We start from the raw sequence: 55,811 nt of genomic DNA, 5'->3' as shown, positions 1-55,811 counted from the left end.
TTTCTGGGCCATGTCCGACATCAGAAGGTGATACCGGACAAGCCATTCGACCGTTTCCGAATCCTTTTTGTTCAGCCCCAATCGCGGTGCAACCTTACGAGCGATCTGCGCCCCCAGAATCGAGTGATCCTCTGGTCGTCCCTTGGCGATGTCGTGCAACAGCAGTGCGACGTACAGCACCTTGCGGTTCACTCCGCCCTTCAGGATTGACGAGGCCAAAGGCAGGGATTCCACCAATTCACCGCGTTCGATCTGCGCCAGATTGACGATGCACTGAATGGTATGCTCGTCCACCGTATAGCTGTGATACATATTGAACTGCATCATTGCCACGATGTGCTCGAACTCGGGCAGGAAGGCGGACAGGACGCCCAATTCGTTCATGCGTCGCAAGGCCCGTTCCGGGTTCCCATGTTTCAGCATCAGGTCGAGGAAAATGCGCTGTGCTTCCTTGTTCTCGCGCATGTCCTCATCGATCAGATGCAGGTTGGCGCTGACCAGTCGCATCGCGTCAGGGTGGATCAGCATTCCGGTGCGCAACCCTTCTTCAAACAGGCGCAACAGGTTCAGCTTGTCCGACAAAAACGTGTTGGCGTCAGCAACATCCAGCCTGCCGTGAACGACCCTGTAGCCGGGTTTGACGCGAGGACGCCTGCGAAAGATGCGCTCGAGCAGGGCAGCGCCCTTCATGTGCGAGGCTTCCAGCTTGGTCAGAAAAATGCGGGTCAACTCACCCACGCGCGTGGCTTCGCGGAAATAGCGCTGCATGAATACTTCGACCGCACGGCGACCGGCGCGGTCCTCATAGCCCATGCGCTCGGCGACCTCGACCTGCAGGTCGAAAGTCAGCTGTTCGGTTGCCCGGCCTGTCACCAAGTGCAGGTGGGACCGAACGGCCCAAAGGAATTCTTCCGCCTGCGCGAACGTTTTGAATTCTTCGTCAGTGATCAATCCCAACGGCGCAAAGTGGTCGAAATCCTGCACGTCATACACATACTTCGCGATCCAATAGAGCGACTGCAGGTCGCGCAGACCGCCTTTGCCTTCTTTGACGTTGGGCTCGACCATATAGCGCTGGCCTTGCTTTTTGTGCCGCTCGTCGCGTTCCTGCAGCTTGGCTTCGATGAACTGACGCTCGCTGCCCTTGAACAAGTCTTCGCGCAGGCGCTTTTTCAGTTCTTCGCCCAAGGCAGAGTCACCGGCCAGATACCGTTGCTCCAACATGGCTGTGCGAATGGTGAAATCCTCGGCGCCCAGCCGCAGGCAGTCCTTGATCGTGCGCGAAGAATGTCCGACCTTCAGCCGCAAATCCCACAGGATGTAGAGCATGGATTCGATCACGCTCTCGGCCCATGCGGTGATTTTGTAGGGCGTCAGGAACAACAGATCGACATCGGACGCAGGTGCCATTTCTCCACGACCGTACCCGCCGACCGCAAGAACCGAGATCTTTTCGCTCTTGGTTGGCGTGGCAAGTGGATGCAGATCCTGGCTGGCGACCTGCATCGCGGTGTAGACCAGGCCGTCGGTCAGATATGTATATGATCGCGTCAGCGGTCTGGCATCGAAGGGGCGCCGCGCAAAGGCATCGGCTATGGCCTGACGCCCTGATTTCTGGGCATCACGAAGAATTCGCACGGTTTCGCTGCGCCGTGCGGTATTGTCCGAGGTCTTGTCAAAGGCTTCCGACAGTTGCGCCATGACATTGGCGCTGTCGAAAATTTCTTCAGCCGGGCAAATCAGCTCGCCACGCGGGACGAGGGTCAGGGCCGGTCGGTCAGAAACCGGCGCCAGAGAAGCTTTGTGGGGCAGGGTCAATCACTACTACCTGTTTATTCTGGATCGTGGCGACAGCCAGACCGCGTTCGTTCGTACCGTTCGAGCGCAGGCGGAAGATCCCGCCGACGCCTTGGAATCCGGCATTCTGTGTAAGCGCTGACGCCGTCAACGCATCCGATTTGCCTTGGCTGACCAAAGCGGCAATGGCCGCGATACCGTCATAGGCAAGGCCGCTGATCGGGTGGGGGGCTTCACCATAGGTGTTGTTGTAGCGCTGGCGATAGGCTTGCGCCTTGGAAGGGTCGGGCAGGGCGAACCAGCCTCCTTGCACGCCCGGCAATTCCAGCGTTTGGGACGGGATATCCCAGCGTGTCAGGCCAATAAACTGTGTTGTTGCAGGTGAAATGCCTGCCTCGGGCAGCAATTGCGAGTACAACGGCAGCGCCCCCGCAGTGGTCGCGGTCAGAAAGATCGAATCAGCGCCCGCCGCATCCACAGTAGCCTTGATCGTGGGCACCGAGTTGATGACACCCTGCTGCGAGCGGTCATAGGCTACCGTTCCGGCATTGTTCACGCGGCTGCTGCTCAGCGCGTTTGCGATCGCGGATTGCCCAAGCTGCCCGGCAGCATCCGTGCTGTGAACAATCACGGTGCCTGTTTTGCCCTGAGACCCGGCGAAATTGACCAGCCTGTTGGCCGTGTTGTCAAAAGTCGGCCCAAGCACAAATACATTCCCACCCGCGATGCTGGTGTTGTTCGAGAATGACAGCACGTTGACGTTGTTGCTCAACACGGCAAGTCCGGCAGAATTTGCCGCCTGCGCGTAAACGGGGCCAAGGATGATTTTCGCCCCGTCTGAAACGGCGCGCTGGGCGACCTCGGCGGCGGTGTTGGAGCTGCCTTGCGTGTCATAGACCCGCAGATCAATGGTCACGTTTTGCAGGTCGGCCATTGCAAGGCGTGCAGCGTTTTCAAGGCTGCGCGCCAGGGCCGCATCACCAGACTGAGGCGAACCTGCGGGCACCAGAAGGGCGACGGGAACGGGCGCGGATGTATTGATTGATGGACCACCGCCAAGGTTGCCTGGTTCACAGGCAGCCAGAAACGCTGCGGTTGCCAATACGACGGCTGATTTCGCCAGTTTGCGAACGGGCTTGCAAACGATAAACATCTAAATGAAAACTCCCTGTCCCGGCGGCTTGGGGTACCGCAAGTCTGTTGGGTCGCGATAATAAACGTCACGCTGTGAGGGTCCAGCTTTGAATCATCAAAAAGTCAGATTGGGCGCGGGCCTGTATTTTGTTGCCACTCCGATCGGAACGGCGCGCGATATTACGCTCAGGGCGTTGGACCTGCTGGCCTCGGCTGACATGATCGCGGCCGAGGATACCCGCAGTCTGCGGCGGCTGATGGAAATCCACGGAGTTCCCTTGGACGGGCGGCGCATCCTGGCCTATCACGATCACAGCGGCGCAGGTGCCCGTAGCAAGATACTGGATGCGTTGCAGGATGGTCAGTCGGTGGTTTACGCGTCCGAGGCCGGGATGCCGCTGATCGCCGATCCGGGCTATGATCTGGGGAAACAGGCGGCCGAGGCAGGCCACATGGTGACTTGTGCTCCGGGGCCTTCGGCTGCGTTGATGGCCCTGACCCTTGCAGGCTTGCCAACAGATGCGTTCTTTTTTGCGGGATTTCTGCCGAATGCGTCCGGGGCGCGTCGGACTCGGGTCGAAGCGTTGAGGGATGTGCCAGGAACGCTTGTATTTTACGAATCGCCTAAACGTGTCGCCGCGTGTCTGGCGGATCTGGCCGATGTTTTAGGAGGGGACAGGCAGGCCGCAATGTGCCGGGAGCTAACCAAGAAGTTCGAGGAGGTTCGGCGCGGCACGCTGGGTGCGCTTTCGGCCGAGATCGCGGGGCAAACCGTCAAAGGCGAAATCGTTCTGCTGGTGGATCGCAGCCATTCGGAAACTGTTAACGAATCTGACGTAGAAGAGGCATTGAAACGTGCCTTGGAGACACATTCGGTGCGCGATGCTGCCGACCTTGTATCTGAAATGTACAAACTGCCGCGCCGACCGATCTACCAGAAGGCACTGAAGCTGGGAAAGGGATGAAATGTCCAGGCGATCCGTGCAAAGCTCTGTGTCTTTTCATGCGGGGCAGGCTGCGGAGTTACGGGTGGCCTCAGATTATGAGCGCCGCGGATTTACCATCCTGCATCGCCGGTGGAGAGGTGCAGGTGGTGAGATCGACTTGATCGCCAGAGATGCCGAAGGGCTGGTTTTTGTTGAGGTCAAGAAAAGCCAAACCTTCGATATGGCCGCAGCACGGATCAACCGCCGTCAAATGAACCGCATATGCGCGTCGGCCGCGCAATATCTGGAAAATGAACCGGGTGGGCAACTCACCAATGTTCGGTTCGACGCGGCGCTGGTGGACGCTTTGGGCGCGGTTCAAATCATCGAAAACGCATTTGATCTGGCTTGATGCCCATTGCACCCTTGGCCGCGCTGGGCCATGTATCTGGCGTGAAACTTAGGGACATGCCATGAAAATCGCCTTTCAGATGGACCCGATCGGGGCCGTGGATATCAATGCCGACAGTTCCTTCCGCCTTGCGGAAGAGGCGCAGAAGCGCGGCCATTCCCTGTTTTTCTACGGGCCTGATCAACTGGCCTATCAGGAAGGTCGCATAACGGCGCGTGGTCAGGACATGACGGTGCAGCGGATTGCCGGTAACCCGGCTGAACTGGGGTCCGAGCGTGAGGTGGATCTGGCCGAGTTTGACGTTGTCTGGCTGCGACAGGACCCACCGTTCGACATGCACTATATCACGTCGACGCATTTGCTGGATCGCCTCAAAGGGCAGACATTGGTGGTCAATGATCCGTTCTGGGTGCGGAACTATCCCGAAAAGCTGCTGGTGCTGGATTTTCCGGACCTGACCCCGCCCACGACCATCGCGCGCGACTTGCAGACCATCAAGGCGTTCAAGGAAAAGCACGGCGATATCATCCTCAAGCCGCTTTATGGAAACGGCGGCGCGGGTGTGTTTCGGCTGGATGCGAATGACCGCAACCTGACCTCGCTGCATGAGCTGTTCACAGGGTTCTCGCGTGAGCCGCTGATCGTGCAGAAGTTCCTGCCTGACGTCAGCAATGGCGACAAGCGCGTCATTCTGGTGGATGGAGAGCCGGTGGGCGCGATCAACCGAGTTCCAGCGGCAGGGGAGACCCGGTCAAACATGCATGTCGGCGGGCGGCCTGAAAAGATCGGCCTGTCCGAGCGCGATCTTGAGATTTGCGCCGCGATTGGTCCGTTGCTGAAGGAAAGAGGCCAGATTTTTGTCGGGATCGACGTGATCGGCGACTACCTGACCGAGATCAACGTGACCTCACCCACCGGCATTCAGGAGTTGGAGCGGTTTGACGGCGTCAACATCGCTGAAAAAATCTGGCAGGCGATTGAGGCCAAGGTCTAAGACGCGGCCTTGGCGCTGATGCGGAAACTTAGCGCTTCGGCAACGTGAGGGCGGCGGACATCAGGCGCGCCTTCCAGATCGGCTATCGTGCGCGCCACCCGCAAGATACGGTGAAAGGCGCGTGCGGACAGGCCAAACCGCTCGGCCGCCTTTAACAACAAGTCTTTGCCCTCGGCGTCTGGCGCTGCGATCTCTTCCAGCAGTTTACCTTCGGCGTCGGCGTTTTGATGCACCGAAGGGGTGTTGCCATATCTCTCGGCCTGAACTTGCCGAGCCTGCTCGACTCTTGCGGCGACAGTGGTTGAGCTGTCTCCGGACGGCGGTAGGTCAAGATCAGTGAATCCGACCGGAGGCACCTCGATCCGCAAGTCGAACCGGTCCATCAAAGGGCCGGAAATGCGGCCCAGGTAGTCCTCGCCACAGACAGGCGCGCGCGAGCAGGCTCGGGCCGGATCCGTCAAATACCCGCATTTGCAAGGGTTCGCGGCAGCGGCCAGCATGAATCGGCAGGGATATTTCACATGGGCGTTTGCCCGCGCGACCATGACCTCGCCGCTTTCGATAGGCTGCCTCAAGGTTTCAAGAACGGTGCGCGGAAATTCCGGGAACTCGTCCATGAACAGTACGCCGTTGTGAGCAAGAGAAATTTCCCCCGGCTTAGCCCCTTTTCCGCCGCCAACGATTGCAGCCATCGATGCTGTGTGGTGCGGTTCGCGAAAGGGGCGGGTGCGGCTGATCCCGCCTTCGTCAAGCAGCCCGCAAAGAGATTGGACCATCGACGTTTCAAGCGCCTCGGTCGGTGTGAGCGGAGGCAGGATGCTTGGTAAACGAGCAGCCATCATGGATTTGCCTGACCCTGGCGTGCCGATCATGATCAGGTGGTGCCGCCCGGCTGCTGCAATCTCCAGCGCGCGTTTAGCCCGTTCCTGCCCTTTTACGTCGCGCAGGTCGCGCGCGTTGGGCTCTAGGGTCACTTCTCCAGGCTTGGCGGCAGGTAACGGAGCCTGGCCCGAAAAATGACGAACGACGTCTCCCAAGGACTCGGCTCCGATAACCTGTGTCGCGTCCACCCATGCGGCTTCGGCGCTTGAGGACCGGGGGCAGAGCAGAATACGATCTTCCGCTGCGGCGGTCATCGCTGCGGGCAGGGCACCAACAACGGGTACAAGCGAGCCATCCAAGGACAGTTCACCCAGCGAAACCGCACCTTCGGCGGCGTCAGGCGGGATGATCTCTAGGGCGGTCAGGAGTGCGACCGCAATGGGCAGGTCGAAATGGCTGCCTTCTTTGGGCAGGTCGGCGGGCGATAGGTTGATGGTGATGCGTTTAGACGGCAGCGCGATGGCCATGGAGCTCAGGGCGCTGCGCACACGGTCGCGGGCTTCGGACACGGCCTTGTCCGGCAACCCGACGATGGAAAAGGCAGGAAGCCCCGGCGAGACGGCGCATTGCACCTCGACAGGGCGGGCGTCGACCCCTTGGAAAGCGACAGTGTGGGCTCGGGCAACCATAGGCGACCTTTTTGGTTAACAGGTCGTTGTTGCCATGTTGCCGGTTTATGAATCGTTAACGGCTTGCCTCATCGCAACGAATTTTGGCCATGCGTCGGGGTCGGCAACTGTCTTGTCGCGGCAAAACGGGTTGCAAAAGCCCCAACGCTGACCGTCAAGCTCGAGAAAGTCTGAGACCGGTTTGCCGGAATAGGGACAGGTGTCGTTGATTGACGGGCCGTCTTTTGCGTGGCTCGCGTTGGATGCGCCGCCTATTGGCCAAGGTTGGGTCTCTAGACTCTGTGGATAGGGAAACGGGCTGTACCGCACTGTCAGTCCCATTGCACGCCACTGCCGAACAGACGGGTCGGACAGAAGGTCAAGGCAGTATTCCCGACTGGCGTCCGAAACCGGCAATCCATACCCAATGATGCGGGCCGCGACCGGAGTGTAAAAGACATCCGCTAAGGAATAGGCTCCGAACAACGGGCCGGAGGTTGATCCCGATACGTCACGCGCATGGTTCCAGAGTGTCTCGATCCGGTTCAGATCAGACAGCGTTTCCGACGACGGTTCAAATCCTCGCCAGCAATGCTGTAGTTGCATCGAACACTGTCCGCGCAAAGCCGCGAAACCTGCCACCATTTCGGCGCAAAGCCACCGCGCGGTTGCGCGGGCGGCAGAGTCCTGCGGCCACATCCCGGCTGTAGGGTGACGTTCCGCCAGCGCTTCGGCCATCGCAAGGCTTTCACCGACGACGGTGCCATCGGGCAGGCGCAGTGCGGGGACAAGGCGCGCTGGCGAAAGGGGCTTCATGTCTTCGGCCATTGTGCCGGAATAAAGGCCGATCATATGGGTTCGGTAGGGCAGGCTGAACTTTTCCAGCATCAGCCAACCGCGCATGGACCAACTGGAAAACAGGCGGTCTCCGATATACAGATCATAGGTCATGGGTGCAGGATGGCGCGGAAAGACCGCTCGGTAAATCAGTGATTTGTGCGCGGTGTGATCACGGAAGATGATTGATCCGTCCCACCGACCAACGGTCGCCGTGGTGGGTAATTTCCGTCACCGAGAGATTGTCGATGCGATGGCTGAACACCTCTTGGGCATCAACGCCCAAAGCGCGCTGGACCTGAGTCAGGATGACGCCGAAATGTACGACTATCACCAAATCGCGACCGGTGTGGTTTGCGATGAGGCCGTCGATCACGGGGTCCACGCGTCTACGCACTTCGTTCCAGCTTTCGCCGTCAGGCGGCCGCACGTCGCCGGGATTGTCCCAGTAAGCGAAGGCAAGTTCAGGGTCTTCCGCCTCGATATCCTTGAAGCCGCGCAGTTCCCAAGTGCCGAAATTGATTTCTCGCAAATCGGGGTGATGGGCCAGGCGATGACGGTCTCCTTGAATGGCCGATGCCGTATCCGCAGCACGAGCCAAGTCGGACGAGATCACAACGGCGTTTCGCGGGAGATGATCGTGCAGTCGGGAAATAGCGGTGCGGTCGCTTAGGTCCGCTGGCAGATCGGACCAGCCAACCATGGTTTTCGCATGGGTAGGTCCGTGTCGGACAAGGTGTAAGCGGGTCATGGGAGTTGGCCTTTCAGAACCAAGGGTAGGCCGGCGGTGACCTGAACGACAAGATCGGCCTGTGCAGCTAGTGCAATGTTCAACCTGCCTTGTGCTTCGCGAAACTGACGGGACAGGGCGTTGTCTGGAACGATCCCTTGACCGACCTCATTGGACACAACCACTACAGGTGCCGCGCAGCCTTTCAGCGCGTCTAAAAATGCACGCTGGCACTGTTCCAGATCGTTCTCGGCCAGCAGGTGATTGGTCAGCCACATAGTCGCACAGTCGATCAGGCAGGCGTGGTCCGAAGTCAGCGTGGTCAATGCGGGTGCCACGTCCAGAGGGGCTTCGATTGTTAACCAATCTGGGCCGCGCTGGGCTTTGTGGCGGTCAACTTTTAGGCGCATCTCGTCATCAAACACTTGTGAAGTCGCGATGTATGCCTGGGTTTTTCCTAAAGAAACAACAAGTTGCTCGGCAAATGCCGATTTGCCCGAAGCTGCGCCCCCTATCACAAAGGTTAAATCCGGATACACTATTATTACCTTTCATGTGATCCACCCGGTGTTGTTCTGCGTATCGACCACAAGTCGGCAAGGCAAGCCCGGCCTGCGCCTGTGAAAAGGGGAGATTTCCATGGCACTGGACAATTCAAACGATTTTTCAATGTCGCGCCAGGCAATGAAGGCGGAATTGCTGGACGCGGAAACCGAATTGAAACTCGCGTATGCGTGGCGCGACCAACGTGACGAGCAAGCTCTGCATCGGCTGATCACGGCCTATATGCGGCTTGCGATTTCTATGGCGGCCAAGTTCAAGCGGTACGGTGCACCGATGAATGACCTGATTCAGGAGGCAGGGCTTGGCCTGATGAAAGCGGCCGACAAGTTCGACCCTGATCGCGGCGTGCGCTTTTCTACCTATGCCGTGTGGTGGATCAAGGCCAGCATCCAGGACTACGTGATGCGGAACTGGTCGATGGTTCGGACGGGCTCGACCTCGTCTCAAAAATCGCTGTTTTTCAATATGCGCCGTGTTCAGGCACGGCTTGAGCGGGAAGCCGCGACAGAAGGCATGCAGCTGGATCGTCACCAGTTGCACCAGATGATTGCCGCCGAGATTGGTGTGCCGCTGCGCGACGTCGAGATGATGGAAGGACGGTTGTCCGGTTCCGATTTCTCGCTGAACGCTGTGCAGTCTGCCGATGAAGACGGGCGCGAGTGGATTGACGCGTTGGAAGACGACCGCGAACAGGCTGCTGAAACTGTCGAAAACAGCCACGATACGGAACAATTACGAGAGTGGCTGGTTACTGCGATGAAGGCGCTCAACGACCGTGAAAGGTTCATTGTGCGCGAGCGCAAGCTGCGCGAACCTGCAAGGACGCTTGAAAGTCTGGGTCAGGAACTTGGCTTGTCCAAGGAACGTGTGCGCCAGTTGGAAGCGGCGGCATTTGTGAAAATGCGCAAGAACCTTGAAGCGCAATCGCGCGAGGTGCAACACTTCATCGCATGAGACAGATTGCGATTCTGCTGTGTGCATTGATGGTTACGGGCAGTCAGGGCCGGGCCGATCAACATATTCCAGACGACGTTGCGGCCGCGATGCGGTCTGCGGACGTCGTTATTCTTGGTGAAATCCACGATAATCCCCACCACCACATGGTGCAGACCGAGGCGTTGAAGATCGTCTCGCCCTCGGCTGTGGTTTGGGAAATGGTGACCGAGGAAGGGGCGCAGCGACTTGCCCAGAAAGCAGCGTCCAACCCGGAGGAGCTGTCGCGAATCTTGCGTTGGGCCGAGTCCGGCTGGCCACCGCTGAGCATGTATTACCCCGTCTTTCAGGCAACGGACGCGCCGGTCTATGGCGCGATGGTCCCACGTGCAGCGGCCCGCGCCGCGATGGAGCGTGGGGCCGCGACAACTTTGGGCGCGGACGCAGCCCGTTTCGGTCTGACCATCCCACTATCCGATGCCGAACAGGACGCACGCGAAGCGGATCAGCTTGCCGCGCATTGCGATGCCATTCCCGAAAGCGCGCTGCCGCAGATGGTTGCCATTCAGCGCCTGCGCGATGCCGTTCTGACCCGCTCTATCTTGCGCGCGACGGATGAAACCGGTGGTCCGATTGCGGTGATTACGGGCAATGGTCACGCGCGCAAGGACTGGGGTATCCCGACCTTTTTGTCGCGCCTGCGCCCGGGGCTGAAGGTGTTCGTTCTGGGACAGTCCGAGGACGGCAGCATCGAAGGGGAATTCGACGCGGTGATCGACAGCCCTTCGGTGGAACGGGAAGACCCCTGCCTTGCGTTCGAGACGCAGAATTAACCGCTGGAACTGTTTGGCGGCCTTGCCTAATGTCGGGGCCGACCGGAATGGGAAGGGCACAACATGCTGGCATCGAAACGTATTCTGCTGATCATCGGCGGAGGGATCGCGGCCTATAAATCGCTGGATCTGATCCGACGGTTGAAGGAGCGCGGCGCTTCGGTGACGCCCGTTCTGACGCGCGCGGCCGAAGAATTCGTAACGCCTCTGTCCGTTTCTGCACTTGCCGGAGAAAAAGTATATCGCGATCTGTTTGACCTGACGGATGAGGCTGAGATGGGGCATATCCAGTTGTCCCGGTCGGCGGACCTGATCGTTGTTGCGCCTGCGACGGCGGATTTGATGGCAAAAATGGCGAGTGGGCTGGCCAATGATCTGGCCTCGACCTTGTTGATGGCGACCGACACGCCGGTTTTGTGCGCTCCTGCCATGAATGTGCGCATGTGGGACCACCCTGCGACGCAGCGCAATCTGGTGCAGTTGCAGGCGGATGGCATCCGCTTTGTTGGCCCGAACGAAGGCGACATGGCGTGTGGGGAATATGGCCCCGGCCGTATGTCCGAGCCATTGGAAATCGTTGCCGCAATCGAGGCCCAGCTTGGCAATGGCCCGCTTATGGGGAAACGCATACTCGTAACCTCTGGCCCGACGCATGAGCCGATTGATCCGGTTCGCTATATCGCCAACCGGTCTTCGGGGGCGCAGGGCACGGCCCTGGCGCGTGCGCTGGCCGCACTGGGAGCAGAGGTGATCTTTGTGACCGGACCCGCCGATGTACCGGCCCCGGACGGCGTGCAAGTTGTGCCTGTGGAGACCGCCCAGCAGATGTCTGACGCCGTGGACGCCGCGCTGCCCGTGGACGCCGGAGTTTTTGCGGCAGCGGTGGCGGACTGGCGTGTTTCCAGTGCCTCGGACCGGAAACTGAAAAAAACTCGCGACGGTCTTCCTGCGCTGGAGTTTGCCGAGAACCCGGACATCCTGAAAAGGGTTGCTCAGATGAAGGACGGACGCCCGCCATTGGTTGTTGGTTTTGCCGCTGAAACGGACAACGTGGTTGAGCACGCGACGGCCAAACGCAAGCGCAAAGGGTGTGATTGGATTGTTGCCAACGACGTCAGTCCCGCGACGGGGATCATGGGCGGGTCTGAAAACGCGGTCATCCTGATCTCGGATCAGGGCGCGGAAGAATGGCCCCGGATGGGCAAGGACGCCGTGGCCAAGCGACTGGCCGAAAATATCGCAGATGCCCTGAACCGCTAAGCAAAAGGAACTCAGATGGTTGCAATTCGTGTGATCCGCGAGGACGGAGCGGACCCCTCGGTGCCCTTGCCCTCATATGAATCGGCGGGGGCGGCTGGCGCGGATGTGCGGGCCAATATGCCGGATGGTGTTTCGGTCACGTTGCAGCCGGGCGAAAGGGCTCTGGTTCCGACGGGATTGCGGATCGAAATCCCTCGGGGATTTGAAGTGCAGGTGCGCCCTCGGTCCGGGCTTGCGCTGAAACATGGCATTACGCTGCCAAACACGCCGGGCACGATTGACAGTGACTATCGCGGCCCTTTGGGGGTGATCGTTCTGAATGCCGGACAACAGGCGTTCGAGATCACGCATGGGGAACGCATCGCCCAACTGATCGTGGCCCCGGTGGTGCAAGCCACTTTTGAGGCGGTCGAAACGCTCAGTGACACCGCACGCGGCGCTGGCGGTTTCGGGTCAACCGGGCGCGGCTGATGCTGTTGGTGCTCATTCTGTCTGCTGGGCTGTGGGGCATCGGCTATCTGGCCGGAGTGTCCCGAACAGCGCGTCTGGCTTCGGTCGCAGTGTTGCTGTTGGGGGTCATTACAGCCCAGTTGGTGCTGCCTGACGGTCACCCCCTGCGCGAGGCAACAGGCGGTTCCGCCGCCATGTGGCTTATACTGGGTGGTTTCGCCGTTCTGGTTCTGGTTTACGGAAGGGTGCTGAAAGCGTTGCGAAACCGTGCAGCGCCCGCCGTCAAGGAGCCCGCCATGCCATCCGACCAATTCTCGGAAACTGAACTGGAACGCTATGCCCGCCATATCGTTTTGCGGGAACTGGGCGGGCCGGGTCAGAAAAAGATGAAACAGGCCCGCGTGCTGGTGATTGGTGCCGGTGGGCTGGGCGCGCCTGCGCTGCAATATCTGGCCGCCGCCGGGGTCGGGACCATCGGTGTGATCGACGATGATGAGGTCGAAAACGCCAACCTGCAACGGCAGGTGATCCATCGGGATACGGATATCGGGATGCCCAAGGTGTTCTCGGCGCAACAAGCGATGCAGGCGCAGAACCCCAACGTGACTGTGCTGCCCTATCACCGGCGGCTAACGGATGAGATCGCGGCCGATCTGTTTGCCGATTTCGATCTGATCCTCGACGGAACGGATAATTTCGACACCCGCTATTTGGCCAATCGCACCGCGGTTGCGCTGGGCAAACCGCTGATCTCGGGCGCGTTGTCGCAATGGGAAGGGCAGCTCAGCGTCTTTGATCCAGCCAATGACGCGCCCTGTTATCAGTGTATCTTCCCCGAGGCTCCAGCCCCCGGTTTGGCCCCCTCTTGCGCCGAGGCTGGTGTGATCGGTCCTCTGCCCGGTGTGGTCGGCTCGATGATGGCGGTTGAGGCTATCAAAGTGATCACCGGGGCGGGGCAAGCCCTGCGCGGCGAGATGCTGATCTATGACGCACTCTATGGTGAAAGCCGAAAAATCACCCTGTCGCGCCGCGCCGATTGCCCGGTTTGCAGTAAGTGAGCGCGCGCACTGGATCATCCCACCCAGCGTTCTTAGCTTGTGGTCAAAGGAGAGTTTCATGACCAACCCGATCCTGTCCGACTGGAGCACACCGTTTGAAATCGCGCCCTTCGCGGATATTTCAGACGCAGACTTTGCCCCCGCTCTGGAAGAGGCGATGACATCCCACACCGCGCAGATCGACGCGATTGCAGGCAACCCGGATGCCCCCACCTTTGCCAATACGGTCGAGGCACTTGAGGCCGCTGGTGAGCAGATGGACAAGGTTCTGTCTGTTTTCTTCACCGTGGCCGGGGCCGACAGCAACCCGGCGCGTGAGGAGTTGCAGTGTGATTTTTCACCCAAACTGGCGGCGCACTATGCGGGCATTTCCTCGAATAAGGCGCTGTTTCAGCGGGTGGCCGATCTGTGGGCACTTAAGGATGATTTGGGACTGACGGACGAACAGGCGCGGGTGCTGATGCTGACCCATCGTGGCTTCGTGCGCGCGGGTGCGGCGCTGACCGGAGACGCGGACGCGCGGATGCAGGCGATCAAAGCACGGCTGGCCTCGCTGGGCACTGCGTTCACCCAGAACCTGCTGGCGGATGAGCGTGCGTGGTTCATGCCTCTGTCCGAGGATGATTTGGAAGGTCTGCCCGATTTCGTCGTAGACGCAGCCCGCGCCGCCGGGCAGGAAAAAGGCGCAGACGGTCCGGTTGTCACCCTGTCGCGCTCGATCATTGTGCCGTTCCTGCAATTCTCGCCCCGCCGCGATCTGCGTGAGGTGGCGTATAAGGCGTGGACCGCGCGTGGTGCCAATGGCGGTGAGACTGATAACCGTAAGATCGCCGCCGAAATCCTGACGCTGCGCGAGGAACGCGCCAAGCTGCTGGGTTATGACAATTTCGCCGCCTACAAGCTGGAGACTGAGATGGCCCGCACGCCCGACAAGGTGCGCGACCTGCTGATGCAGGTGTGGGAACCGGCCAAGGCCCGCGCGGATGCGGATGCCGATATTCTGACGCAGATGATGCAGGTGGATGGGGTCAATGGACCTCTGGCCGCGTGGGATTGGCGCTACTATGCCCAGAAACGCCGCAAGGCCGAGCATGATCTGGATGAGGCCGCGCTAAAACCCTACCTGCAACTGGACCGGATGATCGAGGCCGCCTTTGCCTGCGCCAATCGCCTGTTCGGGCTGGAGTTCGCGCCGCTGGACGTGCCTTTGTACCACCCCGATTGTCGCGCGTGGGAGGTCACGCGCAATGGTCAGCATATCGCGGTATTCATCGGGGATTACTTTGCGCGCGGGTCCAAGCGATCCGGCGCGTGGTGCAGTGCGATGCGGGGTCAGGCGAAATTTCCCAAGGTGCAGGCTCCGGTCGTGATCAATGTCTGCAACTTCGCCAAGGGCGATCCGGCGTTGCTGTCCTATGATGACGCGCGGACGCTGTTTCATGAATTCGGTCATGCGCTGCATCAGATGCTGTCGGATGTGACCTATGAAAGCATCTCGGGCACATCGGTGGCGCGCGATTTCGTGGAACTGCCCAGCCAACTGTATGAACACTGGCTGGAAGTGCCCGAGGTTCTGGCCGAGTTCGCCACTCATGCCGATACCGGCGCGCCGATGCCGCAGGACATGCTGGACAAGGTACTGAAGGCCGCCAATTTCGATCAAGGGTTCCAGACGGTGGAATATGTCGCCTCGGCGCTGGTCGATCTGGAGTTTCATGACGGCGCGGCCCCGGCGGACCCGATGGAAAAGCAGGCGCAGGTGTTGGAAGGTCTGGGGATGCCCCCGGCCATCGGGATGCGCCACGCGACGCCGCATTTCGCGCATGTGTTTGCGGGCGATGGTTATAGCTCGGGCTATTACAGCTATATGTGGTCCGAGGTCATGGACGCCGATGCCTTCGCCGCCTTTGAAGAGGCCGGAGGCGCGTTTGATCCCGAGCGCGCCAAAGCACTGGAGGAGAACATCCTGTCCACCGGCGGCTCGCGCGAGGCCGAGGATCTGTATCTGGCCTTCCGGGGCCGGTTGCCGGGGGTCGAGGCGTTGCTGAAAGGACGTGGCCTGATCGCGGCCTGATCAGTATCCCAGATCGCGGTTCACGATGTGCAGCAGGGCTTCTCCGGCTTCACCTCGGACGATGTTGTCGCAAATGACCTGCGCGGCCGTGGCCGGGCGGGTTTCCGATGCGATGTGAGGTGTGACCGTCACTTTGGGGTGCGCCCAATAAGGGTGATCGGCGGGCAGGGGTTCCACTCGGAACACGTCCAGCGTCGCATGCCCGATCTGGCCGGAGTTCAGGGCCGACAACAGCGCGTCGTCGTCTATCAGTGGCCCCCGGCCGGGGTTGATGACCCGTGCGCCCTTTGGCAGCAAGGCTAGCGTTTCGGCGTTCAGGGTGTTTACGGTCGCAGGCGTATCCGGCAACAGCAGCACAACAATTTCGGCTTGTGACAGGGCGGTACGCAGCCCCGCGTCTCCATGCAGGCACCGTACACCCGGAATATCCTTGGCGGTGCGGCTCCAGCCCGTGACATCAAAGCCAAGCGCGGAAAGGGCGCGGGCTGCGGCCTCGCCCAACGCCCCAAGGCCCAGAATGCAGACCCGTCGCTCGGGCGCCAGTGGCGGGGCGTCCGGTGTCCATACGCCATCCTGAACAGTGATGTGCTGATCCATCCCCAGATGATAGCGCAGAACATGCCCTACCACCCATTCCGTCATGCCTTGCGTCAGGCCGTGATCTACCATCCGTGCCAGAGGAACGGTCAGGGTTTCGTTTCCCGCGATCTTTTCGACCCCGGCCCAAAGGCTGAGGACGGCCTTCAGGCGCGTATATGGCGTGAAATCCAGAAGACCGCCATTTGGGGCGTAGACGATATAATCCACCTGATCCGGCTCGATGTCGGTTGCCAGACGAAAGTTCAGACCGGCCTCAGTCAAACCTTTTGACAACAGCGGCTCATATACCGGCCAAAGCTCGGGGCGTGCGGAAAACAGGACGTTCACGGGCATTGGTGGCCTTTCGGATCAACGGGGGCGGTGGATATGGGCGCTTTGGACAATGCCAAAGGCCGCCATCAGAACCAGCATGGCCGATCCGCCATAGCTGACCATCGGCAGGGGCACACCCACAACCGGGGCGAGGCCCATGACCATCGACATGTTCACGGCAAAAAACAGGAAGAAGTTCAGCGCTATCCCCAGTGTCACCAACGAGGAAAACCTGTCTTTCGTTGACAGCGCCGTGACCGTGCAGAAGATCAGGATCAATCCGTAAAGGGTCAGCAGTGTGATACCGCCGACAAAGCCGAACTCCTCAGCCAGCGTGGTGAAGATGAAATCGGTGTGTTTTTCGGGCAGGAAGTTCAGCCGCGACTGCGTGCCCTGCATGAAACCGCGCCCATTCCATCCTCCAGACCCCAGGGCAATTTTCGACTGCGTGATGTGGTACCCCGCACCCAGCGGGTCAGTAGATGGGTCGAGAAAGGTGTCGATACGGCGGAATTGATAATCTTTCAAAAGCTGCCATTCCGTTCCACGGCTGTTGAACACGGTGGCAATCAGTCCGACACCGGCCGCGATCACCGCAGCGAAATAGGCCCAGTGGACACCCGCCAGAAACATCAGCCCACCCCCGGCTGCCAGCAGCAGGATTGAGGTGCCAAGGTCGGGCTGGCGCAGCACCATGAATGTGGGAATCAAGATCAGGATGACGGGAATGATGACCCAAACCGGCCGGGAGGTTTTATGCGATGGCAGCCAGTCATAGTAAGACGCCAGCAGCATCACCAATGTCACTTTCATGACTTCGGATGGTTGCAGCCGCATGAATCCAAGATCAATCCAACGCTGCGCGCCCATCCCGACGGTTCCGAACAGTTCCACGAATACCAGCAAAGCGATCGAGCCCAGATAGGCCACAACAGACATGTTGCGCCAGAACCAGATCGGCACAAGCGCCACGATGAACATGACCGCAAGGCCAAGGCCGAACCGCTCCATCTGTGGTTCAGCCCAGGGTGTCCACGACCCACCGGCCACCGAATACAGCATCAGGAACCCGGCGCTGGCCGTGCTGATCAGCAACAGGGTCAGCGGCCAGTTCATGTACAGAAACTTGCGAAACCCTGACGGAGTGGATTTGACAGCGTATTCTAGATAGCTCATGCGCGGTCCTTTTCGGACGGACGCGCTTTGGGGCGGCGATCTCCCTCAAGCCGTTTTTGCTGTTCCTTGATGCGGTCGCGGTCGGCGACCGGATACGCCTCAAGCGGCGGAGTGCCGTTGTACAGCGCTTGCAGCATGATATCTCGTGCAACCGGCGCGGCCGCTTTTGAGCCCCCGCCGCCGTGTTCCACGACGACGGCAACGGCGTATTTCGGGTTGTCATACGGCGCAAAGCTGACGAACAGCGCGTGGTCGCGGCGTTCCCACGGCAAGTCTTCGTTGCGGATGACGCCTGCAGCGCGCTCGGCCTTGGTGATGTTGCGCACCTGGCTGGTTCCGGTTTTCCCGGCCATGCGGAAGTCATCGGCGATAATCCGGCTGCGATAGGCCGTCCCACGCCGGTCGTTCGAGACCGAGAACATCGCCTTGCGTACCTGCTCAAGGTTGTTGGGGTTCACCGCCAAAGGCTCGCCCGCGCCCGAGGGTTCTTCGACCCCGTTCACCGACCGCACCAGCCGCGGCGAGACAGCGCGCCCCGTCGCGATCCGCGCCGTCATGACTGCCAGTTGCAGCGGCGACGCCAGCATGAACCCCTGACCAATCGAGGCATTCGCTGTGTCGCCCACCAGCCAGTCCTGCCCGTGAACGCGCTGTTTCCATTCCTGGTTCGGCGCAAGCCCAGCGGCAACGGCGGACATCGGAATGTCGTGTTTCACGCCCAGCCCGAATATCCGCGCCATGTCCGAGATATTGTCGATGCCGGTGCGCAATGCCACGTCATAGTAGTAAACATCGCAACTGCGTTTGAGCGACGTTTCCAGATCAACGGTTCCGTGACCACCGCGCTTCCAGCAGTGGAATCTGCGGCTGCCGACCTTTAGGTGGCCGGGGCAATAGACGGTATTGGACGGACCGATCACCCCGGCCTCAAGCGCGGCCATTGCGGTGATCATCTTGAATGTCGAACCGGGAGGGTAAGTTCCCTGCACCGTCTTGTTGGCCAGCGGGCGGTAGTTATCCTGAGTCAGGGTCCGATAATCAGCGACCGAGATACCGCGCACGAACAGATTCGGATCGAAACTGGGGGCCGAGCTGATGGCGCGGATATCCCCGGTCTCGCAATCAATCACCACGGCGGCGGCACTTTCCCCGGCCAAACGAGCCTGCGCGTATTGTTGCAGGTCTGCGTCCACCGAGAGTTGAAGATCGGCGCCGGCCTCGCCTTCCTGCCTGTCCAATTCTCGCATCACGCGGCCCGTGGCGTTGACCTCGACCCGTTTGGCACCCGCTTTGCCGCGCAAGGTGCCTTCCTGCTTGGCTTCCAGACCGACCTTGCCGATCTGGAAACGGGGAATACGCAGAACCGGCTCGGGGTCGTCGATCTGGCTGAGGTCATAGTCGCTGACCGGGCCGACATACCCAACGACATGCGCAAAGTCCTCGTATCTTGGGTACTGGCGGGTCATGCCAACTTCGGGGGTGACACCGGGCAGGGCAGGGGCGTTGACCGCGACCTTTGAAATATCCTCCCACGTCACCTGATCCGCCAGCGTCACCGGAAGGAACGGGGCAGACCGGCGCATTTCAGTCTTGGCGCGTTCGATCTCGTCATCGGTCAATGGGATCAGATCGGACAGCTTGGAGATTACGGCATCTACATCGCCCGCGTCCTCGCGGACCATTACGATCCGGTAGGACGGCGAGTTCTGTCCGATAACTTGCCCGTTGCGGTCGTAGATCCGACCGCGTGTCGGGGGAATAAGTCGGATATTGATGCGGTTCTCTTCCGCCAGCAGGCGGTATTCGTCAGCCTGATCCACCTGCATGAACCGCATTCGAGCCGCCAGTCCGCCAATGAACGCCGCCTGCAATCCGCCAAGGATCACCGCGCGACGCGGCAGGCGTTTATAGGCAAGCCCCTGCGATTTGGTCTTGCGCTGTTTCATGGCCGAAGCCCCGCTGTAGCGGAATCCACCGCCGACGCGCGTCTTATACCGAATCCGCTTTGGCTGAGCAGAACGATCAGCGGATAAACTGCAATTGTCAGAACCACTTGTATCACCATCGGCCCTAATGCTGCTTGTTGCACCGTTAGAATAGCAAGAATTATGCGGTTCAGTACAAAAACAGCCGTGATCGCAACGGCTGCGGTTGTCCATTCGGCAACGAATCCGGCGTCACGCATACTGGGCGCGGCCGAACGCAAATAGGCTGCCCCCAGAACGACAAGCGCGGCCAGCAATCCGGGGGGACGCTGTAACAGCAGGTCCGCCAGCAGCATCACGACCGCGATCAAAGGAATCGGAACATATTCAGGTCGCCGTAAGACCCATGCAAAGGTCAAGGCGATCAGCAGATCCGGAAAGGGCCAGCGCCCCGGCTGTGTGTCCAGCGGCAATAGGTGCAGAAACATGACCAGAAAGGCCAGAAACAGGTATAGCGCCCGTTTGGTCCAAAGCTGCGAAACCTGCCTATCCATCGCCGACCTCTGCGGGCTCTATGGCGGCTTCGGGTCGTCTTGGGCCGACGATATCCCCGGACTCTTCGATCGGAGGCGCAGAGTGATATCGCAGCACCCGCAGAAACTCGAGCCTTTCAAAATCAGCCGACAAGCGAACCCGCAGACGCCCACCGGGGTCAGCCGTGATCTGTCCGATCAGCAGGCCACCCGGGAAAACGCCGCCATCGCCCGATGTGACAACCCGGTCACCGGGACGCACAAGTTCACGGTTTTCAAGAAACTCGACCGCCGGAGAAGGTGTGTTATCCCCCGCGATCAGAGCGGTCTGGCCCGAAGGTTGAATCGTTGCGGGTATCGCGCTGGAGGCATCAGTCATCAGGATCACCCGCGCCGTATCAGGGCCAACGCCCGAGATGCGGCCAACCACGCCGATCCCGTCCATCGTGGCCCAGCCATCCATGATCCCGTCCCGCTCGCCCACGTTCAGCAGAACCGACTGACGGAAGGGCGAGCCGCTATCCGCCATTACGACGCCTGTGATATAGGTCAGGCGCGGATCAAGCCGCACATTGTTGAGGTCAAGAAGCCGGGCGTTTTCCTGCTCAAGCTGCAGGGCGGCTTCTTTCCACGCGCGCATCAGGCGCAATTCGCTGCGCAATTCCTGATTTTGCTCGCTCAGCCGTTGATAGCTTTGAAAATCGCGCACAAGGTTCACGACCGCCGTGACGGGAACCATGGCCCACTCCATCGAGGGTACGACGGTGTCTACGACCTGTGCGCGGAACCGCTCGACCCGCGGACTGTCAATGCGCCATACCAGAAAGATGCCCAGCAGACACAGAACGACGATCCCCAACAGCAGGCGGCGCAAGGGAGTCGTGTATTCGTCGCGCTGTGATCGGTCCTTTGCCACAGGTTACCTTCCCGTGCTGCTCTTGCCCGAGTTTTCACCCCGAAAGGGTGCGCGCCTTAGCTTTCGTAGTCAATCGCGTGGCGCAGTTGTTTTTCGTATTCCAGCGCCTTGCCGGTGCCCAAAGCCACACAGTTCAGGCTTTCATCGGCAATCGACACGGCCAGACCCGTCTGTTCGCGCAGCGCAAGGTCCAGATCGCCCAGCAGCGCACCGCCGCCGGTCAGCATCACGCCCCTATCCACGATATCAGCGGCCAGATCGGGCGGCGTGGTTTCCAGCGCGGTCATCACGGCCTCGCAAATCTGCTGGACCGGCTCGGACAGAGCTTCGGCGACCTGCGCCTGGCTGATCTCGATTTCCTTGGGCACACCGTTCAGCAGGTCACGACCCCGGATATGCATCGACTGACCACGGCCATCGTCAGGCATCCGCGCTGTGCCAATGGTGGTCTTGATCCGTTCAGCGGTGGATTCGCCGACCAGCAGGTTCTGCTGACGGCGCAGGTATGAGATGATCGCCTCATCCATCCGGTCCCCACCCACGCGGACCGAGCGCGCGTAAACGATGTCGCCCAGCGACAGAACGGCAACTTCGGTGGTGCCGCCGCCGATGTCGACGACCATGTTGCCGGTCGGATCGGTAATTGGCATCCCGGCACCAATGGCGGCTGCAATCGGTTCGGCAATCAGACCGGCGCGGCGCGCGCCTGCGGACAGAACCGACTGTCGGATCGCACGTTTTTCAACGGGTGTCGCACCATGCGGAACGCAGACAATGATCTTGGGCTTCGAGAAGGTCGAGCGTTTATGAACCTTGCGGATGAAATGCTTGATCATCTCCTCGGCGGTGTCGAAATCTGCGATGACACCTTCGCGCATGGGACGGATCGCTTCGATCGAACCCGGCGTCCGGCCCAGCATCAGCTTGGCGTCTTCACCCACGGCCAGAACTTTCTTGACGCCGTCCTTGACGTGATAGGCCACAACCGAAGGTTCCGACAGGATCACACCGCGCCCTTTGACATAAACCAGCGTGTTCGCTGTCCCAAGGTCAATGGCCATGTCCGCTGTGAACAAGCCGCCCAGATTGCCAAAGATTCCCATGTGTTCACTGATCCCGTTCGTCAGAATTTCTACTGCCCGCGACTCGACGGTTCCGGGACGGATGTCTTATAGGGTGCCATCTCGTCCGGTAAAAGGGCTGATTCCGCGTCAATCAGCACCTTTCCGCCTTATTGAGAGGGACTTTAGAAGGCATCATGCTCTCATATCAACACATTTACCACGCCGGAAATCTGGCTGATGTGCAAAAGCACGCTTTGTTGGCATGGATGCTGGAATATCTGGCCCGCAAGGACAAGCCTCTGACCTATCTCGAGACGCATTCGGGCCGTGGATTGTATCAGTTGGACGCGGCCGAGGCCGTGCGGACGGGCGAGGCCGCAGCCGGGATCAAACGGGCGCAGCGCAAAGGGTGGTTCAACGCGGATCATCCCCTGTCAAAGGCGCTGAGCAGTGTCCGGGCACGCCACGGCGAGAACAGCTATGCCGGTTCGCCCCTGATCGCCGCCAGCCTGTTGCGCGAACAGGACAGTCTGCACGTTGCCGAGCTGCACCCGCAGGAATATGCGGCGCTGTCGATGACGATGTCTGCCTATGGGCCAAAGGTTTACAGGCAGGATGGGTACGAGCTGGCGCAGTCGTTGCTGCCTCCGACACCGCGCCGAGGGATGCTGTTGATTGATCCCAGCTATGAGGTGAAGTCGGAATATGACCGCTTGCCCGGGATCATTTCCAAACTGCATCGCAAGTGGAACGTAGGTGTCATCGCGCTGTGGTATCCGATCCTTTCGGATGGGCGGCACAAAGCGATGGTTGAGGCGCTTACAAAACAGAACCTGCCGAAAGCCCAATGCCATGAAGTCCGGTTTCCGGCCGCGCGTGAAGGACACCGTATGATCGGCTCTGGAATGTTTGTGGTAAACGCCCCGTTTGGGTTCGATGAGGAAACACGCCGGCTGGATTCACTCTTTGCCGGGCTTGAAGACGCCTGAATACATGCGTCGGTCGCATTGATGGCCGCCCTATACACGCACTGGGTGTTTTTTGAGAATTCCTTATGAGAATAGGGTTTTCGGTTCTAGAATTCCGGCGAGGAGGGGTGCCATGGATCGCCGACTTGCTACGGTTCTGGCTGCCGACATGGTCGGGTACAGCCGTTTGATGGAGACCGATGAACAAGGCACGCTGGCGCGGTTGCGCACGCACCGTATTGAACTGATAGACCCGGCCATCGACAAGAACCGCGGTACGATCATCAAGACCACAGGCGACGGGATGCTGGTCGAGTTTTCCAGTGCCAGCGATGCGGTCACCTGTGCGGTCGAGGTTCAGAACCGGATGCTGCGGCGGAATGCAGATGTTCCAAGGGATCAGCGCATACAGTTTCGGATAGGCATCAATCTGGACGAAATCATTTTCGAGGACGGGGATATTTTTGGCAGTGGCGTGAATATCGCCGCCCGGTTGGAGCAGTCCGCCCGTGCCGGGGACGTGGTCATTTCGGGCGCAGTTCATGACCAAGTGTCCAGCCGTCTGGAACTGCACTACCAGGATCTGGGGAATCTTGAGCTCAAGAACCTGTCGCAACCCGTCCACGCGTACCGTGTCGAATTGGACGCGCCCGCCGATGAGGTCGATCAGGCGGAGGAGACAGATACCAAGGTCGTGAAGCCTTCGATCGCGGTGCTACCCTTTGCCAACATGAGCGGTGACACCGAGCAGGAGTTTTTTGCCGACGGCCTGACCGAAGACCTGCTGACCGAGCTTAGCCGCAGGCACGAGCTGTTCGTCATTTCCCGCAATTCCAGTTTTGTCTACAAGGGCCAAGCCGTGAACGTGCGAGAGGTCGGCGAAAAACTGGGGGCGCAGTACATTGTCGAGGGCAGTGTGCGAAAAGCCGGAAATCGGGTGCGGGTCACTGTTCAGCTTATCGACAGCGACAATGACGGGCATGTCTGGGCCGAGAAATACGACCGGGATCTGGACGACATATTCGCCATTCAGGACGAAGTGATTTCGGCTGTGGTGGCCACTTTGCCGGGGCGGATCGAAGCCTCGCAGCAAGAGGGTCTGACGCGCAAGAAGCCGTCCAATTTCGCAGCGTATGAATGCGTTCTGGCCGCCAAGGTGCTGCACCATCGCAGCACCCGCGAAGCGAATGTCGAGGCGACAAAGCTGATCGACCGGGCAATCAAGCTGGACCCGGACTATGCGCATGCCCACGCCTGGAGCGGTTGTATCCGTGGGCAAGCGTGGGGATATGGCTGGTGTAACGACCGCGAAGCGATGCTGGCCGAGTGCGAAGAGGCCATCCTCAAGGCGGCGTCTCTGGATGACAACGATGCCGACGTGCATCGTCTGATGGCGGCGGTCGAGATTTTGCGAAACAACCTTGGACGCGCGCGATACCATCAGGAAAGAGCATTGTCCCTGAACCCGAACTACGACCTGGTTGTTGTCCAGATGGGCGAATTGTTAACCTGGTCAGGCCGCCCCGAGGAGGGGGCTGAATGGATACAGAAAGCCATGCGCTTGAACCCGCATCATCCGGCCCGGTTCTGGAGCCATCTGGGCAAGGCGCGGTTCTGCGCCAGAAAATATGAACAGGCGCTTGACGATTTCGCTCGATTGCCAACGTTGGACATGGTGCAGGCCGCTTACGTTGCGGCGTGCCATGCCTGGCTTGGAAATGACGCTGAGGCGGCTGAGCATGCGGATGCGATCAAAGCGGCGCAGTCAAACGTCAAAATCGAGGATATTGTCGCGACGCTGCACTATTCAAACGAAGACGACCTGTACCATTTCGTTCAGGGGCTGGAAAAGGCTGGATTGTCCTGACCTTCCAAACGAAGAACGGCCCGCAAGTGCGGGCCGCTTTGCTCATGTCAGGTCTTTGTAGCTGATCTCGCGCGCATCAGCGCCGGGACCAGCCTTTTCGCGCCGCATGATCAAACGATTCAGCGCGTGGATATAAGCCTTGGCAGACGCGACGACTGTATCGGTGTTGGCTGACTGACCCGTTGCGATCATGCCGTCTTCTTCCAGCCGCACGGACACGGTGGCCTGAGCATCGGTGCCTTCGGTCACGGCATGCACCTGATAAAGCTGTAAATGTGCCTTGTTGGGATAGATCGACCGGATCGCCTTGAAGGTCGCGTCCACCGGGCCATCACCATGTTCCGTCGCGATGATGTCCTTGCCGTCCATTTCCAGCTCGACCGTCGATTCCGCCTGACCACCGGTGCCGCAAGTGACTTTCATGGACACCAACTGCAGGTAATCGTTCGCATCATCCAGCGTCATCAAGGCAATGAGGTCGTCGTCGAACACCTCTTTCTTGCGGTCGGCCAAGTCCTTGAAGCGCACGAAAATGTCGCGCAGCTGGTTGTCGCCAACCTCATAGCCCAGCGTTTCCAGCTTGTCGCGCAGGGCGGCACGGCCCGAGTGCTTGCCCAGCGGCAGAGAGGTGCCGGACAAGCCGATATCCTCGGGGCGCATGATTTCAAAGTTTTCGCGGTTCTTCAGCATCCCGTCCTGATGGATACCGCTTTCATGGGCAAAGGCGTTTTTGCCGACGATGGCCTTGTTGAACTGCACCGGGAAGCCCGCCACAGTCGCCACCCGGCGCGAGATATGCATGATCTTGGTGGTGTCGATACCCGTCGTCCAAGGCATGATGTCATTGCGGGTCCGCAGGGCCATCACGACCTCTTCCAAGGCGGTATTACCCGCGCGTTCACCCAGACCGTTGATGGTGCATTCGATCTGACGCGCCCCGCCTGCGACAGCAGCCAGAGAGTTCGCTGTCGCCATGCCAAGGTCATTGTGGCAATGGGTGGCAAAGACCACCTCATCCGCGCCCGGAACCGTTTCAATCAGGCGTTTGATCAGGTCCGCGCTTTCGACCGGAGCGGTATAGCCCACCGTATCGGGGATATTGATCGTGGTGGCCCCGGCCTTGATCGCAATCTCGATCACGCGGCAGAGGTAGTCCCATTCCGTCCGCGTCGCGTCCATTGGCGACCATTGCACGTTTTCGCACAGGTTTCGCGCATGGCTGACCGTTTCGTGGATCTTGTCGGCCATCTCGTCCATCGTCAGGTTCGGAATGGCGCGGTGCAGGGGCGAGGTTCCGATGAAGGTGTGAATCCGGTTCTTCTCGGCGTGTTTCACCGCCTCCCAGCAGCGGTCGATGTCTGCGAAATTGGCACGGGCCAAACCGCAGATGCGGCTGTTTTTCGACCGCTCGGCAATCTCGGAGACCGCCTTGAAGTCACCCTCGGAGGCGATCGGAAAACCGGCCTCGATGATGTCGACGCCCATCTCGTCCAGCAGCTCGGCAATCTCGAGCTTTTCGTTATGGGTCATGGTCGCGCCCGGGCTTTGTTCGCCGTCGCGCAAGGTGGTGTCAAAGATCAAGACGCGGTCTTGGTCGGTCACATTGGTCATGGGAATCTCTTTCTTCTTCTGTCCTAAAGCCTGTGGCGCGCGGGCGTCCTCCTCTGAGCGGGCGCGCCGGATGGCACGCTCAGAGGCGGATTAGGATCAGTAGGCCACGCAGCGACGCACCGCGAGTGGCGGTGTCGGCGACAAGGATATCTGCGCGGTTGATCATGGGATTGAGGTTATACAACCCATGCCGGGAATGAAAAGAACGAATTTGCGTATCGCTGCTGGAAGGCTTTCTTTTTCGACCCGGTTGATCCACGCGGCCTGTCAGCTAGATCGCCTATGATGAAGTCAGCTCTTGTCATCGGTGCATCAGGCGGAATTGGCAGCGCTTTGTCGCAACAACTGCGCCATCGCTCTGCCGCTGTGACGACCTTGTCCCGATCCGTGGATGGGTTTGACCTGATGGACCCCGACAGCGTGAGTAGCGGGCTGGGTAAGCTGAATGGCCCGTTCGACATGATCTTGATCGCCTCTGGTGCGCTGGAGATCAACGGAGCAGAGCCGGAAAAGACAATAAAGTCAGTCTCGGCCCAAGCCATGATGGATCAATTTGCACTGAATGCGGTCGGGCCGGCGCTGGTTCTTGGCCACGCACACACGTTGTTGCCGCGCGACAGGCGATGCGTTTTCGCGGTCCTCTCTGCCCGAGTGGGGTCAATCGGCGACAACCGTCTGGGCGGGTGGATCAGCTATCGCGCATCCAAGGCGGCCCTGAACCAAACCCTGCGCACCTCTGCAATAGAATTGGCGCGTACTCATCCGCAGGCGATATGCGTGGCGCTGCATCCGGGAACTGTCAAAACGCGCTTTACCCGGAAATATCTGGGGCGCCACCAGGCGGTAGAACCGGATGACGCAGCCAAGAACCTGCTTGCGGTGATCGAGACCCTCTCTCCGGCAGATACAGGGGGATTTTTCGACTGGGCGGGACAGCCGGTTCCGTGGTGACGCGGATCAACCGTCAGAGGGTGTTTCGGTCACGTTTTCCTCGGGCAGGGCTGTCTCAGGTTCAGCGGCGCTTTCGCTGGGCAGTACCCCGTTTTCCCATACCCCGGTTTCTTCCTGACCATTGGCATATCGCATTGTGCCGTCACCGTGGCGCTTGTTGTCCAGAAAACCGCCTTGGTAAACATCACCGGTCGCATAGGTGGCGACACCTGTGCCGCTGATTTTGCCCTCGGCCCAACCGCCGGTGTAGCTAAAGCCCCGCGGTGTCGTAATGGTTCCCTGACCGTGGCGTTTGCCGTCTGCAAAATCACCTTCGTACACGGTTCCATCCGGGAAGCTGGCCTTGCCTTTGCCTTGCCGCGCGCCCTCGGCCCAATCGCCTTCGTACCGATAGCCATTGGCAAATGTCAGGACACCCGTTCCGTGGCTGAGGCCGTTTTTGAATTGCCCGGAATACACGGCGCCATTGGGATATGTTGCCTTTCCGCTGCCCTCGAATACACCGGCGATCCAGTCACCTTCGTAGATTATGCCGTCGGAGTAAGTGTGCATGCCCTTGCCATGCGGTAGGTCCGCGCTGAAATCTCCGACGTAGGTCGAGCCGTCCGGGTAGGTCAGCTCGCCAAAGCCTTCGATCTGACCATCTGCCCAGTCGCCGTTGTATTCAAACCCGTCTGTTCCAAGAAACCGGCCTTTTCCGTGGCGACGGTCGTCGACATAGTTGCCTTCGTAGGTGGCGCCGTTGGCATATGTGGCCTTGCCGACCCCCTGACGCCTGCCATCGACAAGATCGCCTTCGTACAGATCCCCGTTTGCCTGTAGCAGCCGACCTTTGCCAGTCATGCGGTCCTCTGACCACGCGCCAGTGTACGTCATGCCGTCCGGCACGGTCAGAGTTCCCTGTCCCTGCCGCTGGCCGTTCTGGATGTCGCCTTCGTAGACGCTACCCTGTGCCGATGTGATCTTTCCCTTGCCATGTTTGGCACCGTCCACCCAATCGCCGTCATAGACATAGCCGCTCGGGTCCGTCAGGACGCCCTTGCCGTGATACCGCGCGTCCTTGAAACCTCCTTCATAACGCACGCCATTGGCGTAGATCGCCACGCCGTTACCGTTGATCGAGCCATTGGCCCAATCCCCGTCATAGCTGCCGCCATCGGGATACACGATTTTGCCCTGACCTTCGGGTTGGCCGTTGGCGAACATGCCCTCGTAGACCGAACCGTTGACGTACCGAGCGATTCCCTTGCCCTGAATTTCCCCTTCGGCCCATTCGCCGGAATATTCAAAGCCGTTCGGAAGGCGATAGGTTCCTGTTCCGTGCCGCAAGCCGTTGAGGAATGTCCCTTCGTACACGCCGCCGACCTCGTCATCCGCGACAATCACTTGCCCATCTTGCGCGGCGACGGCCGTTGTCATCAAAGCAACCGCAGTGACGGCGAGAGAGGTGCGAAGTGAATTCATGGTCGTTACAGCCTGCCCGGTTATCGTCCTTTTGCGCAAAACTAAGATACCGTTGGTGGCAGGGCAACGGCTTTTGCCGCATTTGCCTTTTCCTCGCGGTTCGATCTGATAAATGCAATAGGACTGACGAGGGCAAGAGGGCAGCATGGCCGACCGTTTCCGCATCACTTTGGCGCAACTGAATCCCGTTGTAGGCGACATAGATGGCAATGCAGCCAAGGCGTTCGCCGCGTGGGAGCAAGCGCGCGCAGCCGGGGCGGATATGGTTGCCCTGCCGGAAATGTTCATCACGGGCTATAACACGCAGGATCTGGTGATGAAGCCCGCGTTTCATCAGGCTGCTATGGCTGCAGTCGAAGAACTGGCCGTGCGATGTGCTGATGGTCCTGCGATCGCAATTGGTGGGCCGTGGGTCGAAGGTGACGGCCTGTACAACGCCTATCTCATCCTCAAGAACGGCAGGATCGGCAGCAAGGCGTTAAAGCATCACTTGCCCAATGAGACCGTCTTTGACGAAGTCAGGCTATACGACTCGGGACCTTTGGGCGGTCCTTATTCGGTGGGAAATACCAGGATCGGAAGCCCTATCTGCGAAGACGGCTGGCACCCGGATGTGGCCGAAACGCTTGAGGAGACCGGGGCAGAGTTTCTCTTGATCCCAAACGGGTCCCCCTATTTTCGCAACAAATACGATGTGCGCCTGAATCACATGGTCGCAAGGGTGGTCGAGACCGGTCTGCCGCTGATCTACCTCAACATGGTGGGTGGACAGGACGATCAGGTCTTTGATGGGGGCACGTTTGGTCTGAACCCGGGCGGCGAGCTGGCGTTCCGCATGCCCGTGTTCGATGAAGCAGTCACCCATGTCGATCTTGAGCGTGGGGATGATGGCTGGCGGATTGTGCCGGCCGATGTCGTGCCCCAGCCGGATGAATGGGAACAGGACTATCGCGCAATGGTCCAGTCCTTGCGCGACTACATGGGAAAAACCGGATTCAAGAAGGCGGTGCTGGGTTTGTCTGGCGGCGTGGATTCAGCGCTGGTCGCCGCCATCGCGGTAGACGCGATTGGGGCCGAGAATGTCAGGTGCGTGATGCTGCCTTCGGAATACACAAGCCAGGGTTCGCTGGACGACGCCGAGGCCGTCGCCAAGGCGTTGGGTGTGCACTATGATTTTGTCCCGATCTCGGACAGCCGGTCAGCCGTGACCGAAACGCTGGCTCCTCTGTTTGCCGGTCGGGATGCCGATCTGACCGAGGAGAATATTCAGTCTCGGTTACGCGGATTGCTCTTGATGGCCATCTCGAACAAATTTGGCGAGATGCTGTTGACCACCGGGAACAAGTCCGAGGTCGCAGTAGGGTACGCGACGATCTACGGTGACATGAACGGCGGCTATAACCCGATCAAGGACTTGTACAAAACGCGCGTTTTCGAGACATGCCGCTGGCGCAACGCCAATCACCGTGATTGGATGTCGGGCCCATCGGGTGAGGTGATCCGGCCTTCCGTGATTGACAAGCCCCCCAGCGCGGAACTGCGTGAGGATCAGAAAGATAGCGACAGCTTGCCGGACTATCCCGTCTTGGACGCGATTCTGGACATTCTGGTGGATCAGGAGGGTTCGGTTGCAGACTGCGTCGCGGCGGGGTTTGACCGCGATGTCGCGCGCAGGGTCGAGCATCTGATTTACATTAGTGAATACAAACGCTTTCAATCCGCGCCGGGAACCCGGCTTACCAGCCGCGCGTTCTGGCTGGATCGCAGATACCCGATTGTGAATCGCTGGCGGGATCAGTCCTGAAGGGCTTTGGCCGCGCCTTTACGGTTTCTGTTGTGTATGTAATCTGGTGATTTCTGACTAAGTGTTTCCAATTTTGCCACTTGAGTCGGTGCGCAGCGGCTACAGTACGTCATCCGCTTGAGGGCATGACATTTTTTCGCCATAGTTTTGTTGAAAAATTGCCCTATCTGGGGCGGGTTTGACTTATTGAGAACAGTCACGAGCCTATGGACGGTCTCCAAAGAGCCTTTCTCGACTCGCCGCTCCCGGGGTGTTGGATTTGATGATTTGGTACGATTATGCGTGAGCAATACGACAAACCTCTCCACTCGCCGTTGCCTTGGAAGTCAATGCAATCCAAGGGGCGGGTTTTGGACGAGGGCGAGCTTGATAACGCCATTGCGAATGTCCTGAACGAAGATGCCGGTCTCCGTGAGATCGGGTCGAAAATTGCGCAGCAGAAGCAGGTGGCTGAGCCGGAGGTCAAAGACGCCCCGGTCGAAGAACCGCCGGCAACTGATATCGGGTTCGCAACCTCGCTGCGTCAGAAATGGGCGGAACTGGTCGGCACGGCCTGACGCGTCCGTACGCAGATCGAAACTACCGCAACGCCGGACCCTTGCGCCGGTGCCACATGTCTCCAAAATAGTTCAAAACACGACTTCGGTCGTATTGCCTCGGTTTCCGTGTCGGGCATTCATTGCTGCCAGAGCAATGACAAAAGAGCGGTAAATGCCCGGCCCAAAACCAACCCCAGTCGAGCCTGATCTGTGCCTGCCCAAGAGTGTGGACGTCGTCGTCATCGGAGGAGGAATTATCGGTTCCGCGACCGCGCTGGAGCTGTCCGAGCGCGGCCTGTCAGTTTTGCTATGCGAAAAAGGTCAAATCGCGGGCGAGCAAAGCTCTCGGAACTGGGGCTGGGTGCGATTGGGTATGCGCGACCCGCGCGAAATCCCGCTGATGGTCGAGGCGCAGCGTATCTGGGCTGATCTCGATCGAAAGATCGGCCGCAAGACAGGTTTCACCCAATCCGGGATTCTGTTTGGAGCATCCGGCGCCAGAGACCGTGACAATCTGGAACGATGGATGCGTCACGTAGACGGGTTGCAGACGGGCGCGAGAATGGTGTCGGGGGCGGATTTGCAGGCGTTGTTGCCCGGATGCGCGACCGGGCTGCAATATGCTCTGCACATGCCACAGGACGGCCGTGCCGAGCCGCAATGGGCAGCCCCTGCCATTGCCGAGGCTGCCCGTGACCGTGGCGCGGTTTTGATGACAAATTGCGCCGTGCGTAGTGTCGATGTGCAGTCCGGTCTGGTTGCTGGAGTTTTCACCGAAAGGGGGCGTGTGTCTTGTAAGCAGGTCGTGCTGGCGGGTGGTGCCTGGTCGCGACTGTTTGCTGGGAATGCGGGGATCGACCTTCCGCAGTTAAAGGTGCTGAACACGGTGCTGCGCACCTCGCCGGTCGAAGGGCCAGAGACGGCTTTGTGGTCTGATGACTTTGCCATGCGGAAACGGGCTGATGGGGGCTATACGATTGCGTCAGGGCACGAAAATACGGTCGATATCGTGCCCGACAGTTTTCGTCTGGCCCGGCGTTTCCTTCCCGCCTACAGACAAGAATGGCGTTCGCTGCGGTTTCGGGTTTCCAAGCGTTGGGCGGCTGAGGCGCAACAGGACCGAAGGTGGCTTCCGACCGACGTTACTCCGTTCGAGCGCTGCCGCACGCTGGATCCCGAGCCCTCGACCAGAGTGCTAAGGCAGGCTTGGGCGCGTGCCTGCAAAGGTGTTCCGGCATTGAAACAGGCCGAGATCGTTCAAAGCTGGGGAGGGATGATTGACGTCACCCCTGACGCGGTCCCGGTGATTTCCGAGGTCGATGACCTACCGGGGATGTTCATTGCTACCGGGTTTTCAGGGCACGGGTTCGGGATAGGTCCGGGGGCGGGGCGGTTGATGGCAGACCTTGTCACCGGCGTTGAGCCGTGCGTGAATCCGGCCGCTTTTCGCCTTTCCCGATTTACGGATGGCTCAAAAGTGCGGCCGGACCCCGGATTTTAAGCCTAGCCCATCATCTGATAGCTGACGGGGACAAAGCGGAAGCCCTCTCCGCGGGTTTCGACAAACCCCGCCGCCGGGAAGGGCATGTGATACCCGATCATCGGCACCTTGTCGGCGGCCAGCATGCCCAGCACATTGCGCCGGGATGCGGTCGCGGCCGCTTTGTCCATGTCAAAGCGGACCTCCCATTCTGGATGCGCGAAGGACCAGACATAGTGATTTGCCAGATCAGCCGTCAGAACCAGCCGTTGCCCATTGCTTTCCAGGTGGTAGACCGTGTGGCCGGGAGTGTGCCCGTAGGCAGCGACGGCGGTAATGCCTGACGCGACTTCTCCGCCGTCTTCGACAAAGTTCATTTTCTCGGCCAGAGGAGTCACCTTGGCGGCAACCAGATCGCCAACACGGTTTCCCGCATCCTGAGCTGCCCAGAAATCATACTCGGGCGAGGCGGTAACATAACGCGCGTTTGCAAAGGTCGGCGCGTCATCAGTCGTCATGCCGCCGATATGGTCGGGGTGCATATGGGTGATGACAACGACGTCGATCTGGTCAGGGGTGACGCCCGCATCCGCCAGCGCGGACTGAATGCCGCCCTGACCCAAGCCGGTGTCGAACAGAACCAGTTCAGAACCCGTGTTGACCATCGTAGGAGTAAAGAAAAATTGCGCCACCTCAGGCGAGATGAAGTTATCGGCCGAGACCTTGGCGAAATCCTCATCCGAGGCGCCACCGCCGAAGATATCTTTGGCGCCATCGCGGGGCAGGCTGCCATCAAGCAGGGTCGTTACGGTAAAATCACCCAAGTGAAAGGACTTGGCGATAGTCGAGTTGGCCTTTGTTTCAGCCCCTGCCGCCAGAAGCGGTGTCGCTGCCGATGCAAGCGGCAAAGCCGCCGCTGCGCCCAAAGCGGCCCGGCGGGTCAGTTTAACGGTCATTTTTGATCTCCCTGTGTGTGCCAGCAGGTGAAAGATAGGTCGCAGATATCAACTTGCCACTTGACGATACCGTGAACAGGCCCGGTGGCTGGACAAAACGCCCATCCTGTGACAAGAGCCGCGCCAACAGGAGACACCTATGACAACCACCCGTTTCGCCCCGTCGCCCACCGGTTACATCCATGTGGGCAACCTACGCACCGCCCTGATGAACTATCTGATTGCCCGCAAAGCTCGCGGTACGTTCATCTTGCGTATCGACGACACCGACCCCGAGCGGTCGAAGGAAGAATATGTCGACGCGATCAAGCAGGACATGGAATGGCTGGGCCTCCACTGGGACCGGGTCGAGCGTCAGTCCGACCGTCTGGACCGCTATGCCGAGGCTGCCGACAAGCTGCGCGAGATGGGTCGTTTCTATGAGGCGTTCGAGACACCGACCGAGCTGGACCTGAAGCGCAAGAAGCAACTGAACATGGGCAAGCCGCCGGTCTACGACCGCGCCGCGCTGAACCTCAGCGATGCTGAGAAAGAGGCCCTGCGTGCCGAACGTGGCAATGGCGTCTGGCGATTCAAGCTGGATCACGAGCGGATCGAGTGGAATGACGGCATTCTCGGCGACATCTCGATTGATGCGGCATCGGTATCTGATCCGGTGCTGATCCGGGGCGACGGGCAGGTTCTTTATACGATTGCGTCGGTCGTGGATGACACCGAGATGGGCGTCACCGATGTGGTGCGCGGGTCCGACCACGTGACCAATACGGCAACGCAGATTCAGATCATTGAGGCGCTGGGCGGCACCTGCCCGCGTTTTGCGCACCATTCACTGCTGACCGGCCCTCAGGGAGAGGCGCTGTCGAAACGACTGGGGACTCTGGCCCTGCGCGATCTGCGTGAACAGGGTGTGCAGCCGATGGCTCTGCTAAGCCTGATGGCACGTCTGGGCTCGTCCGATCCGGTCGAACTGCGATCGGATATGGCCGAGTTGATCGAAGGCTTTGACGTTAGTCGATTTGGGGCCGCGCCAACCAAGTTCGACGTGCAGGACCTGTTCCCGCTGACCGCAAAGCACTTGCAATCGTTGCCTTTGGCTGATGTTGCCGATGCCGTCGCGGACGCCGGTGTTCCCGCTGATTTGGCCGAGCCTTTCTGGGCCATGGCGCGCGAGAACATCACAACTCTGGCCGATCTGAAAGGCTGGTGGGAGCTGTGCCGCGATGGGGCCGAGCCTTTGATCGCTGACGAAGACCGGGAGTTTATCGCCGAGGCCGTTGCCCTGCTGCCCGAAGGACCGTTCGATGGGGAGACCTGGGGCAAATGGACGAGCGCCGTAAAAGAGGCGACGGGTCGGAAGGGCAAAGGATTGTTCATGCCCTTGCGCAAGGCGTTGACGGGTATGGAACGGGGACCTGAGATGGCGACCTTGTTGCCATTGCTGCAAGTGATCCGCGCGCGGGGGTGACGAACGCGCCTTGCGGCGCGTGCCTCCGGCGGAAGTATTTTTGAACAGAAGAAGGGCCGGGGTTTGACCTCGGCCTTTTTATTGGGTGTTGATGATGGTTGCAGAGAGATGCTGCAGGCGGTCATCGACAAACCGCGTCTCGTCGGGTTTGAGCTGTTGATGACGCGGGTACCGTGGTTCGGCCCGATCGTTCAGGATCGGCGCGTCCCACCCGTCGGTTGTTGTGAAGAAACGCTCGGCTCCTTCCTCGCCAAAGGCGCGCAGATACCCTTGGACTACCACGTCAATATAGCTGAGCAGTAGCGGGTGTTGGTCCGTCGGCTCGCTGTGCCGTTGATGAGGAACGGCATATACGGCGATCTCAACATCGTGCGCCAGAGGATGCGTGATGGAATGCGTTGCAGGCACGCGGTCATAGGCCCATTCCCGTTCATCCAGCGCGGCCCAATCGTTTCTGGGAACATGGGCGATCATCCCTTCGATCTCTGAGCCGGGGTCCGGCACGGCTGTCAGAAAGGCGACGGGTCGCAGGTCAGTATGCTTCCAGGCCCGTCGCCAACCTTTTAGCCGGGCGGGGCGTGGATCGGGAAAGTCGTGGGTGGCGAGGTTCACGAGGCTGCCGTAGCCAAAGAAATAAGGGTCTGCCATGTGCCTCTGCGCCCGGTTGTGCCGATTGATGTATGTCAAACCGCTTTTTTGCCGGACATGCAATAAGATCCCATCTTGAAATTTGGGAGGCCATCATGCGCATCACCAAAAGGACGAACATAGCAGTGCGCCTGTTGATGTATTGTGCGGCGCATCAGGACAGATTGGTGACCAAGTCCGAGATCGCCGAAGCCTGCAATATCTCGGAAAACCATCTGGCACAGGTGATCAATCAACTGAGTCAGCTCAATTATCTCAGCACGCAACGCGGGCGGAACGGCGGCATGACCCTTGCTCGGTCGGCCGAACAGATCCGCATCGGATCGGTTTTCCGCCATGTGGAAGGTAACTTGCCGCTGGCAGAGTGTTTTGCGGATGCCGACAATACCTGCCCTTTGACAGAAGCCTGCCGGTTGCGACTGGCGCTGCAGGATGCGGCCGAAGTTTTCTATGCCTCACTGGATGAGATTACTTTGGACGCGCTGGTGTGCGACAACGATCAGTTGTTGAAAATTCTACAGCCGGTGGCCTGTGTAAGATAGGTTTAATCGCTGGCCCGCAGGATGCGGGCCGGGCGTACCGCAAGAGGGCGCAGGGCAAAGACTAGGCCCGCGCCCAGAGTTACGAAGATACCAGCCAGCACGATGCCAATGGCCGAAGGCCAAATGACGGCAAAATCCGTGTCAAAGATGAATGTCGCCACGGCCCATCCGCCGAGAATGCCCGCCAGCAATGCGACAGACCCAGCCGCAGCCCCCAAAAGCACCGCGCGTAGGGCAAAACTTAGCAGAATGCGGCGTCTGTCGGCGCCCAGTGTTTTAAGGATTGCGGCTTCGTACCTGCGGGCGGGTTCGCCTGCGGCAGCAGCGCCGATCAAGACCAAAAAGCCTGTCAGAAGTGAAACGCCCGCCCCGTAGGACGTCGCCGCCGCCAGACCTGCCAACAGGCCAGACACCCGGTCGATCGCGTCTCGCACGCGGATCGCAGTGATGTTTGGAAACTGCCCGGCCAGATCGCGCAGAATGGCGGCTTCGGCCTGTTCTTCGGCGTAGACCGTGGCGATGAAGCTGTGCGGCGCACCGGCAAGGGCTGACGGGTTCATGGACATGACGAAACCCATCCCTGCGGTCGAGAAATCTACTTCACGCAATGATGTCAGTTCGGCCGTAATATCGCGCCCGAGAATGTTGACCGTCAATTCATCGCCGAGTTTGAGGCCCATTTCCTCGGCTTCTTCGGTCGCAAAGCTGACTTGGGGGCTGTCCGAGTAATCTTCGGGCCACCATTGGCCTGCGGTGAGCCGTGCATTTTGGGGGGGCAGCGCCGAATAGGTCACACCGCGATCACCGTCCAGAACCCAATGATCGCCAGCAACGTCCCGCGCCGGGCGTCCGTTGATCTGGGTGATGATGCCCCGCAGCATCGGTGCGCTCTCTACCCGGCTGACGGCGGGATCCTTTGCCAGACGATCCGAAAACCCGGGCATCTGGTCTTTCTGGATATCGACGAAAAAATAGGACGGAGCAACGTCGGGCAGGTTTCCTGAGATTGCGTTGCGCAATGTCCCGTCGATTTGTCCGACCGCCGCCAGTACCGAAAGGCCCAATCCCAAGGACAACACGACCGAAGCTGCGCCTTCGCGGGGGTTGGAAATGGCCGCCAGCGCCCAGCGTAGGGCTGGGCGACCTCGGGCCGGTCTTGCCGCAAGGCGTGAAAGCCTGCGGATACCCAGCGCAGATAGCGACAAGAGGAGCAGCGCGGCGATCAGCCCTCCGCTGGTCCAAAGCGTCAGGCGCGCAGACCCGCTGAACCATGCAGCCGCCGAAATCAGCAGCGCCAGACCTATACCTGTGGCAATCACATACACGGTGCGCGGTAGAACCTTTGCCGAGGTCAGGGCATCGCGAAACAAGGTCGCGGCGCGGACGTCTTCTGTCCGGGCTAGCGGCCAGAGCGTGAACAAAAAGGCGGTGAGAAGCCCGTAGAGCGCGGCCTCTGCCAAGGGCTGCAGATAGAGTGAAAACACTGCCGGTACAGGCAGACGGGCTTCGATCAGAGGTGCCAAGACCAGAGGCGCAACCCCGCCCAGTATCAGGCCCAGCACGATGCCTATGCCGGACAAGATACCGATCTGAATCATGTAGGTTTGAAAGATGGTTGCCTTGTCTGCGCCCAATGTCCGCAGGGTTGCGATGGTTTCGGTTTTCTGGGCGAGATAAGCGCGCACTGCGGCGGAGACGCCGATGCCACCTACTGCCAGACCGGATAGCCCGACCAAAACCAGAAAGGCGCTTAAACGGGCGACAAATTCGGAAATTCCGGGCGCGCCGTTTCGGGCATCGGTCCAGCGCATGCCAGTTCCATCAAAGAACGCCTGCGCCTTTGCTGATAGTGTTCCGAGATCAATGTCTTGCGGCAGGTCCAGCCTGTATTTTGTTGAAAACAGCGTTCCCGGCGCAAGCAGTCCAGACGCTTGAAGGTCCTTTGTGCGAACCATCGTTCGCGGTCCCAACCCGAACCCGTCTGCGGCCCCGTCCGGCTCATGTACGAGGGCTGCCATCAATACAAAGTCCTGAGTTCCAAGCGAAACCCGGTCACCTATCGCCAAACCCAACCGGTCGATCAGCAGCGGATCCATGACGGCGCCGGGCAGTGACCCTTGTCCGTCCAACGCGACCGAGAGCGGCATCTCGGGCTCCAGGACCGGCGACCCCAAAAGGGGATAGGCGTCATCAACCGATTTCACCTGTGTCAGGGCGCGTTGGGTTTCGCCGTTCAACTGGACAACGGCCATCGAGCGAAAATCAACGACCTCGGATAGGGCTTGTGCCGTCTGCTGCATCCAGGCGCGTTCATCGTCACTTGCAAAGCGATAGGTGAACTCCAACTGCGCGTCCCCGCCCAAAAGGGCCGCGCCTTCTTCGGACAATCCGGTCTGGATGGCGTGGCGAACGGACCCAACCGCGGCGATTGCCGCGACCCCAAGCGCCAGACAAGCGAGGAACACCTGAAACCCCCGCAGCCCACCGCGCAGTTCGCGACGCGCCAAACGCGCGGCAAGGCGCAGGCTCATTCTGCGGCCTCTTGCTGCGTGTCTTCGGTTATGCGCCCGTCGCGCAACCGGACCACCCGGTCACATTTTTGGGCCAGGCTGTGGCTATGCGTGACCAGTATGAGGGTAGCACCATGTCGATCCCGGAGATCAAACAACAGGTCGACAATGGCGGTGCCGTTGGCTTCGTCCAAATTCCCAGTGGGCTCGTCAGCCAGTAATATCTGAGGGCGCGGCGCGACGGCGCGCGCAAGGGCAACGCGCTGTTGCTCTCCCCCAGATAGCTGCGCCGGATAGTGATCTCGGCGATGCGCCAGTCCGACGGCCTCCAGCTCCGTTTCTGCCCGCGAGAAGGCATCACGATGTCTTGCCAGTTCCAACGGCGTGGCGACGTTCTCCACGGCTGTCATCGAGGGGATGAGATGAAAATTCTGGAAAACAACGCCCATCGCGCTGCGTCTGAAACGAGCAAGTGCGTCTTCATTCATACCGGTCAAATCGTGACCCAGCGCAGTGATCTTGCCGCTTGTTGCCTGCTCTAACCCGCCCATCAGCATCAGCAATGACGACTTTCCAGACCCGGACGGACCAACCAGCCCCAGTGTTTCGCCCTTGTTTACCGATAAATTGATGTCGTGCAGAATATCCACCCGACCGGCATTGCCATCCAGCGACAAAGCGGCATTTTGAAGCGAAAGAACTGGTGATGTCATAGGTCAATCCAAGCGGAGGTGGTCAATTGGGATATGGAGCGGTTGGGATTTTGCGCAAGGCTTTGATGTCAGGCGCGTTTGTTTGCTGCGGCTTTGCGGCCACAGCCGAGACCGTTGTGATCGCGGCTCTGGGGGACTCGCTGACCCAAGGGTACGGTTTGCCGGAGCAGGATGGTTTTGTACCTCAATTGGGTCGGTGGTTGCAGTCTCAGGGAGGCGATGTTCGCTTGATCAATGCCGGAGTATCCGGGGACACAACCGCAGGCGGTGCATCCCGTGTCGAGTGGACACTGACACCGGATGTAGACGGAATAATCGTTGCTTTGGGTGGGAACGACCTGCTGAGAGGGATTGATCCCGCAGTATCGCGCGCCAATCTTGAAACGATCATACAGGCCGCCGATACGGCCAGTGTTCCGGTTCTGTTGGTCGGCATGCAGGCGCCGGGGAACTACGGGACAGACTACAAGTCCGAGTTCGATGCGATTTACCCCGATCTGGCAGGGCAATATCAGACCGGCTATGCCCCCAGTTTTTTCTCTGGGCTGACGGCAGAGGGTGATCCCAATGCCGCCCAGACTTTCATGCAAACGGATGGCATACATCCCAATGCCGAAGGGGTTTCCCTAATCGTTCAGGCGCTTGGTCCCTATGTTCTGGAATTGGTCGCGCGGATCGACAACTAGTCAAACCACAGTCACAACAGTACCGATCGGCACGCGCGCATACAAATCTATGACATGTGCGTTCAACATCCGGATACACCCGTTAGAGGCCGCTGTTCCGATCGTTTGTGGCTGCGTTGTGCCATGTATCCGGAAATAGGTGTCGACACCGTTCTGGAACAGGTAAAGGGCGCGGGCACCAAGTGGATTGTCGCCTCCGCCCGGTTGGACATAGTCGTTGTCCTTGAAGCGGGCATATGTCCTTGGTTCCCGTTCGATCATTTCTTCGGTTGGCCTCCAGGTGGGCCATTCTTTCTTGACGTCAATCGTGGCGGTTCCGGTGAATTCCAGCCCGGCTTTGCCGACGCCGCAGCCATAGCGGATGGCCTTGCGCGGCTCGGTCACGAAGTAGAGGTAGAAAGAGCGCGGCACCACCAACAACTGGCCCGGCAGAAACTCTTTCTTGATTCTCACGTATTGAGGCGTGGGATCGTATTCGACGGCTTTTTTCTTTGCCGTGGCCATTCCCGGTATCAAACAGGTGGCGGCGGCTGCGGTAACGAATGTGCGACGTGTGAACATGGTGGTTCTCTTCAAAACAACACGGAAATCATAACGATAATGTTGAATGATATCCGATCCGGTCAATCACCGGGGCAGAGTAACCGAAATGTGATGTATTCCTGCGGACACAGTATCGACGTCGTGCCGCCGGTCGAAAAAGAAAAAGGGCAGGGGATTATCCCTGCCCTTGGAACGGCTTACGCCAGTTCGATATTGTCCGCGCTTTCGCGGCCGTCACGACCCGAGCGCAGCTCGTACGTGACTTTCTGGTTGTCGGCCAGACCGGTCAGGCCCGAGCGCTCGACGGCCGAGATGTGTACGAAGATGTCTTTGCCGCCATCTTCGGGCGCGATGAAGCCGTAGCCTTTGGTGGTGTTGAACCATTTTACGGTGCCTGCTGGCATATCCGTTGTCTCCTGTTTGGTGCTGCCCACGTGGTTGCGGCAGCCTGGCGTCGTCGGTCTGGATCGAGAGACTGAGCGCCGTAGAAGGAGACAGTAGGTCGAAATAGAAAAACGTTAGCACCTTGGATATGGCATTGGAACGACTGCGTGGCAAGATGCGTTGCTTAAGTCACGTTCGAAGCGAATTTCACTCGCGTGCCATTTATCTCCAAGTCTAAAGGCGCAGCGAGCGATGCATGTGGTTTTTCTTTGCCCACTTCGAATGCCGCTCGGTCGTCAAATCTCTCTAATATGAGCTTCTTTTGGGAGCTATTGAGGGAGTTTATCCACGAAGGCCTAAAGTATGTGTTCTCAGTGCACTCTAGAGCGGTCCGTAAGATCGCATTCGGTAGGAGCTCTGCTTTACACTCAGCGTAAGATTTCACAAATCTCCAAGAAGAATCCCTATCTCTGTCGTTTGTTGAGGAAACGGAGAGTAACGTAGTGCCATTGGACTGGGGCATTGTTGTTAATTGTGCGTACGAAAACTTACGCCCGAAATCGGAAAACGGCTGAAGTTGATTGCCAGCGATATCGTTCTCAATGCAAAAACAACCAGTCGAGGAAAACGGCAACGCGGCATCGATCAAAGCGGAATAGAAGAAGAGATTCCGGGTGCTCTTTATACTCTTGATACGTTGGAGCAGATTTACGAGATCCCAGTTATACCGCGCATAGTGAGCCATGTGCTCAAGTTCGTCCGTGTAGACATTCGGGTCCATCCAAAATTCAAAACTTGGCACTTCTCGGAGCCAGTTTAAGAACAATCCGGCGTCGGTGTGCACAATAGCCTCATAAAGCGCGCATCGGATAGCCAGGCCCAGCGAATTACGGTAACTTGGGTTCAGAGTTTTGTTTTCGATTTCAGAAAATACGGTCGCGTCGTGCTCCGCGCACAGGCCTGGGAAAGTTGATGCTCTTTTGGCACTGACTTTGGCGAAATCCTGACGTCTACTATCTGAGGGTTTTGCATTCGGCCCATTTGAAAATCCAATTACATGGCCTGCTTCTGTGATTTCTTTGAGCGGACCTTTGCGTTGTTGTGAATGAGAAGCGATCACGGGGTGTCCGCAAGAGACACCGTTTGTGGAAACAGGGCAAGTTCGAGGGCGATGCATGAACTTTGCCTGATCATGACTGATTTCAATTGGTTTTTTGTAAGTCTTGTTTCTGTGGCAGTCGCTATAGTGTTGCCCACTGCCACAGAAACAGAGTTGATCTGAAAAAAGATCGTCGAACTGTTCTTTTGTAAGCAAACCGCTACCGCGCAAACTTCTTATGCTTCAACCGCTTGGGCTCCAACGCATCTGGTCCCAGGCGGCGTTTCTTGTCTTCTTCGTAATCCTCGAAGTTGCCCTCGAACCATTCCACATGCGCGTCACCCTCGAAGGCCAGAATATGCGTGCAAATCCGGTCGAGGAAGAAGCGGTCGTGCGAGATGACCACGGCGCAGCCGGCGAAATCAACCAGTGCGTCTTCTAGTGCGCGCAGGGTTTCGACGTCCAGATCGTTGGTCGGTTCGTCGAGCAGCAGGACGTTGCCGCCTTCTTTCAGCAGGCGGGCCATGTGGACGCGGTTGCGCTCACCGCCTGACAGCAGCGAGACCTTTTTCTGCTGGTCGCCACCCTTGAAATTGAACGACGAGCAATAGGCGCGCGAATTGACCTGTGCGTCACCCAGTTGGATGATCTCGGCACCGCCGGTGATCGCCTCCCACACGGTGTCGTTGTCCTTGAGGTCATCGCGGGACTGGTCGACATAAGACAGCTCGACCGTGTCACCCAGCGAGATGGAGCCGCTGTCGGGTTGTTCCTGACCGGTGAGCATCTTGAACAGGGTCGATTTACCGGCACCGTTGGGGCCGATGACGCCGACGATGCCGCCGGGGGGCAGGGCGAAGTCCAGCCCTTCGATCAGTTGCTTGTCGCCCATGTGTTTCGACAGACCTTCGACCTCGATCACCTTACCGCCAAGTCGCTGGCCGTTGGGGATGACGATCTGGGCGCGGGTCAGCTTTTCGCGCTCGGACTGTTCGGCCAGCTCGTTATAGGCGTTGATCCGGGCCTTGGACTTGGCCTGGCGCGCCTTCTGGCCCTGACGCATCCATTCCAGTTCGCGCTGTAGGGTCTTTTGCTTGGACTTGTCTTCGCGCGCTTCCTGCTCCAGCCGTTTGGCCTTTTGTTCCAGCCACGAGGAGTAGTTGCCTTCGTAAGGAATGCCGCGGCCACGGTCGAGCTCAAGAATCCAGCCGGTAATGTCATCTAGGAAGTAACGGTCGTGGGTGACGATCAGGATGGTCCCCTTGTAGTCGATCAGGTGCTGTTGCAGCCAGGCGATGGTCTCGGCGTCCAGGTGGTTGGTCGGTTCGTCGAGCAGCAGCATGTCGGGCGCTTCCAGCAGCAGTTTGCAGAGCGCCACGCGGCGTTTCTCGCCGCCCGAGAGGTTGGCGATGTTGGCGTCATCCGGCGGGCAGCGCAGCGCCTCCATCGAGACGTCAATCTGGCTGTCCAGATCCCACAGGTTCTCGGCGTCGATCGCGTCCTGCAGGGTGGTCATCTCTTCCATCAGCTCGTCCGAGTAGTTCTCGGCGATCTCCATGGCGATTTCATTGAAGCGGTCGACCTTGGCCTTTTTCGCGGCCACGCCCAACATGACGTTTTCGCGGACGGTCAGCGATTCATCCAGCTGAGGTTCCTGCGGCAGATAACCGACCTTGGCACCTTCGGCGGCCCAAGCCTCGCCGGTGAAGTCGGTGTCGAGACCGGCCATAATCTTCATCAGCGTCGATTTACCCGCGCCGTTGACGCCGACGACACCGATTTTCACGCCGGGCAGAAAGCTCAGGTGGATGTTTTCAAAACACTTCTTGCCACCGGGATAGGTCTTCGAGACACCCTGCATGTGGTAGACATATTGATAGGCGGCCATTGATCTGCTCCGATGGAATCCAAGTTTGAAGGCGGTAATATATTGGAAGACTTTGAGGAGCAATCGGCAGATGTCATTTGAGAAGATGGGGATTGATCGATCACACGTTCAAAGGGCCATAGAGTGGACAAAGTCGCTGTTGGAATTGCCAACGGGTCGCGCTCCGTCGCAGAACACGTATCTTCTGTGTCCGGTTGAAAGGACACTTTGGGACCTGAAGATTGTAGTGGACCGTGTTTTGGAAGGCGTCCCTGTTGGGGTGAAGCCCAGAGAATGGGTTACGCAGACGTTTGAGGGCGACTTGATGCAGCTTGGTTTCGATATCCTGAAGTTTGATGATCGACGGCAGAGGAACCTTGGTGTGTTGCGTTGTGACCTGTCCGAATTGCAAAGCGCTCATATTGTCAAATGGGCAAACGGGGCTGAAGAAAGAAATGCCTTTGCAGCCCCGGCAGGGCCAAAAGTGAATCAAGATCAGCCAATGCGTGTCTCGACGGCGACAACTCGGTTTGTTCGCAATTCGGAATTTGTACGTCTCGTTAAGTCTCGCGCGAACGGAACGTGTGAGTGCTGTGGGGGGCGTACTTTCCAAAATAGTTTTGGTGAATGGTTTCTTGAAGTTCATCATAAGACTTGGTTGTCGGAAGGCGGTCGTGACGAGCCATCAAATATGATTGCGCTATGCCCGAACTGTCACCGGCGCGAACATTTTGGCCGCGATCGAATGTACGGTTTGCAGAGTGATCTTGATGATTGCCCATCGGCTGTCTCCGAACCAATTGACTGACGGTTGTTCGGGTGGACGCGGTGCAACCTGTTGATTGACAAGGCGGCTCAGTTCTGAACATCAGCAAGGGATGGAGCGAAACACCATACCATTTGCACGGCCGGGTCAGGTGATCGGCCTGTTCGGAGGGTCTTTTGACCCTCCGCATCGGGGCCACGTGCATGTGACTCGCGAAGCGATGAAAGCCTTTGGTCTGGACCGGGTCTGGTGGTTGGTGACACCGGGCAATCCGTTGAAGGAGAAAGGCCCAGCCCCGTTGGAGCGTCGGGTCGAAGCGGCCAAGGCGGTCATGCAGCACCCACGTGTCACAGTGACGGATATTGAGGCTCAAACCGGCACGCGAGCAACAGCGGATACACTGGCAGCGCTGCAATGCCTGTATCCGCAGGTCCGGTTTGTGTGGTTGATGGGGGCGGACAATCTTGCGCAATTTCATCGCTGGAAGGATTGGCGATTGATTATGGATAGCGTACCAGTTGGCGTTGTCGCGCGACCGGGGGATAGGATTTCGGCCCGGATGTCCCCCGCAGCGCGGGTTTATTCCAAGTACAGGATCGACGGACAGGCGCGCCATCTGCTGGGTAAGGCCGAGGCTCCGGCCTGGTGTTTCGTGAATATGCCGATGGTTGACGTCAGTTCGACGGAACTCCGAAATCGTGGCGTTTGGGCGAATGGGGTGTTGCCGGAATAGCCCCTGCAAGAGCATAATCATCAGTGACCGGTTGTTTGCCAGTGATCTCTGGGATTGTAATTGACCCATGGCTGATCGTTTTTCACGACGTAGTTTTCTCGGAAGCCTTGGCGCGGCCTTGATCCCCGCTGCGGTCTTGGCTGATGCGCCTTCGGTATCGCTGCGGCCTCAACTGCGCGGTGTGCAGCCAAGCGGAGCCGAGCGACTGATCCGGGCGGCCGGTTTAAAAGGAGAGGTCGCGTTCGCGGTGGCGGATGTAGAAACAGGGGCCGAGTTGGAGGCGGTTGCTGGCGACGTGGGGTTGCCGCCGGCCAGTGTCGCAAAAGCCTTGACCGCGCTTTACGCGCTGGACGTGCTTGGGCCGGAACACCGGTTTGAAACCAAACTGGTGGCGGGAGGGCCGATAGAGGGCGGCATCCTCAAGGGGGATTTGATCCTGGTTGGAGGGGGTGATCCCCTGTTGGATACGGACGCGCTGGCGACGATGGCAGCCAATTTGCGTGAGGCCGGGGTCATCGAGGTGCGCGGCGATTTCAAAGTATATGACGGTGCTTTGCCCTATGTGTTCAGTATCGACGCAGGTCAACCAGATCATCTTGGTTACAGTCCGGCAATCAGTGGGATATCTTTGAATTTCAACCGTGTGCATTTCGAGTGGAAACGCGAGGGTGCCGACTACAGCGTAGCGATGGATGCGCGCAGTGCGCGTTTCAATCCGGCGGTCGATATGGCCACGATGCGGGTCGATGCTCGAAAGGCACCGATCTATACCTATGAGCCGAGCGCACGTCAGGATCGTTGGTCAGTCGCGCGAGGCGCATTGGGCAACGGAGGCGCACGCTGGTTGCCTGTAAGAAAACCGGCCCTGTATGCGGGTGATGTGTTCCGTACGCTAGCCCGGTCGAATGGAATTGTCCTGGATCGTGTGCAAGTGACCCGCGAAGCGCCCCAAGGTGCCGTGCTGGTCGTGCATAGAAGCGATCCGTTGGACAGTATCCTGCGCGGGATGCTGAAATACTCGACCAACCTGACGGCCGAAATGGTTGGTATGGCGGCGTCGACGGCGCGTGGGGCAGAGTTGCAATCTCTGACCGACTCTGCGGCGGAAATGAACAGATGGGCGGCCGAGACTTATGGCGTCAATGGCATTGCGATGGTCGACCATTCCGGGCTAGGAGACGCGTCTCGGGTCGCTCCGGGGGATCTGGTCAAGGCCTTGATCGAGGCACAAAAGGCTGGAGCCCTACGGCCATTGTTGAAAAAGTTCACATTGGCGGACAGCCAGGGGCGACCAGTTAAAAATCATCCGATCAAGGTGGACGCCAAAACCGGGACATTGAATTTTGTATCCGGTTTAGGTGGGTTCATCACGACGCCAGACGGGTCCGAGCTGGCGTTCGCCATCTTCACAGCCGACGTTAACCACCGGGCCACGATCCCCCGTGCCCAGCGCGAGCGCCCGCAAGGAGCGCGCAGTTGGAACAGTCGTTCGCGCAAGCTGCAGCGCGCCTTGATCGAGCGTTGGGGAACCCTGAACGGCAGTTAAATTCAGGTGGTGTGACGCGCCCGTGCGCCGCGTTCGATAGCGGCTGCGTGCAGCCTGTCGATGTTCAGCTCATACCGAATTTCTTCCAGTAGACGCAGCTCGGTTTCAGCAAGAGATCCATCCGCTGCGGCGACATCGCAGGCCAGCGCATAGGCCGTTTCGTGCAGGCGTTCGGGCAAGTTGTCCCGGATTAGACCGAAAAGCGCATCCAGCCCGTCTTCTTGTTCAAACAAGTCAAATACGGTTTGCGAAACACGCCGTGTCCGGTCGATGTCGTATTCGGCAAAGACCGGTAGCATATTCACCGCACCTTCGATCTTGACCAGTTCGGCTGTGCGGATGGTTTCATCCGATGCCGAGACCGCGACCATGATCGCAACAAGGCAATCCTGAGGGGACATCGGGTGAGGAACTTGATCGGTCATGCTGTCGTCCTGATTAAGCTGTTCTGAGCGGGCACGATAGGAGGGGTCGAGTTGAGGTTCAATGAGTTTTGCCCCCGGCACTCATAGAATAGGCAGCGGTCCGCGAGTTTTGGTCTGCCGCAGAACAAAATTGCTGCGTGTGTCGCGGACCAAGCCGGACTTCAGCAAACGCTGCATGATGAAGTGCTCAAGCTCCTCTGGTGTTTTCGCATAGACCTTCAGAATAAAATCATGATCCCCTGTGATTGAAGCACATTCGACAATCTGTGGTTCGGTTTCCACGAGGCGCAGGAAAGAGGCGATATTGTCTTCCTGATGATCGCGCAGAGCAACATGGACATAGGCAATCGCGTTCAGCCCGACAGATTTGGCTTTCACCTGAGCTGCGTAGCCGGACACAATACTAGCAGCCTCAAGATCCCGCACCCGGCGCCAGCATTGTGACGCGGACAAACCGGTGCGATCAGCCAGGTCTTGCATGGACAGACGCCCGTCCGATTGGAGTTCTTTGAGAATGGCAATATCGGCGGGTTGAAGAATTTGGGTCATATTTTGATCATTCTCGGAATGTTTCATTCAAAATAGGGCAAAACGCGACGCCATCAAAACTAATTCTGTCGCCGCAAAGGTATAAACTTTTCTTCAGGAGGAGTCGCCATGCCTAAATCGACAAATTACGTTGCCAAGGTCGCAGATGCGCAGGGCAATATTGCCTATACCGCCGAGGAGGATGCTGTTTGGGCTGATCTCTATGCCGCGCAGCAAAGCAACATTCGTCGGTACATGGCGCGCGAATACCTTGAAGGGCTGGAGCGGTTGGACTTGCCAAAGACATCTGTCCCGTCGTGCAAGGACATCTCTGACCGATTGTTGGATCTGACAGGTTGGCGGGTTCAGCCGGTGCCGGCGTTGATCGGGTTCAAAACCTTCTTTGGAATGTTGGCAGACCGGGTGTTCCCCGCTGCGTCGTTCATCCGATCGCGCGAAGATTTCGACTATATCGAAGAACCCGACATCTTCCACGAAATCTTCGGTCATACGCCGCTGCTGAGCGATCCGCGATTTGCAACCTTTAGTCAGGCGATCGGGCAAGCGGGCGTTGCGGCCGAAGATCGAGATTATTCGTGGCTGATCCGTCTTTATTGGTTCACGATCGAATTCGGGTTGCGTCGGCAGGACGGAGAGATAAAGGCGCTGAGGTCGGGGCTTGCATCTTCTCCCACCGAATTGGTTTACGCCGTTGAAAGCGACATTCCCGACCGGGATCCGTTCGATGTTCTTACGATCCTACGCACGCCTTATCGGATCGACATGCATCAAATGGGCTATTTCGTGTTAGAGTCGCCCGAAGACCTGTTTGAGGCCGCCGACCGAGATTTGTTGGCGGATGTACGACGGGCGCAGACCCTTGGGCTGCTGCCGAACAAGTTTCCGGAAAAAGCAACTGCGGCGGAGTGAACCGAAAATGATCCCAACTGGAGAGACCTGCAGCCTGTCGGACCGGACCTGTGTGCCCTGTTCCGGCGGAATTCCACCTTTGACGGCTGATGAGGCCAATACGCATATGGCCGAGCTTACCTCTGAGTGGAAACTGGACGCGGAGGCGAAAACGCTGAGCCGCCACTACACGTTCAAAGGGTTTGCCAAGGCAACCTATCTGGCCAATCTTTGCGCGTGGCTTGCGGACCAACAGGGCCACCACCCGGATATCGCGTTTGGCTGGGGCTATGTGGATGTCAAATTGACGACGCACGAAATTGGTGGCCTCAGCGAGAATGATTTCATCTGGGCGGCCAAACTGGATCAATTGACCTCGTGATCCCGCGTTTCTAGCCTTTCCAGTCAGGAAAAACCCCAGGCTTTATTGACTCATGCTGCACCGGCACAATAGGAGGGGCCGGTCGGTTGCATGCGGTGACCGGCACTGTTTTTCCCGATGGAGCTTGTCGAATAATGTCTGAACTGCGTGAAACCGCGATGTCGTCCAAGGCTTGGCCTTTTGAAGAGGCGCGCCGGGTGCTCAAACGCTATCAGAAGGGCGCTCCTGAAAAGGGGTACGTGCTGTTTCAGACAGGGTATGGACCGTCGGGCCTGCCGCATATCGGGACATTTGGCGAGGTTGCCCGGACGTCTATGGTACGTCACGCTTTTGAGCAGATCAGCGACATCCCAACCAAGCTGATTTGTTTCTCGGACGATATGGACGGCTTTCGCAAAGTGCCGACCAACGTACCGATGCAGGACGCGCTGAAGGAAGACCTGCACCTGCCGCTGACCAAAGTGCGCGATCCGTTTGGCACGCACGAAGGTTTTGCGCAGCACAACAACGCGATGCTGTGTGACTTTCTGGATAGCTTCGGGTTTCAGTACGAATTCGCCTCGGCCACTGAATACTATACCAGCGGCAAGTTTGATGAGATGCTGCTGACCGCCTTGGACCGGTTCGAGAAAATTCAGGAAATCATGCTGCCGACACTGGGGGCAGAGCGGCGCGAGACCTATTCCTGCTTTCTGCCGATCAGTCCGAAAACCGGCCACGTGCTGCAAGTTCCAACGCTGGAGCGCAACGTGGCCAAAGGCACGATCGTTTATCAGGAACCCGACGGCGAAAAGGTCGAAATCCCCGTCACCGGCGGCAACGTCAAGATGCAGTGGAAGCCGGATTGGGCGATGCGCTGGGCTGCGCTGGGTGTGGACTATGAGATGTCGGGCAAGGACCTGATCGACTCGGTCACGCAGTCGTCGAAAATCTGCCGGGCGCTGGGCAAGCAACCGCCCGAGTCGCTGAGCTATGAGTTGTTCAATGATGAGCAGGGGCAGAAAATCTCGAAATCCAAGGGCAACGGTTTGTCGATGGAGGAGTGGCTGACCTACGCCGCGCCCGAGAGCCTATCGTATTTCATGTACCAAAAGCCCAAGACGGCCAAGCGTCTGTATTTTGATGTTATCCCCAAAGCAGTGGATGAGTATCACCAGCAGTTGCGCGCCTATCCGGGGCAAGAGCTGAAGGCTCAGTTGAACAACCCCGTCTGGCACATCCACGGTGGCGACGTTCCTGAATCAACGCTGATGGTGCCGTTTGCAATGTTGTTGAACCTTGCGTCGGTTTCCGGTGCCGAGGACAAAGAGGCGTTGTGGGGCTTCATCCGCCGGTATGCGCCTGAGGCTACGGCCGAAACGCATCCCGACCTTGATCAGGCGGCAGGCTTTGCGGTGCGTTACTTCAACGATTTCGTCAAACCAACCCGCCAACATCGCGCACCAACGGATCAAGAACGCGAGGCGTTGGAAGCGCTCAAAGCCGCGCTTGCAGACTATGACGGTCCGATCGAGGATGAGGCGTTGCAATCCGTGGTCTATGCCATCGGACGTGATCGGTTCGATCCGCTGCGGGGATGGTTCACCGCTCTGTACGAAGTGCTTTTGGGTGCGTCTCAAGGGCCGCGTTTCGGTGGGTTTATTGCGCTGTATGGCGTGCCTGAAACGATCGCGTTGATCGACAAGGCGCTGGCCGGAGATCTGGTCTGATTTGACCTGATACCTGATGGGGCTACCCTTCGATCAGGAGGTGGCCCCATGCGCCGAATTATTCTTGCCGTAGCTGTCAGTGTTGGGCTGGTCACCAGCGGTGCCGCTCAGGATGCCGAGATCGAGGCCAATATCGCAGCCCAGATACAGGCGTTCAAAGCGGATGATTTCGTCACCGCCTTTACCTTTGCCAGCCCGAATATCCAGAACATATTTCGCACGCCCGAGAATTTCGGGGCGATGGTGCGAAATGGCTATCCGATGGTCTGGCGGCCATCCGAAGTAAGGTTTTTGGAACTGCGCGAAGTGGCCGGGGCTTTGTGGCAGAAGGTGATGATCGTGGATGGGGACGGGCGTGCCCATATCCTTGACTATCAAATGATCCAGCTTGAAAGCGGGTGGAAGATCAACGGCGTCCAGTTGCTTGGAAATTCCGATCCGGCCGCGTGATGCAACGCCTCCGTTACGGTGACGTGATGGGCGATTAATCCCTTTTCGATTAACAGGGGCCTTGGGCGACATGCTTGAGGCCCCGTCTCTACGGGGTTTCTGTCGTGTGATGCTGGATTCCAGACGGGGAGGGGACGGGGAGAGGTGGGTTTGAGGCCCCCAGTTGCCTTGAGGAAAGGAAACCGGGGACCTCCGCTAGCCGCGCGCTTGGCGTTGGGAACCACTCGTCGCGACCGCACCCCAAAATAACAGCCACCGATTTCAGTAGGAAGATAGACACGCGGGATGGGGGCGACACACCACCGAGTTTCGGGGGAAGTCGGCAGTGTGCGCCCCCTGATGCTGCTGCGTACCCCCTCGTGAACAAACTCAACCCACCAACAAATCAGCAGCATCAAGGCCAGAAATAGTGGGTTGGAGGGAATGGTCATGCGAAAATAGGTCAACCGTTTGTTACTTGGTGCCAAAATAGCTTTCCGAAGACCAACTAATCGCAGGATTTATGTTGATGTGATCCTTTCCAACACAACAGACGTATTATCTTATGTCCCTAACCCCATTGGGGACCCTACGTGAGTGACTACACCCCGCCTCTGTGCGGGGTGTTTTTTTGAAACCCTCACAGGGACGCAGTTTCAGCAGGAAGATTGACACGCGAACGCCCGGGAACCACCCCGGGCGTTCGACTTACCAGCGAGTGAAGGGCCGACCAAAGCCCATCCTCCTAGAAATCACGTCCGAGATATTGGGGTCAATCTGTCGTTGTAAATGACCGTTGTGACAACGCTAAGTGACTGTTTATAAAATATATAATTGACGTGAGGCATCGGCATAATTTTATTCGTGGGGTAGAAATGACCCGCGAGATGACCAACATGACCGCATACCTTATTGCACACCCGAATGGGTTCACCGAGACAGCCGAAGGGCTGGTTGAACTCGAACAAATGCTGCCCATGCCAGACGAGGCCCGAGACCGGCTGATGGCCGGGGAAACCGTGACCTTGGATTCGTTCCTAGGACAGGTGGATGTACGAGAGGTAAAAGTTGGCAGGAAATCACAAGCGAAACTAACGCCACGTAACTAGGTGCACACTAGGAGGTTAGGAGATGAGCAACGTGAAGACGTGCACCAAATGCGGCGAAAGCAAAGCTCTTGTTCACGGGCGTCAATGCCAAAGTTGTAGAACGGCAGCGCAAAGAGCCCGACGCCAATCAAAAGCAGCGTTAAGACCTAAGCCCAAATGTAAAATCTGTGGGTGCGAGTTTACCAAGAGCGGCAACTATCAGATTTTTTGCGGATCGGAAGACTGCGAGAGTAAGGCTAAGGCCGAGTATCAACGTGAATTCCGTCGGACCGACAAGTACAATGCTTGGTATGCAGATTACTACGGAACTGACGCGGCACCGGGTGAGCGAAAGGCTGAGATTTCTGCGATTGCAGCGGCACGGACGCCGGAAGATTTGCGCGAACGCGAACAAGCATACCAGCGAAAGTGGATTGAAAAAAACCGCGGCAAGTTCAACGCTAAAGCGGCGCGTCGTCGCGCGGCACTTTATGACGCCACGCCCGAATGGGCAGAGCATGATGAGATCGAAGTCATCTATGAGAATTGCCCAGAAGGGTATGAGGTGGACCACGTGATCCCACTGCAAGGTGAAAACACCTGCCGCGCTATTCAGTCGATGTTACACGCCCCATGGAACCTTAGGGTGGTGCCAATGTCTGAGAACCGAAGCAAAGGCAACAAATATGAGGGTGTGTGAAAGCCAAGACCTGTATTATGAGGCGTTCGTCTACACAGCGCCCAGCGAGGGACAATATCCGCGCCCTTGGATGACTGACCTGTCGGACCCATCCGAAGCCGACTGTTTCATCGTCGGGCGTAACCAACGCAACGGCTACTCTGTGGACCTCGTTGGCAGCCAAGAGCGGCACGTTGATGCCCTGTTCAATCGCAACGGCCAGTCGTGCCGTGGCCTCTACGAACAACTTTGCGAGACATCCCCGACCCGGACAAACATCGACCGGTTATCGGAGCGCCTCAAACACGTTGGAGCAAAGGTTCTGGAAACCAACGTGGTCTGCTTTTCCACGCCTATGAGCGCCGATCTGACCGAAAATCAGCGCAGGGTTGGAACCAAGATTTTCGAGTGGGTCCACAACCGGATTTCGCCCAAGGTCGTAGTTGTGCATGGGCGCGGCGCGGCCAACGATTTGGCTCGATTGGACATCGCCAATAGTTGCGTTATCGAAATGCCCTCGCTGGCTCCACCGGCCTACAACAAATGGCACAGCCGGTCGGAAGCAGAGTTAGACCGAGTTGCGGAAGCTGTGAAAAGGGGGTTGGCGGCATGACCAACGTAGTCCAGTTCCCCGGGTCCAAGGACACGCCCGAAACCGATGCCCATGAACCCAACATCACAATCAACATCCAAGTGACCCCCAAGGCGACCTTTCCTTGGGGTCCGTTGTTTCTATGCGTGTTCGCGATAGGGTGTGTGATCCTGGATTTTGCACTCGGGTAATCCGCGAAAATGTGACTTGACCTGAGTTAGAACAAAAGTAGAACATGAGCCATGACCGAGTGGCCCCGAACTATCCCCTTTGACCTCAAATGCAAACTCGAACAACTGCAGGAATGGCGCTCGAAGCCCAGCCTACAGGACGAGTGGGCCACCATCCGCGAGTGGTTGACCAAGCACGGAGTGACCGCGCCAGATGTGTTGCCCAGTGAACCGGAACTCCCCAACCACTGGGACGACACCGTCTGATACCCAACCGCCGAAACAACTGATACAGGGTCTCATTCACAAGGGAACGCTTCTTTCATTGCCGCAGTGAAGAGAATTTGTGCAGGATAATGCCTTTGATCGGGATTTTTTTCCAAGTATGCCTTAAAAATGTCCGTAACTTGAGGAGAAGTTACGGAATTCGGTGTGCAGTATCCCAGAACGCTATTAACTTCTTTGAGTGCTTTGTTTACGTCTAGTTCGGTTACATCTTCGCTGTTTTGAATGCGTGCAGCAAGGGCAGTATACATTCCGCCATCATTTACGCCAAAAACGTAACCGGCACAGAACGCTTCGTCACTGCGCACAGTACTGCTACAAACTTCCCACAGCGCATTTCCGTCAAGGCTCTGGGCGGACACGACCCCAGCGCCAAAAGTCAAAATAGTAGCTAAGACCAGATGCTTCATTTGTTAGTCCTATTTCTCGGAATGGTGGCCGCCTATTTGGATTAGATGTACTTACTTCAGAATTTTGTGCCTTTTCAATCTGCGCCAATTCCTTTCACAAATACGCCAGTTTTCGGAAGCACTCTTCTATTGGATTTTCGCGCCGTTATACCAGTAATAACCGCTGCGGGCTCACCAGACGTGACACCGCGTCCGAACTCGGCAGGTGTCCCGGGTCGCCAGCAACGTACACCCGGCAAAGGTCTTCCAACAGTTCTCGGTTTGGCCCCTGTTTGGGGTCGTTCCGGTTTTGGATATAGGCCATCCCAGCCCGCAGTCGGTCGTACCAGTCGCCGCCCGCGAACCGCGCCAGCAAAATCAATGGCACGGCCCGGTCAGCGTCCCGACCTCCAAGCCCGTCGAGGTCCTCGGTACTCGGGGCCAGTTCGATTTCGGGTTCCCCGGCCCAGAAGTCCACCACCTGTTGCCGCAGGTCGTCCAGCGGGTTTCCCCCAAGCACGTTCTTTTCTTTCCGGATGTTTTGTTTGCTTCCAGTGCGGTCTGGCACCATGCGAACCACGTAGGCCCGACTTTCGTTTGCTGGGGGCAGGTCGTGGAGTGATGCCCCGGCGACCGGCGCATACAACGACCGGAACACCGGTTGCCACGTGTTCCCTATCTGCTCCATCTTCGCGGATTGTTTGCCCCGCTCAAAACCTGAGTTCCAGATACCGGTCATATCGTCGTTGCCTTCTTTCGTGGCAACCCATGTGTCCAGTTCGTCGAGGAAAAACGCCACCGAACCTTTCGCGATATCAAACATCGCTATCACCGAAGCGGAGGTCGAACGGTCCAGTATGACGGCTTGCGGGACGGTGAAGGCCATGAGTTCCAACACGGTCGTCTTGCCCGAGTTTGGTTCGGGGCTTTTGATCAAGACGCGCGGGTACTGGGAAAACAGGTTCGCGTTTCCTGCATGGAACTCCACGCGGTGGTCGCTCATGGAGAGGACCCCAGCTCGTGGGATGCCGACACTCGGGCATATCTGGGAACATTGATAAAACCA

At 58.5% G+C, this 55,811-nt stretch carries 56 protein-coding genes and 1 pseudogene (1 of these 57 running past the window's edge); 30 read left to right on the top strand and 27 right to left on the bottom strand.

Translation table 11 applies throughout. The features are described from left to right. Positions 1-1,818 carry the 5' portion of a [protein-PII] uridylyltransferase gene (locus ACR0KS_RS09290; protein ID WP_170563531.1) on the bottom strand. It extends 1,002 nt beyond the left edge of the window, so 1,818 of the gene's 2,820 nt are visible here — the first part of the coding sequence; its start codon is at positions 1,816-1,818; the stop codon falls past the left edge of the window. Continuing rightward, on the bottom strand, positions 1,778-2,950 hold the full coding sequence (locus ACR0KS_RS09285) for a penicillin-binding protein activator (RefSeq protein ID WP_170563529.1): 1,173 nt from the start codon (positions 2,948-2,950) through the stop codon (positions 1,778-1,780). The genes ACR0KS_RS09290 and ACR0KS_RS09285 overlap by 41 nt, the downstream gene beginning before the upstream one ends. Before the next feature lie 88 nt (positions 2,951-3,038). Between ACR0KS_RS09285 and rsmI the strand changes: the two genes are divergently transcribed. From rsmI to gshB, 3 genes are all read left to right on the top strand, one after another. Beyond that, on the top strand, positions 3,039-3,896 hold the full coding sequence (rsmI, locus tag ACR0KS_RS09280) for a 16S rRNA (cytidine(1402)-2'-O)-methyltransferase (RefSeq protein ID WP_170563527.1): 858 nt from the start codon (positions 3,039-3,041) through the stop codon (positions 3,894-3,896). A 1-nt stretch (position 3,897) separates the two neighbouring features. Continuing rightward, the gene (locus ACR0KS_RS09275) at positions 3,898-4,269 is read left to right on the top strand and encodes a YraN family protein (protein WP_170563525.1); all 372 of its coding nucleotides are present in this window, start codon (positions 3,898-3,900) and stop codon (positions 4,267-4,269) included. A 61-nt stretch (positions 4,270-4,330) separates the two neighbouring features. Beyond that, complete coding sequence (gshB, locus tag ACR0KS_RS09270) at positions 4,331-5,263, top strand: glutathione synthase (protein ID WP_170563523.1); 933 nt, start codon at positions 4,331-4,333, stop codon at positions 5,261-5,263. Here the strand turns inward: gshB and ACR0KS_RS09265 are convergent. From ACR0KS_RS09265 to cobU, 4 genes are read right to left on the bottom strand one after another with little or no spacing between them, the layout of a single operon-like run. Then, on the bottom strand, positions 5,260-6,774 hold the full coding sequence (locus ACR0KS_RS09265; protein ID WP_170563521.1) for a YifB family Mg chelatase-like AAA ATPase: 1,515 nt from the start codon (positions 6,772-6,774) through the stop codon (positions 5,260-5,262). The two genes, gshB and ACR0KS_RS09265, sit on opposite strands and share 4 nt — an antisense overlap. 45 nt (positions 6,775-6,819) lie before the next feature. After that, the gene (locus ACR0KS_RS09260) at positions 6,820-7,704 is read right to left on the bottom strand and encodes a glutathione S-transferase (RefSeq protein ID WP_170563519.1); all 885 of its coding nucleotides are present in this window, start codon (positions 7,702-7,704) and stop codon (positions 6,820-6,822) included. A 58-nt stretch (positions 7,705-7,762) separates the two neighbouring features. Beyond that, positions 7,763-8,341 carry a histidine phosphatase family protein gene (locus ACR0KS_RS09255; RefSeq protein ID WP_170563517.1) on the bottom strand — a complete coding sequence of 193 codons (579 nt, stop codon included), beginning with the start codon at positions 8,339-8,341 and terminating at the stop codon, positions 7,763-7,765. Next, entirely contained in the window at positions 8,338-8,859 is a 522-nt protein-coding gene (gene cobU, locus ACR0KS_RS09250; protein WP_170563515.1) for a bifunctional adenosylcobinamide kinase/adenosylcobinamide-phosphate guanylyltransferase, read from the bottom strand. The genes ACR0KS_RS09255 and cobU overlap by 4 nt, the downstream gene beginning before the upstream one ends. Positions 8,860-8,959: 100 nt before the next feature. Here cobU and ACR0KS_RS09245 point away from each other — a divergent pair, with 100 nt between their 5' ends. From ACR0KS_RS09245 to ACR0KS_RS09220, 6 genes are all read left to right on the top strand, one after another. Then, the gene (locus tag ACR0KS_RS09245; protein ID WP_170485003.1) at positions 8,960-9,838 is read left to right on the top strand and encodes an RNA polymerase factor sigma-32; all 879 of its coding nucleotides are present in this window, start codon (positions 8,960-8,962) and stop codon (positions 9,836-9,838) included. Next, entirely contained in the window at positions 9,835-10,650 is an 816-nt protein-coding gene (locus ACR0KS_RS09240; protein ID WP_170563513.1) for a ChaN family lipoprotein, read from the top strand. The genes ACR0KS_RS09245 and ACR0KS_RS09240 overlap by 4 nt, the downstream gene beginning before the upstream one ends. 63 nt (positions 10,651-10,713) lie before the next feature. Beyond that, positions 10,714-11,910, top strand: a complete 1,197-nt coding sequence (coaBC, locus tag ACR0KS_RS09235) for a bifunctional phosphopantothenoylcysteine decarboxylase/phosphopantothenate--cysteine ligase CoaBC (RefSeq protein WP_170563511.1) — start codon at positions 10,714-10,716, stop codon at positions 11,908-11,910. 15 nt (positions 11,911-11,925) lie between these two features. Beyond that, positions 11,926-12,381 carry a dUTP diphosphatase gene (dut, locus tag ACR0KS_RS09230; protein WP_170563509.1) on the top strand — a complete coding sequence of 152 codons (456 nt, stop codon included), beginning with the start codon at positions 11,926-11,928 and terminating at the stop codon, positions 12,379-12,381. Beyond that, positions 12,381-13,418, top strand: a complete 1,038-nt coding sequence (locus ACR0KS_RS09225; protein ID WP_170563507.1) for a molybdopterin-synthase adenylyltransferase MoeB — start codon at positions 12,381-12,383, stop codon at positions 13,416-13,418. Before dut ends, ACR0KS_RS09225 begins: the two co-directional genes overlap by 1 nt. A 58-nt stretch (positions 13,419-13,476) precedes the next feature. Beyond that, entirely contained in the window at positions 13,477-15,492 is a 2,016-nt protein-coding gene (locus ACR0KS_RS09220; protein ID WP_170563505.1) for a M3 family metallopeptidase, read from the top strand. On the opposite strand, the gene ACR0KS_RS09215 is transcribed toward ACR0KS_RS09220, so the two are convergent. The 6 genes from ACR0KS_RS09215 to ACR0KS_RS09190 are packed head-to-tail and all read right to left on the bottom strand — an operon-like array spanning position 15,493 to position 22,057. Further along, entirely contained in the window at positions 15,493-16,425 is a 933-nt protein-coding gene (locus tag ACR0KS_RS09215; RefSeq protein ID WP_170563503.1) for a 2-hydroxyacid dehydrogenase, read from the bottom strand. A 15-nt stretch (positions 16,426-16,440) separates the two neighbouring features. Next, the gene (rodA, locus tag ACR0KS_RS09210; protein ID WP_170388927.1) at positions 16,441-17,580 is read right to left on the bottom strand and encodes a rod shape-determining protein RodA; all 1,140 of its coding nucleotides are present in this window, start codon (positions 17,578-17,580) and stop codon (positions 16,441-16,443) included. Further along, positions 17,577-19,526 (bottom strand): penicillin-binding protein 2, encoded by a 1,950-nt coding sequence (gene mrdA, locus ACR0KS_RS09205; protein WP_170563500.1) that lies wholly within the window; start codon positions 19,524-19,526, stop codon positions 17,577-17,579. The genes rodA and mrdA overlap by 4 nt, the downstream gene beginning before the upstream one ends. Further along, entirely contained in the window at positions 19,523-20,059 is a 537-nt protein-coding gene (locus tag ACR0KS_RS09200; RefSeq protein ID WP_170563497.1) for a rod shape-determining protein MreD, read from the bottom strand. Before ACR0KS_RS09200 ends, mrdA begins: the two co-directional genes overlap by 4 nt. Then, entirely contained in the window at positions 20,052-20,954 is a 903-nt protein-coding gene (gene mreC, locus ACR0KS_RS09195; protein WP_170388930.1) for a rod shape-determining protein MreC, read from the bottom strand. The genes ACR0KS_RS09200 and mreC overlap by 8 nt, the downstream gene beginning before the upstream one ends. A 56-nt stretch (positions 20,955-21,010) precedes the next feature. Continuing rightward, positions 21,011-22,057, bottom strand: a complete 1,047-nt coding sequence (locus tag ACR0KS_RS09190) for a rod shape-determining protein (RefSeq protein WP_039523195.1) — start codon at positions 22,055-22,057, stop codon at positions 21,011-21,013. Positions 22,058-22,212: 155 nt separating this feature from the next. Between ACR0KS_RS09190 and ACR0KS_RS09185 the strand changes: the two genes are divergently transcribed. Further along, positions 22,213-23,007 carry a 23S rRNA (adenine(2030)-N(6))-methyltransferase RlmJ gene (locus tag ACR0KS_RS09185; RefSeq protein WP_170563495.1) on the top strand — a complete coding sequence of 265 codons (795 nt, stop codon included), beginning with the start codon at positions 22,213-22,215 and terminating at the stop codon, positions 23,005-23,007. A gap of 112 nt (positions 23,008-23,119) precedes the next feature. Beyond that, positions 23,120-24,853, top strand: a complete 1,734-nt coding sequence (locus ACR0KS_RS09180; RefSeq protein WP_170563492.1) for an adenylate/guanylate cyclase domain-containing protein — start codon at positions 23,120-23,122, stop codon at positions 24,851-24,853. A gap of 42 nt (positions 24,854-24,895) precedes the next feature. On the opposite strand, the gene ACR0KS_RS09175 is transcribed toward ACR0KS_RS09180, so the two are convergent. Next, positions 24,896-26,464: a 2-isopropylmalate synthase gene (locus tag ACR0KS_RS09175; protein ID WP_170563489.1), complete on the bottom strand. Its 1,569-nt coding sequence runs from the start codon at positions 26,462-26,464 to the stop codon at positions 24,896-24,898. Positions 26,465-26,749: 285 nt separating this feature from the next. On the opposite strand from ACR0KS_RS09175, the gene ACR0KS_RS09170 reads away from it, so the two are divergent. Further along, positions 26,750-27,415 (top strand): SDR family NAD(P)-dependent oxidoreductase, encoded by a 666-nt coding sequence (locus ACR0KS_RS09170; protein WP_170564747.1) that lies wholly within the window; start codon positions 26,750-26,752, stop codon positions 27,413-27,415. Between the two features lie 6 nt (positions 27,416-27,421). Here the strand turns inward: ACR0KS_RS09170 and ACR0KS_RS09165 are convergent, their stop codons facing one another. Continuing rightward, positions 27,422-28,879 carry a 2-isopropylmalate synthase gene (locus ACR0KS_RS09165; protein ID WP_170563486.1) on the bottom strand — a complete coding sequence of 486 codons (1,458 nt, stop codon included), beginning with the start codon at positions 28,877-28,879 and terminating at the stop codon, positions 27,422-27,424. A 145-nt stretch (positions 28,880-29,024) separates the two neighbouring features. Here ACR0KS_RS09165 and ACR0KS_RS09160 point away from each other — a divergent pair, with 145 nt between their 5' ends. The 3 genes from ACR0KS_RS09160 to ACR0KS_RS09150 all read left to right on the top strand — a co-directional run bounded on the left by ACR0KS_RS09160 (position 29,025) and on the right by ACR0KS_RS09150 (position 32,723). Further along, positions 29,025-30,683: an NAD+ synthase gene (locus ACR0KS_RS09160; protein ID WP_170563482.1), complete on the top strand. Its 1,659-nt coding sequence runs from the start codon at positions 29,025-29,027 to the stop codon at positions 30,681-30,683. A 278-nt stretch (positions 30,684-30,961) separates the two neighbouring features. Continuing rightward, positions 30,962-31,240 carry a hypothetical protein gene (locus ACR0KS_RS09155; protein WP_170698133.1) on the top strand — a complete coding sequence of 93 codons (279 nt, stop codon included), beginning with the start codon at positions 30,962-30,964 and terminating at the stop codon, positions 31,238-31,240. Between the two features lie 154 nt (positions 31,241-31,394). Continuing rightward, positions 31,395-32,723: an NAD(P)/FAD-dependent oxidoreductase gene (locus ACR0KS_RS09150; protein ID WP_170563476.1), complete on the top strand. Its 1,329-nt coding sequence runs from the start codon at positions 31,395-31,397 to the stop codon at positions 32,721-32,723. 2 nt (positions 32,724-32,725) lie between these two features. Here the strand turns inward: ACR0KS_RS09150 and ACR0KS_RS09145 are convergent, their stop codons facing one another. Continuing rightward, a complete protein-coding gene (locus tag ACR0KS_RS09145) occupies positions 32,726-33,658 on the bottom strand; it encodes an MBL fold metallo-hydrolase (protein WP_170563473.1) in 933 nt (310 codons plus the stop codon). Between the two features lie 139 nt (positions 33,659-33,797). Here ACR0KS_RS09145 and gltX point away from each other — a divergent pair, with 139 nt between their 5' ends. Beyond that, positions 33,798-35,123, top strand: coding sequence for a glutamate--tRNA ligase (gene gltX, locus ACR0KS_RS09140; RefSeq protein WP_170563470.1), 1,326 nt, complete (start codon positions 33,798-33,800; stop codon positions 35,121-35,123). Between the two features lie 78 nt (positions 35,124-35,201). On the opposite strand, the gene ACR0KS_RS09135 is transcribed toward gltX, so the two are convergent. After that, on the bottom strand, positions 35,202-35,771 hold the full coding sequence (locus tag ACR0KS_RS09135) for a gamma-glutamylcyclotransferase family protein (protein ID WP_170563467.1): 570 nt from the start codon (positions 35,769-35,771) through the stop codon (positions 35,202-35,204). Between the two features lie 95 nt (positions 35,772-35,866). On the opposite strand from ACR0KS_RS09135, the gene ACR0KS_RS09130 reads away from it, so the two are divergent. Continuing rightward, positions 35,867-36,313, top strand: coding sequence for an Rrf2 family transcriptional regulator (locus ACR0KS_RS09130; protein WP_170388942.1), 447 nt, complete (start codon positions 35,867-35,869; stop codon positions 36,311-36,313). 2 nt (positions 36,314-36,315) lie between these two features. On the opposite strand, the gene ACR0KS_RS09125 is transcribed toward ACR0KS_RS09130, so the two are convergent. Next, positions 36,316-38,844 carry an FtsX-like permease family protein gene (locus ACR0KS_RS09125; protein WP_170563463.1) on the bottom strand — a complete coding sequence of 843 codons (2,529 nt, stop codon included), beginning with the start codon at positions 38,842-38,844 and terminating at the stop codon, positions 36,316-36,318. Next, entirely contained in the window at positions 38,841-39,536 is a 696-nt protein-coding gene (locus ACR0KS_RS09120) for an ABC transporter ATP-binding protein (protein ID WP_170563460.1), read from the bottom strand. Before ACR0KS_RS09120 ends, ACR0KS_RS09125 begins: the two co-directional genes overlap by 4 nt. 65 nt (positions 39,537-39,601) lie before the next feature. Here ACR0KS_RS09120 and ACR0KS_RS09115 point away from each other — a divergent pair, with 65 nt between their 5' ends. After that, positions 39,602-40,222, top strand: a complete 621-nt coding sequence (locus ACR0KS_RS09115) for an arylesterase (RefSeq protein WP_170564744.1) — start codon at positions 39,602-39,604, stop codon at positions 40,220-40,222. On the opposite strand, the gene ACR0KS_RS09110 is transcribed toward ACR0KS_RS09115, so the two are convergent. From ACR0KS_RS09110 to ettA, 5 genes and pseudogenes are all read right to left on the bottom strand, one after another. Beyond that, entirely contained in the window at positions 40,223-40,783 is a 561-nt protein-coding gene (locus ACR0KS_RS09110) for a L,D-transpeptidase (protein WP_170388946.1), read from the bottom strand. It lies immediately after the preceding gene. 179 nt (positions 40,784-40,962) lie between these two features. Beyond that, entirely contained in the window at positions 40,963-41,169 is a 207-nt protein-coding gene (locus tag ACR0KS_RS09105; protein WP_170378838.1) for a cold-shock protein, read from the bottom strand. A gap of 164 nt (positions 41,170-41,333) precedes the next feature. Continuing rightward, a complete protein-coding gene (locus ACR0KS_RS09100) occupies positions 41,334-42,269 on the bottom strand; it encodes a hypothetical protein (RefSeq protein WP_170563457.1) in 936 nt (311 codons plus the stop codon). Positions 42,270-42,377: 108 nt separating this feature from the next. Then, a pseudogene (locus ACR0KS_RS09095) lies at positions 42,378-42,464 on the bottom strand (SEC-C metal-binding domain-containing protein); the annotation flags it as partial. A 4-nt stretch (positions 42,465-42,468) separates the two neighbouring features. Continuing rightward, positions 42,469-44,136 (bottom strand): energy-dependent translational throttle protein EttA, encoded by a 1,668-nt coding sequence (gene ettA / locus ACR0KS_RS09090; protein WP_170414758.1) that lies wholly within the window; start codon positions 44,134-44,136, stop codon positions 42,469-42,471. Between the two features lie 70 nt (positions 44,137-44,206). On the opposite strand from ettA, the gene ACR0KS_RS09085 reads away from it, so the two are divergent. The 3 genes from ACR0KS_RS09085 (at position 44,207) to dacB (ending at position 47,160) form a co-directional block, all read left to right on the top strand. After that, positions 44,207-44,923 (top strand): HNH endonuclease signature motif containing protein, encoded by a 717-nt coding sequence (locus ACR0KS_RS09085; protein ID WP_170563454.1) that lies wholly within the window; start codon positions 44,207-44,209, stop codon positions 44,921-44,923. A 70-nt stretch (positions 44,924-44,993) separates the two neighbouring features. Next, a complete protein-coding gene (locus ACR0KS_RS09080) occupies positions 44,994-45,614 on the top strand; it encodes a nicotinate-nucleotide adenylyltransferase (protein WP_170563451.1) in 621 nt (206 codons plus the stop codon). 67 nt (positions 45,615-45,681) lie between these two features. Further along, complete coding sequence (gene dacB, locus ACR0KS_RS09075) at positions 45,682-47,160, top strand: D-alanyl-D-alanine carboxypeptidase/D-alanyl-D-alanine endopeptidase (RefSeq protein WP_170563448.1); 1,479 nt, start codon at positions 45,682-45,684, stop codon at positions 47,158-47,160. A gap of 2 nt (positions 47,161-47,162) precedes the next feature. Here dacB and ACR0KS_RS09070 read toward each other — a convergent pair whose 3' ends face one another. After that, on the bottom strand, positions 47,163-47,585 hold the full coding sequence (locus ACR0KS_RS09070) for a tellurite resistance TerB family protein (RefSeq protein ID WP_170388952.1): 423 nt from the start codon (positions 47,583-47,585) through the stop codon (positions 47,163-47,165). Positions 47,586-47,666: 81 nt separating this feature from the next. Continuing rightward, positions 47,667-48,134 (bottom strand): Lrp/AsnC family transcriptional regulator, encoded by a 468-nt coding sequence (locus ACR0KS_RS09065; protein ID WP_170563445.1) that lies wholly within the window; start codon positions 48,132-48,134, stop codon positions 47,667-47,669. 108 nt (positions 48,135-48,242) lie between these two features. Here ACR0KS_RS09065 and phhA point away from each other — a divergent pair, with 108 nt between their 5' ends. From phhA to ACR0KS_RS09020, 9 genes are all read left to right on the top strand, one after another. After that, positions 48,243-49,043: a phenylalanine 4-monooxygenase gene (phhA, locus tag ACR0KS_RS09060; protein WP_480693181.1), complete on the top strand. Its 801-nt coding sequence runs from the start codon at positions 48,243-48,245 to the stop codon at positions 49,041-49,043. A gap of 7 nt (positions 49,044-49,050) precedes the next feature. Continuing rightward, positions 49,051-49,404 (top strand): 4a-hydroxytetrahydrobiopterin dehydratase, encoded by a 354-nt coding sequence (locus ACR0KS_RS09055; protein WP_170563440.1) that lies wholly within the window; start codon positions 49,051-49,053, stop codon positions 49,402-49,404. 134 nt (positions 49,405-49,538) lie between these two features. Then, a complete protein-coding gene (locus ACR0KS_RS09050) occupies positions 49,539-51,113 on the top strand; it encodes a lysine--tRNA ligase (RefSeq protein WP_170563437.1) in 1,575 nt (524 codons plus the stop codon). 48 nt (positions 51,114-51,161) lie between these two features. Beyond that, positions 51,162-51,563, top strand: coding sequence for a DUF4864 domain-containing protein (locus tag ACR0KS_RS09045; protein ID WP_170563434.1), 402 nt, complete (start codon positions 51,162-51,164; stop codon positions 51,561-51,563). Positions 51,564-52,417: 854 nt separating this feature from the next. Then, the gene (locus ACR0KS_RS09040; RefSeq protein ID WP_170563431.1) at positions 52,418-52,651 is read left to right on the top strand and encodes a hypothetical protein; all 234 of its coding nucleotides are present in this window, start codon (positions 52,418-52,420) and stop codon (positions 52,649-52,651) included. A 22-nt stretch (positions 52,652-52,673) separates the two neighbouring features. Continuing rightward, complete coding sequence (locus ACR0KS_RS09035) at positions 52,674-53,330, top strand: hypothetical protein (RefSeq protein WP_170563429.1); 657 nt, start codon at positions 52,674-52,676, stop codon at positions 53,328-53,330. Further along, entirely contained in the window at positions 53,317-53,922 is a 606-nt protein-coding gene (locus ACR0KS_RS09030; protein ID WP_170563426.1) for a hypothetical protein, read from the top strand. Before ACR0KS_RS09035 ends, ACR0KS_RS09030 begins: the two co-directional genes overlap by 14 nt. Next, positions 53,919-54,092, top strand: a complete 174-nt coding sequence (locus ACR0KS_RS09025; RefSeq protein ID WP_170482658.1) for a hypothetical protein — start codon at positions 53,919-53,921, stop codon at positions 54,090-54,092. Before ACR0KS_RS09030 ends, ACR0KS_RS09025 begins: the two co-directional genes overlap by 4 nt. 51 nt (positions 54,093-54,143) lie before the next feature. Then, a complete protein-coding gene (locus ACR0KS_RS09020) occupies positions 54,144-54,338 on the top strand; it encodes a hypothetical protein (protein WP_170563423.1) in 195 nt (64 codons plus the stop codon). Between the two features lie 32 nt (positions 54,339-54,370). Here ACR0KS_RS09020 and ACR0KS_RS09015 read toward each other — a convergent pair whose 3' ends face one another. Further along, on the bottom strand, positions 54,371-54,766 hold the full coding sequence (locus tag ACR0KS_RS09015) for a Rap1a/Tai family immunity protein (protein WP_170563420.1): 396 nt from the start codon (positions 54,764-54,766) through the stop codon (positions 54,371-54,373). Positions 54,767-54,911: 145 nt separating this feature from the next. After that, positions 54,912-55,748: a DUF3631 domain-containing protein gene (locus ACR0KS_RS09010; protein WP_170563416.1), complete on the bottom strand. Its 837-nt coding sequence runs from the start codon at positions 55,746-55,748 to the stop codon at positions 54,912-54,914. Positions 55,749-55,811 lie beyond the last annotated feature (63 nt).

It is taken from the genome of Ruegeria sp. BC7 (assembly GCF_056539165.1).
Note: the sequence above shows the minus strand (reverse complement) of the source record. Positions and strands in the feature narration are given on the sequence as shown.

Excerpts from the sequence above, each read along its gene's own strand:
- ACR0KS_RS09085 (WP_170563454.1), top strand. The coding sequence starts at position 44,207 with ATGTCATTTGAGAAGATGGGGATTGATCGATCACACGTTCAAAGGGCC.
- dacB (WP_170563448.1), top strand. The coding sequence starts at position 45,682 with ATGGCTGATCGTTTTTCACGACGTAGTTTTCTCGGAAGCCTTGGCGCG.
- ACR0KS_RS09180 (WP_170563492.1), top strand. The coding sequence starts at position 23,120 with ATGGATCGCCGACTTGCTACGGTTCTGGCTGCCGACATGGTCGGGTAC.
- ACR0KS_RS09245 (WP_170485003.1), top strand. The coding sequence starts at position 8,960 with ATGGCACTGGACAATTCAAACGATTTTTCAATGTCGCGCCAGGCAATG.
- ACR0KS_RS09165 (WP_170563486.1), bottom strand. The coding sequence starts at position 28,879 with ATGAATTCACTTCGCACCTCTCTCGCCGTCACTGCGGTTGCTTTGATG.
- ACR0KS_RS09055 (WP_170563440.1), top strand. The coding sequence starts at position 49,051 with ATGATCCCAACTGGAGAGACCTGCAGCCTGTCGGACCGGACCTGTGTG.
- ACR0KS_RS09275 (WP_170563525.1), top strand. The coding sequence starts at position 3,898 with ATGTCCAGGCGATCCGTGCAAAGCTCTGTGTCTTTTCATGCGGGGCAG.
- ACR0KS_RS09080 (WP_170563451.1), top strand. The coding sequence starts at position 44,994 with ATGGAGCGAAACACCATACCATTTGCACGGCCGGGTCAGGTGATCGGC.
- ACR0KS_RS09070 (WP_170388952.1), bottom strand. The coding sequence starts at position 47,585 with ATGACCGATCAAGTTCCTCACCCGATGTCCCCTCAGGATTGCCTTGTT.
- ACR0KS_RS09130 (WP_170388942.1), top strand. The coding sequence starts at position 35,867 with ATGCGCATCACCAAAAGGACGAACATAGCAGTGCGCCTGTTGATGTAT.
- ACR0KS_RS09120 (WP_170563460.1), bottom strand. The coding sequence starts at position 39,536 with ATGACATCACCAGTTCTTTCGCTTCAAAATGCCGCTTTGTCGCTGGAT.
- ACR0KS_RS09200 (WP_170563497.1), bottom strand. The coding sequence starts at position 20,059 with ATGGATAGGCAGGTTTCGCAGCTTTGGACCAAACGGGCGCTATACCTG.
- ACR0KS_RS09045 (WP_170563434.1), top strand. The coding sequence starts at position 51,162 with ATGCGCCGAATTATTCTTGCCGTAGCTGTCAGTGTTGGGCTGGTCACC.
- coaBC (WP_170563511.1), top strand. The coding sequence starts at position 10,714 with ATGCTGGCATCGAAACGTATTCTGCTGATCATCGGCGGAGGGATCGCG.
- gltX (WP_170563470.1), top strand. The coding sequence starts at position 33,798 with ATGACAACCACCCGTTTCGCCCCGTCGCCCACCGGTTACATCCATGTG.
- ACR0KS_RS09265 (WP_170563521.1), bottom strand. The coding sequence starts at position 6,774 with ATGGTTGCCCGAGCCCACACTGTCGCTTTCCAAGGGGTCGACGCCCGC.
- ACR0KS_RS09255 (WP_170563517.1), bottom strand. The coding sequence starts at position 8,341 with ATGACCCGCTTACACCTTGTCCGACACGGACCTACCCATGCGAAAACC.
- ACR0KS_RS09175 (WP_170563489.1), bottom strand. The coding sequence starts at position 26,464 with ATGACCAATGTGACCGACCAAGACCGCGTCTTGATCTTTGACACCACC.
- ACR0KS_RS09285 (WP_170563529.1), bottom strand. The coding sequence starts at position 2,950 with ATGTTTATCGTTTGCAAGCCCGTTCGCAAACTGGCGAAATCAGCCGTC.
- ACR0KS_RS09160 (WP_170563482.1), top strand. The coding sequence starts at position 29,025 with ATGGCCGACCGTTTCCGCATCACTTTGGCGCAACTGAATCCCGTTGTA.
- ACR0KS_RS09050 (WP_170563437.1), top strand. The coding sequence starts at position 49,539 with ATGTCTGAACTGCGTGAAACCGCGATGTCGTCCAAGGCTTGGCCTTTT.
- ACR0KS_RS09185 (WP_170563495.1), top strand. The coding sequence starts at position 22,213 with ATGCTCTCATATCAACACATTTACCACGCCGGAAATCTGGCTGATGTG.
- ACR0KS_RS09215 (WP_170563503.1), bottom strand. The coding sequence starts at position 16,425 with ATGCCCGTGAACGTCCTGTTTTCCGCACGCCCCGAGCTTTGGCCGGTA.
- ACR0KS_RS09125 (WP_170563463.1), bottom strand. The coding sequence starts at position 38,844 with ATGAGCCTGCGCCTTGCCGCGCGTTTGGCGCGTCGCGAACTGCGCGGT.
- ettA (WP_170414758.1), bottom strand. The coding sequence starts at position 44,136 with ATGGCCGCCTATCAATATGTCTACCACATGCAGGGTGTCTCGAAGACC.
- ACR0KS_RS09240 (WP_170563513.1), top strand. The coding sequence starts at position 9,835 with ATGAGACAGATTGCGATTCTGCTGTGTGCATTGATGGTTACGGGCAGT.
- ACR0KS_RS09170 (WP_170564747.1), top strand. The coding sequence starts at position 26,750 with ATGAAGTCAGCTCTTGTCATCGGTGCATCAGGCGGAATTGGCAGCGCT.
- ACR0KS_RS09035 (WP_170563429.1), top strand. The coding sequence starts at position 52,674 with ATGAGCAACGTGAAGACGTGCACCAAATGCGGCGAAAGCAAAGCTCTT.
- ACR0KS_RS09150 (WP_170563476.1), top strand. The coding sequence starts at position 31,395 with ATGCCCGGCCCAAAACCAACCCCAGTCGAGCCTGATCTGTGCCTGCCC.
- rodA (WP_170388927.1), bottom strand. The coding sequence starts at position 17,580 with ATGAGCTATCTAGAATACGCTGTCAAATCCACTCCGTCAGGGTTTCGC.
- ACR0KS_RS09155 (WP_170698133.1), top strand. The coding sequence starts at position 30,962 with ATGCGTGAGCAATACGACAAACCTCTCCACTCGCCGTTGCCTTGGAAG.
- mrdA (WP_170563500.1), bottom strand. The coding sequence starts at position 19,526 with ATGAAACAGCGCAAGACCAAATCGCAGGGGCTTGCCTATAAACGCCTG.
- ACR0KS_RS09110 (WP_170388946.1), bottom strand. The coding sequence starts at position 40,783 with ATGTTCACACGTCGCACATTCGTTACCGCAGCCGCCGCCACCTGTTTG.
- ACR0KS_RS09135 (WP_170563467.1), bottom strand. The coding sequence starts at position 35,771 with ATGGCAGACCCTTATTTCTTTGGCTACGGCAGCCTCGTGAACCTCGCC.
- dut (WP_170563509.1), top strand. The coding sequence starts at position 11,926 with ATGGTTGCAATTCGTGTGATCCGCGAGGACGGAGCGGACCCCTCGGTG.
- ACR0KS_RS09030 (WP_170563426.1), top strand. The coding sequence starts at position 53,317 with ATGAGGGTGTGTGAAAGCCAAGACCTGTATTATGAGGCGTTCGTCTAC.
- ACR0KS_RS09065 (WP_170563445.1), bottom strand. The coding sequence starts at position 48,134 with ATGACCCAAATTCTTCAACCCGCCGATATTGCCATTCTCAAAGAACTC.
- ACR0KS_RS09040 (WP_170563431.1), top strand. The coding sequence starts at position 52,418 with ATGACCCGCGAGATGACCAACATGACCGCATACCTTATTGCACACCCG.
- gshB (WP_170563523.1), top strand. The coding sequence starts at position 4,331 with ATGAAAATCGCCTTTCAGATGGACCCGATCGGGGCCGTGGATATCAAT.
- ACR0KS_RS09025 (WP_170482658.1), top strand. The coding sequence starts at position 53,919 with ATGACCAACGTAGTCCAGTTCCCCGGGTCCAAGGACACGCCCGAAACC.
- ACR0KS_RS09190 (WP_039523195.1), bottom strand. The coding sequence starts at position 22,057 with ATGGGAATCTTTGGCAATCTGGGCGGCTTGTTCACAGCGGACATGGCC.
- ACR0KS_RS09225 (WP_170563507.1), top strand. The coding sequence starts at position 12,381 with ATGCTGTTGGTGCTCATTCTGTCTGCTGGGCTGTGGGGCATCGGCTAT.
- ACR0KS_RS09010 (WP_170563416.1), bottom strand. The coding sequence starts at position 55,748 with ATGAGCGACCACCGCGTGGAGTTCCATGCAGGAAACGCGAACCTGTTT.
- ACR0KS_RS09105 (WP_170378838.1), bottom strand. The coding sequence starts at position 41,169 with ATGCCAGCAGGCACCGTAAAATGGTTCAACACCACCAAAGGCTACGGC.
- ACR0KS_RS09145 (WP_170563473.1), bottom strand. The coding sequence starts at position 33,658 with ATGACCGTTAAACTGACCCGCCGGGCCGCTTTGGGCGCAGCGGCGGCT.
- ACR0KS_RS09015 (WP_170563420.1), bottom strand. The coding sequence starts at position 54,766 with ATGAAGCATCTGGTCTTAGCTACTATTTTGACTTTTGGCGCTGGGGTC.
- ACR0KS_RS09115 (WP_170564744.1), top strand. The coding sequence starts at position 39,602 with ATGTCAGGCGCGTTTGTTTGCTGCGGCTTTGCGGCCACAGCCGAGACC.
- phhA (WP_480693181.1), top strand. The coding sequence starts at position 48,243 with ATGCCTAAATCGACAAATTACGTTGCCAAGGTCGCAGATGCGCAGGGC.
- ACR0KS_RS09220 (WP_170563505.1), top strand. The coding sequence starts at position 13,477 with ATGACCAACCCGATCCTGTCCGACTGGAGCACACCGTTTGAAATCGCG.
- ACR0KS_RS09020 (WP_170563423.1), top strand. The coding sequence starts at position 54,144 with ATGACCGAGTGGCCCCGAACTATCCCCTTTGACCTCAAATGCAAACTC.
- ACR0KS_RS09260 (WP_170563519.1), bottom strand. The coding sequence starts at position 7,704 with ATGACCTATGATCTGTATATCGGAGACCGCCTGTTTTCCAGTTGGTCC.